Raw genomic sequence first — 54,863 nt, 5'->3', positions numbered from 1 at the left:
ACTGCGGCGCAGCCTCGGGGTGCGCACCGTGTTCAACCTGCTCGGTCCGCTGGTCAATCCCCTGGCTCCCGAGGCCCAGGTGCTGGGGGTGGCCCGTGCCGACCTGCTCGATCCGATGGCCGAGGCCCTCGCCCGCTTGGGTCTGCGTCGGGCCGTGGTGGTCCATGGCCACGGGGGCTCGATGAGGCCACCCTCTCCGGTGCGAGCGAGCTGCGGCTGGTGGAAGGCGCACAGGTCAGCGCCGGCACTCTCGATCCCCTGGCCCTGGGCCTGGAGGTCGCCTCCGCTGACGCCCTGGCCGGCGGTGACCTGGCCACCAACCAGGCCATCCTCGAAGCGGTGCTGCAGGGGCGCGGCACCAGGGCCCAGCGCGACGTGGTGGCCCTCAACACCGCCCTGGTGCTCTGGGCCGCCGGTCGTTGCGACTCGGTGGCAGAGGCCTTGCCCGTGGCCCAGGCGGCCCTGAGCTCCGGCGAGGCCTGGGGGCGTCTGCTGGCGCTGCGTTCGGCCCTGGCCTCAGATGGCGCTGGGGGATGATCAAGGGGTGGAGCCACTGATGCCGTTGACTGCCGCCGCGCCCGCCCCCGAGCAACGGGAAGCCCTGCTGGTGCTGGCCGATGGTCTGGTATTGCGGGGCAAGGGTTTCGGCGCCGTCGGCACAGCCCTTGGCGAGGTGGTCTTCAACACGGGCATGACCGGCTACCAGGAGGTGATGACCGACCCCAGCTACGCCGGCCAGCTGATCACCTTCACTTACCCCGAGCTCGGCAACACCGGGGTCAACCCCGAGGATCAGGAGGCTGGCCACGCCGCCATCCGCGGTGTGATCGCCCGCCAGCTGGCGCCCGTGGCCAGCAGCTGGCGCCAGCGGGGCGATCTGAACCAGTGGCTGCAGAACGAGGGAGTGGTGGGCATCTCCGGAGTGGACACCCGTGCCCTGGTGCGGCACCTGCGCGACGGTGGCGCCATCAACGGCGCCATCAGCAGCGACGGCACCCCGGTGAGAGAGCTCCTGGAGCAGGTGCTTCAGGCCCCGTCGATGGAGGGTCTCAACCTGGCCGAAAGGGTCAGCACCGCCGCGGCCTACAACTGGGAGTCGCTGTGCCCCGCGGCCTTCGACCAGCGATTGCAACCCCGACCCGAGCGGCCCTACCGGGTGGTGGCGATCGATTTCGGCATCAAGCGGGCGATTCTCGAGCGGCTGGTGGCCCACGGCTGCGCCATCACCGTGCTGCCCGCTGGCAGTGATCTGGCCGCCGTGCTGGCCCATGAACCTGAGGGGGTCTTTCTCTCCAACGGGCCCGGCGATCCCGCCGCCGTCACCCCTGGCATCGCACTGGCCCGCGGCCTGCTGCAACAGCGGAATCTGCCGGTGTTCGGCATCTGCCTGGGGCACCAGATCCTAGGGCTGGCCCTGGGGGGACGTACCTTCAAGCTGGCGTTCGGCCACCGCGGTCTCAACCACCCCTGCGGCAGCACCGGCCTGGTGGAGATCACCAGCCAGAACCACGGCTTCGCCATCGACGCCGAGTCCTTGCGGGGCGAACAGGTGGAGATCACCCACTACAACCTCAACGACCGCACCGTGGCGGCCCTGGTCCACCGGCACCTGCCTGTGTTCGGAGTGCAGTACCACCCGGAGGCCAGCCCCGGCCCCCACGATGCCGACCATCACTTCAGCCGTTTCGTTGCCTTGATGGCCGAGCGCCGACCGCTCTGAGGGCCTTCGCCGCCGGATGGGCAGCCCGTCGTTGCCAATGGTTCGACCCGGTTCCACAGACCGAAGAGATCTCTACACTTCTGACGCTTGTGACGTTTGAGGGCTGGACCGATCACGGATCTGCAGCGATTGACGGTCTCCCTGCGGGGTGGCTGCGAACCGGCAGCCTCCCATCTGCTCTTTCGGTTCACGGGCCAGCTGGATGCGTATTCCGAGAAGCAGTTCCTGGAATTCATCACCGAGCACCGCAAGAATGCCGCCCTGGCGCTGGTGATCGACCTCAGCCGCATCGACTTCATCGATTCCTCCGGCCTTGGGGCCATGGTCCAGCTGGCCAAGCAATGCAATGAGGCCAACGTTCAGTTCCAGGTGGTGGGCAATGCCCGGGTGGTGCAGACCGTGAAGCTGGTGCGCCTGGAGAGCTTCCTGCACCTGCAGCCCGACCTGGAGACGGCGATTGGCTCCCTCGCCGCCGCCTGAACCGCCAGGATCCCCCGTCCAGCAGGAAGGCAGTGAACCGGCGGGGGCCTGGCTGGAGCGGGCCTGTGCCCTCTGTCCGGCGGACCAGCTGACTCCCCTGCAATTGGCCTGGCTGGGGGATGCGGTGTGGGAACTGCACCAGCGTCTGCGCCGCTGCCAGCGTCCTGGCCGGGTGCAGGAACTCCATTCGGCGGTGGTCAACGAGGTGCGGGCCCAGGCCCAGTCCGCTGCCTTGGAGCGACTCGAACCGCTGCTTGAAGGCCAGGAGCTGGAATGGGTGCGGCGGGGCCGCAACCGGGCCGGTCAGGGTCCCCGCAAGGGGGAAGCCGGGATTTATGGCCGGGCGACGGGATTTGAGACAATGGTGGGCTGGCTCTTTCTGCAGAACCCGAACCGGCTCGCTCAGCTGCTGGATCGACTGGATGAGACCGACCCATAGACCTTCGCCCGTTTCTGCCATGAGCCCAAAATTCATCCGCCGGGACAAGGGTTCCGGGGCGGGCTCCGCCGGTGAAGGTCCACGGGGACCGAGGCCTGCGCGGTTTGGTGCGCCCCGTTTCGGTGCCCCCGCTCGGGCGGCGCCTTCAGAGGCCCGAGGTCGGAGTGGCGCGACGACGGTGAACGGGGTGGGACGCGCGGTGATGAGCGCGGCGGCGAGGGCCGTCGGGAGGGACCCAGGCCCGAGGGGGGCGCTATGAGCCCCGTCGTTTCGAAGGCCGCCGCGCGGATCCCCGCAAGCCAGAGGGTTCCAGGTACGAGGGCCGCCGGCCCGAGGGGCGGGGCGCTGAGCGCCGCCCGTTTGAGGGGCGCTCGTTGGATGGCCGCGCTCCCTACGGACGAGGTACCGACGGACGAGGTGGCGAGGGACGGGGCGCTGAAGGGGGCAGCTACCAGGCACGTCGACCTGAGGGCCGTCGCCCTGGGGCGGATCGCTTCAAGGCTCCCCGGCCCGATCGTTTCGGCGCCCCAGGGGATCGCCCCTACGGCGAGCGGCCCCGGGGCAACCGCTTCGAGGCGCGGCCCTCCGACGGCCGCCGGGCTGAAGGAGCCTGGGGCGAAGGTTCCCGCCCCAGTGGGGACCGTCCCGGTGGTTCCCGGCCGATGGGGGCTCGCCCCGTCGGAGGGCGCTTCAGCCGCCGGGGCCCCGAGCAGAGCGATGGCGACCATCGCGGCGCCTATCGGCCGCTCGCTGGCCGGCCCGGCCGCCCCACCCAGGAGGGCCCCGATCGCCCCAGCAGGGCGGGCTCCCCTGGGACGGGCCAGGGCGAGCGCACACCAGATACAGAGTTCGCCGTAGAGGCGGCCTCCGGCTCCGAGCGCTTCGGTGCTGCCCCCGCCGACGATCTGATCTGGGGGCGTCACTCGGCCCAGGCGACGCTTGAGTCCGAGCGACCCATCCACAGGATCTGGTGCACGCCCGAACTGCGCTTCAGCCCCAAGTTCCTGCAACTGCTGCGGGAGGCCAAGTCTTCGGGGGTGCTGGTGGAGGAGGTGACCTGGGCCCGTCTGGGCCAGCTCACCGGCGGCGCCGTGCACCAGGGCATCGTGCTGCAGACCGCCGCCGCTGAAACCTTTGACCTCGACGCCCTGATCGAGGGCTGCCGCGGCCTGGAGGAGCCGCCGCTGCTGATGGCGGTTGATGGCCTCACCGATCCCCACAACCTGGGGGCGATCGTGCGCAGCGCCGAGGCCCTCGGGGCCCACGGGCTGGTGCTGCCCCAGCGGCGCTCCGCCGGTCTCACCGGCTCGGTGGCCAAGGTGGCCGCCGGTGCACTGGAGCACCTGCCGGTGGCGCGGGTGGTCAACCTCAATCGATCGCTCGACAGCCTCAAACAGGAGGGCTACCGCGTCATCGGTCTGGCGGAGGAGGGCAGTGTCAGCCTGACCGAGGCGATGCTCGATGGCCCGCTGGTGATCGTCACCGGATCGGAGAGCGAGGGCCTCTCGATGCTCACGCGCAAGCACTGCGACCAGTTGGTGCGCATCCCGCTGCGGGGAGCGACCCCCAGCCTGAACGCCTCGGTGGCGACGGCCTTGCTGCTCTATGAGGTGGCGCGCAGGGGCTGGATGCGCCAGATCACCGGCTCCGCTCCGGCACCCCGGGTGGTGCGTCCCCTGCTGAGCACCCGCCCCTCGACGGCCGCGCCTGGCTCAACCGAGCCGAACGAGGCCCATGGTCTGAAGGTTCATCCTGTGGATGATCAGGCTTCGGATGTGCCTCCCCTTGCGGCCTCGTCGCCCAGCGATGACGGCCCCGGTGATGGGGCCTCCACCCCTGAGGCGCCTTCCCAGAGCGCCCTGTTGGTGGACGAGGCCACCGACCCGGCCACCGACCCGGCCACCGACCCGGCCATAGATCAGGCCATAGATCAGGCCAAGGGGGCGGCGGCCTGTGTCGGTGAGGACATCTGTCTCTGAAGGCGGTCACCCAAGGCCGGAGGCCCTTCAGAATGAAGCGACTGCATCTGTTGCGATGTCTTCCCTGCTGTGGCCGCTCCGAAGCCTGGCCAATGGTCTTGGGCTGGCCTGGTGGGCGCGGATTCAGACCCGCTCCCCCGAGGTCACCTACTGGTTCGGCCCTTTCGTGCGCCGCACTGAGCTGGAGGCGGCGCTGCCGGCCTTCCTGGCGGATGTGGAGAGCGAAGGTCCAGGGTTCATCGAGCACGAGCTGTTGCAGGTCCGCCGGGGTGAACCGCTCACGGTGGAGGGATCGCCCTGAACTAGCGTCGGGCCTCCAAGTGGTGAGAGGTTGATGGGGATCGCCGAGTGGCGGGTTCAGCTGGAACGGGGGAGATTTCCGCCCGTGAACTCACCGACCTTCACCTGAACCGGATCGCGGCGGTCGATCCCAGCCTGCATGCCTTCTTGACGGTCACGGCCGATCGCGCCAGGGCCGATGCGGACCGCATCGATGCCGCCCGTGCCGCCGGGGAGCCCTTGCCGCCCCTGGCCGGCATTCCCTTGGCGATCAAGGACAACCTTTGCACCAAGGGCATTGCCACCACCTGCTCCAGCCGGATGCTGGAGCACTTCGTGCCCCCTATGAGTCCACCGTCACCGAGCGCTTGTGGCTGGCGGGCGGGGTGATGCTGGGCAAGACCAATCTCGATGAGTTCGCCATGGGCAGCTCCACCGAGACCAGCGCCTTCGGGGCCACCCGCAACCCCTGGAACATCGAGCGGGTGCCGGGCGGCAGCTCCGGCGGCAGTGCCGCCGCCGTGGCGGCGGGCGAATGCGTCGCCTCCCTGGGTTCCGACACCGGCGGCTCGATCCGCCAGCCCGCCTCCTTCTGCGGCGTGGTGGGGCTCAAACCCACCTATGGCCGCGTCAGCCGCTGGGGGCTGGTGGCCTTTGCCAGCTCCCTCGACCAGGTGGGCCCCTTCACCTCCAGCGTGGCTGATGCAGCGGAAATGCTTCAGGTGATCGCTGGGGCCGATCCCCGTGATGCCACCTGTCTGGATGTGCCTGTGCCCGATTACCGGGCCGCCCTGGGGCAGCCCGTGGCGGGCCTGCGGGTGGGTCTGATCCGCGAATGCTTCGAGCAGGACGGCCTTGATCCCCAGGTGGCCGCCTCGGTGCTGGCGGCCGCCGAGCAGCTCAAGGCCCTGGGCTGCGAGCTGGTGGATGTCAGTTGTCCGCGCTTCAACGACGGCATCGCGACTTACTACGTGATCGCCCCTTCGGAGGCCTCCGCCAACCTGGCCCGCTACGACGGGGTCAAGTACGGCCTGCGCAGTGAGGGGGAGGCCAGCCTGGCGGCGATGACATCCCGCAGCCGCGCCGAGGGCTTCGGAGATGAGGTGCAGCGCCGCATCCTGATCGGCACCTATGCCCTCTCAGCGGGCTACGTGGAGGCGTTCTACAAGAAGGCTCAGCAGGTGCGCACCTTGATCCGCCGCGATTTCGACGCCGCCTTCGAGACCGTCGATGTGTTGCTCACGCCCACCTCCCCCACCACCGCCTTCCGCGGCGGTGACAATGCCGATGATCCCCTGGCCATGTACCTGGCCGACCTGCTGACGATTCCCGCCAACCTGGCGGGTCTGCCAGCGATCAGCCTGCCCTGCGGCTTCGATGACGCCGATCTCCCCATCGGCGTGCAACTGATCACCGGGGTGCTCCAGGAGGAACGGCTGCTGCAGGTGGCCCACCACTACGAGCTGGCGGCGGCGGTGATGGAGAAACGCCCCGAGGGCCAGCTGATCCGCTGAGGCCACCACATCTGGTGGTTGCCAGTAATCTGAGCCCAACCTGTGGTGGCGCTCTGCGCCAGGACCCCGTGGCCTTTGTCCCCCTCCACAACCACAGCGACTACAGCCTGCTGGACGGGGCGAGTCAGTTGCCGGCCATGGTGGAGCGGGCCGTCGAGCTGGGGATGGGCGCCCTGGCGCTCACCGACCACGGCGTCATGTATGGCGCGATCGAGCTGCTGAAGCTCTGCACCAAGGCGGGCATCAAGCCGATCATCGGCAACGAGATGTACGTGATCAACGGTTCGATCGAGGATCCGTGGGTCAAAGGAGAGCGGCGCTACCACCTGGTGGTGCTGGCCAAGAACGTCACCGGCTATCGCAACCTGGTCAAGCTCACCAGCCTCAGCCACCTGCGCGGCATGCGCGGGCGGGGCATCTTTGCCCGCGCCTGCATCGACAAAGCCACACTCGAGCGCCACAGCGAGGGCTTGATCGTGGCCACCGCCTGCCTCGGGGGTGAGATCCCCCAGGCGATCCTGCGGGGACGCCCCGAGGTGGCCCGGGAGGTGGCCCGCTGGTATCAGGAGCGCTTCGGCGGCGATTTTTATCTGGAGATCCAGGACCACGGCTCTCCGGAAGACCGGATCGTCAACGTCGAGATGGTGCGCATCGCCGCCGAGCTGGGCATTGAGCTGATCGCCACCAACGACGCCCACTACCTCAGCAGCGCCGATGTGGAGGCCCACGACGCCCTGCTCTGCGTGCTCACCGGCAAGCTCGTCAGCGACGAGAAACGCCTGCGCTACACGGGCACGGAATACATCAAGAGTGAAGCGGAGATGGGGCGGCTGTTCGCTGACCATCTCGAGCCCGAGCTGGTGGCTGAAGCGATCGCGAACACCGCCAAAGTGGCCGCGAAAGTTGAGCCCTACGACATCCTGGGCCGCTACCAGATGCCCCGCTTCCCGATCCCTGAAGGCCACACGCCGGTCAGCTATCTCACTGAAGTGGCGGAACAGGGCTTACGCCAGCGCCTTGAACTGACAGCCACCGACCCCATCGATCCCACCTACGGCGAGCGGCTGGCCTTCGAGCTGCAGGTGATGGAGCAGATGGGGTTTCCCACCTACTTCCTGGTGGTCTGGGACTACATCCGCTTTGCCCGGGAGCAGGGCATTCCGGTGGGGCCGGGCCGCGGCTCGGCCGCCGGCTCGCTGGTGGCCTACGCCCTCGGCATCACCGCCCTCGATCCGGTGGAGCACGGCCTGTTGTTCGAGCGCTTCTTGAACCCGGAGCGCAAGTCGATGCCGGACATCGACACCGACTTCTGCATCGAGCGCCGTAGCGAGGTGATCGACTACGTCACCCAACGCTACGGCGAAGACAAGGTTGCCCAGATCATCACCTTCAACCGCATGACCTCGAAGGCGGTGCTCAAGGATGTCGCCCGGGTGCTCGACATCCCCTACGGCGATGCCGACCGGCTGGCCAAGCTGATCCCGGTGGTGCGCGGCAAGCCCGCCAAGCTCGCCCAGATGATCGGGCCCGACTCACCGGCTCCCGAGTTCCGCGAGAAGTACGAGAAGGATCCGATCGTGCGCCGCTGGGTTGACATGGCCCGGCGCATCGAAGGCACCAACAAGACCTTCGGGGTGCATGCGGCGGGCGTGGTGATCGCCGCCGAACCGCTCGATGAGCTTGTGCCGTTGCAGCGCAACAACGACGGGCAGGTGATCACCCAGTACTACATGGAGGATGTGGAGGCCATGGGCCTCCTGAAGATGGACTTCCTGGGGCTGAAGAACCTCACGATGATCGAAAAAACCATCGAGCTGGTGCGCAAGCAGATCGGTGAGCGGATTGATCCCGATCGCCTCCCCCGGAGGATCCGGGCACCTTCGCCCTGCTGGCCCGGGGTGATCTCGAAGGCATCTTCCAGCTGGAATCCAGCGGCATGCGCCAGATCGTGCGCGATCTCAAGCCCTCCTCTCTTGAAGACATCTCATCGATCCTGGCGCTCTACCGGCCAGGCCCCCTGGATGCGGGGCTGATTCCCAAGTTCATCAACCGCAAGCACGGCCGCGAAGCGATCGATTTCGCTTGCCCTGGCCTGGAGCCGATTCTCAAGGAAACCTACGGAATCATGGTCTACCAGGAGCAGATCATGCGCATTGCCCAGGATCTGGCCGGCTATTCCCTTGGTGAGGCCGACCTGCTGCGGCGGGCAATGGGGAAGAAGAAAAAGAGCGAGATGGAGAAACACCAGAGCCTGTTCGTGCAGGGCGCCACCGAACGGGGTGTGGATCAGCGTGTGGCCGAAGGGTTGTTCGAGCAGATGGTGCTGTTCGCCGAATACTGCTTCAACAAGAGCCATTCCACCGCCTATGGCGCCGTCACCTACCAGACCGCCTACCTCAAAGCCCATTACCCGGTGGCCTACATGGCCGCCCTGCTCACGGTGAATGCTGGTGCCACCGACAAGGTGCAGCGCTACATCTCCAACTGCAATGCCATGGGAATCGAAGTGATGCCTCCCGATGTGAATGCCTCCGGCATCGACTTCACCCCCACCGGCGAGCGCATCCTGTTCGGCCTCTCGGCCGTCCGCAACCTGGGCGATGGCGCCATCCGCAGCCTGATCGAGGAACGCGCCAACGGCCCATTCGTGTCCCTGGCCGACCTCTGCGATCGCCTCGCCAGCAACGCCCTCAACCGTCGTGGCCTGGAATCACTGATCCATGGCGGTGCCCTCGACAGCCTGGAGCCCAAGGCCAACCGTGCCCAGCTGATGGCCGATCTGGATCTGATCCTGGATTGGGCCAGCTCCCGTGCCAAGGACCGCGCCAGTGGCCAGGGCAACCTCTTTGATCTGTTCGCGGCGACGGCTCCTGCTGGTGAGGCCCCTGCCGCCATCGCCGACATCAGCACCGCCCCCAGGGCGGCCCCTGTGGCTGATTACCCCCCAGCGAAAAACTCAGGCTGGAGAAGGAGCTGGTGGGTTTCTACCTCTCCGATCACCCGCTCAAGCAGCTCACCCGCCCCTTGCGTCTGCTCTCACCGATCGGCCTGGCCAGCCTGGAGGAACAGCCCGACAAGGCCCGCGTCAGTGTGGTGGCGATGGTGCCGGAGATCCGTCAGGTCAACACCCGCAAAGGGGACCGCATGGCGGTGCTGCAACTCGAAGACCTCAGCGGCAGCTGCGAAGCGGTGGTCTTTCCCAGGACCTATGCCCGTCTGGCGGACCACCTGATGGTGGATGCCCGTCTGATGATCTGGGCGAGCGTTGATCGGCGCGACGATCGGGTGCAGTTGATCGTCGACGATTGCCGCGCCATCGACGATCTGCAGGTGTTGCTGGTGGAGCTTCCGGCCGAGCAGGCCAACGACATCGCCGTGCAGCATCGTCTCCGGGAGTGCCTCACGCAGCACCGCAATGAGCAGGAGCAGGCCTGCCGGCGGGTGCCGGTGGTGGCGTTGGTGCGGCGTGACCACGAGACCCGCTACGTGCGCCTGGGGCATCAGTTCTGCGTCAACGACGCCAGCGCCGCCATGGGCACGCTGGCCCAGGCGGCCTTCACGGCCCGGCTCAGTTCCCCCATGGCCCACTGAGCTCCTGGCTCAGGAGCGGCCGTTTGAGCGCAGGCGCGAGAGGTTCAGGCTGATCTGCTCAAAGCCCAGCAGACTGCCGGGGGCCTCCTCCCAGCTGGCGGAGAAGACGCCGTAGCTCAGCCCCACCAGGCCGAGCAGGAACAGGGCCCCCGAGCTCACCAGGGTGACGCCCGTGGGGATGTCGAGCCGTCCCTGGCTGACCAGCAGGTAACTGCCCACGAACACGCCCATGCCCATGAACGTGGGCAGGCCGGTGGCCAGGGCGATGCGGCGTGCCATGCGATTGGCCACGGACTGGGGGATGCCCTGGGGAGCTGGGGCTTTCTCTTTCCGGGCGGACGCCACTGCGGGGGATCGGGACGTCGAGGCACGGCTGGCCTTGGTGCCGATGGGGTCACCGCCTGTGCCGCCCTGAGCGCTCCGCTGGCGTCCCATGGGCGACCTCAGCCCCGGATGCCGAGGGTTTTGATCAGGTTGCCGTAGCGGGTCTCGCTGATGGAGCGCAGGTAGGAGAGCAGACGCTTGCGGCGGCCGATCAGCTTGAGCAGCCCCTGGCGCGAGGAGAAATCGTGCTTGTTCTGCTGCAGGTGCCCGGTGAGCTGGGTGATGCGCTCGCTCAGCATGGCCACCTGCACTTCCGCGGAACCGGTGTCGGTGCCGTGGGTCTGGTGGGTGTTGATGAGTTCCTGCTTTTTGGTGGTGTCGAGCGGCATGCGCGGCGTCTGGCCCTGACGGAGCAAACCAACAACTTACCGCCCCATGGGCCCCCATCAGGCCGCTGGCCTTGAGAGCCAGCGCAGGGATTCCCGCAACCAGACATCGGCGCCGGCGCTGGCCTCGAGGCCTGCACCGCCCACGGCTCTCAGGGCCCGGTTGATCTCCAGGGCTTCGTAGCCCAGGGCGCTGAGGGTGAGCTGCACCTCGTCACGGGTGGGGCCCTGCGGGGCGGGCCCTTCGAGATCCGCCTCAGGTCTGGTGCCACGATCAAGCGCCCGCCCCTGGGCTGTCTCCAACTGCGGGGATTCCTCGCCAAAGCGTTCCTCCAGCCGGCCCCGCAGCTCCACCGACAGGCGTTCGGCGGTGCGCTTGCCCACCCCGGGGGCCGAGCTGAGCAGGCGCAGGTCGGCCTGCACGATCGCTCGCACCAGTTCACGGGGTTCGAGGCAGCCCAGGAGTCCCACCGCCATCTGCGGCCCCACGCCGCTCACGGCCACCAGTTCGCGGAACAGATCCCTCTCGCTGCGGGCGGCGAAGCCGTACAGGGTCCAGGCGTCCTCCCGGATCAGTTGGTGCGTGGCCAGGGCGAGCTCAGCGCCGGCGGCCGGCAACGCCGTCCAGTGGCGGCTGGTGATCTGCACCTCGTAGCCCACCCCATGGCAGAGCAGCAGCAGACCGTGGCGGCTGCCCTGTTGCCAGCGATCGGCGAGTTGCCCTTGCAGCCAGCCGATCATGGGGAGACCCGAGAAGGCCCCCATGCTGCCCGGTCTGACAACCCTGGCCCGTCTGCGCACGATCCTGCTCGCCCTGGGACTGAGCACCTTGCTGGCCCTTGGCGGCTGTGATCGCCTCGCCCAGCCCCCCACCGCGTGCTGCTCCAGGCCCTTGGGCTGCAGATTGCCCTGACCCAGCGCTCGATTGCCGAGGCACTCGCCCTTGATCCCACCGGCTTGCCGGAGGTGAGCCGGGTGCGCGTGGAGCAGCAGCAGGCCCTGACCATCGGCGACCAGCGCGGTCTGCGCCTGGAGGGTCGCTTCGACTGGCGTCTGGCCGGTGATCCGATCCGTGTCGACAGCCCCTTCGAGCTCTTCCTGGAGCGGGGCGCCAAGGGCCAGAGCTGGCGTCTGGTCCGCCCCGATGGCACCAGCGACGGCGTCAGCCAGAACTGGTTGACCTATCCGCTGCCCCTGCCGGGGGAACGCCCAGGCTGAGGAGTGTGGCCGAGAGCACCAGGGCGGCTCCCAGCACGGTCCAGCCGCTGAGGCGCTCGGCGAAGAACAGCCAGCCCCAGAGGGCCGCAAAGATCACCTGGGCATAGCTCATCGCTGTTGCCCGCGCCGCCGGCAGGGCCATCAGGCCCTTGGTGAGCCCGATCTGTCCCAGTTGGGTGAACAGCCCCACCCCCACCAGCCAGAGCAGCTCCGTGGCCGTGGGCCACACCGGCTGGAGCGCCACCAACGGCAGGGTGAGCGGGATCGCCACCAGGGGGAAATAGAACACGATCACCAAGGGGTGCTCGCTGCGCCCGAGGGCACGCACGCTCACGTAGGCCAGGGCCGTGAGCACCGCACCAGCCACCCCCAGCAGCAGCGGCAGCAGCGGCAGGGTGCTGGGCTGGCCGGTGAGCCAGCTGGGCTGGGCCACCACCAGCACCCCCAACCAGCCCAGGGCCATGGCCAGTAGCAGTTGTGGGGCCAGCTGCTCCCGCAGGGCGGCCCAGGCCAGCAGGGCCGTGAAGGTGGGGTAGAGGTACTGGAGCACCGTGGCCGAGGCCAACGGGAGCTGGGTGAGGGCGCCGTAGACGCAACCCAGGGCCGCCGTGCCGATCACGCCCCGCAGGATCAGCATCCCCTTGCGCTTGCCCCAGATCGGCAGGTTGCGGCGGCGCAGCAGCCACCAGCTCAGCCCCACGCTGACCAGGGCCCGGGCCAGCACCACCTCCGCCACGCTCAGGCGGCTGCCCACCGCCTTGACGCAGACCCCCATCAGGCTGAAGGCCAGGGCACTGGAGAGCATCCAGAGCAGGGCCTGTCCCTCACCTCCCCACTTCTGGTGTCCTGGGGCAGAATGGTCCTCACCCTCACTCCACCGGTGGTGTGCCGGATCCACCGCCTTGAGCCTGCCGCGCCTCCACCCCCGCACGATCGATGCCGTCAAGGAGCGTGCTGACATCGTCGATGTGGTGGGTGAGCACGTGGTGCTCAAGAAGAAGGGGCGCGAGTTCGTGGGGATCTGCCCCTTCCACGACGACACTTCACCGTCGATGACCGTGTCACCGGCCAAGCAGTTCTACTACTGCTTCTCCTGTGGTGCCGGCGGCAACGCGATCAAGTTCCTGATGGAGCTGCAGCGCCACAGCTTCAGCGATGTGGTGCTGGAGCTGGCGCGCAAGTACCAGCTGCCGGTGGAAACCCTCGATGGCCCCCAGCAGGAGCGCCTGCGCAAGCAGCTCTCGCGCCAGGAGCAGCTGCACCGGGTGCTGGGCCTGGCCAGCGGCTGGTTCCGCGCCCAGCTGCGCAGCCCGGAGGGGCCTCCGCCCTGGCCTACCTCAAGGAGCAGCGGGGCCTGAGCGAAACCACCCTGGAGGCCTTCGAGCTGGGCTACGCCCCCGAACGCTGGGATGGGCTGCTGAATCACCTGCAGCAGGTGGAGGGGTTCGCCCCTGAGTTGCTGGAGGCCGCCGGGCTGGTGGTGCCGCGAAAAGGCCAGTCGGGCGAGAACGGCCGTGGCTTCTACGACCGCTTCCGCCACCGGGTGATGGTGCCGATCCGCGACCGTCAGGGCCGGGTGATCGGTTTCGGTGGCCGCAGCCTCGATGGGGGCGAGCCGAAGTATCTCAATTCCCCGGAGACGGAGGTCTTCGAGAAGGGCAAACACCTGTTCGGTCTTGATCGGGCCAGCGCCGCGATCCGCAAGGACGACCAGGCTGTGGTGGTGGAGGGTTATTTCGATGTGATCGCCCTGCACGCGGCCGGGATCACCAATGCGGTGGCGTCGTTGGGCACGGCCCTCAGCAGCCAGCAGATCACCCAGCTCTGCCGCTGCTGCGACAGCCGCCGTCTGGTGCTCAATTTCGACACCGACGGGGCGGGGGTGCGGGCGGCCCAGCGGGCGATCGGCGAGGTGGAGCAGCTGGCCCTGCAGGGTCAGGTGGAGCTGCGGGTACTCCAACTCCCCGCCGGCAAGGACCCCGATGAGTTCCTCAAGGACCACGGAGCCGGGGAGTATCGCGCCCTGCTGGAGCAGGCGCCCCAGTGGCTCGACTGGCAGATCGAGCAGGCCCTTGAGGGCAAGGACCTGGCCAAGGCCGAACAGTTCCAGCAGGCGGTGCAGGCCCTGGTGGCGCTGCTGGGCAAGCTGCCCCAGAGCGCCCTCCGCAGCCACTACCTCCAGAAAGTGGCCGAACGCCTCTCCGGCGGCCAGGCCCGCGTCGCCCGCCAGCTCGAAGACGACCTGCGCCTGCAGGTGAAGGGCCAGCGCTGGCATGGCCGCGCCGCCCGCTGGGAGCAGCCCGGCGAGATCGGCCAACGGGAGCGGGCCGAGGCGGAACTGCTGCGCCTCTATCTCCACTGCGGTCCTTACCGCGGCGCGATCCGCCGCGAGCTGCGCCAGCGGGAACTCGATGAGTTCGCCCTGCAACACCACCGCCTGCTCTGGGCCACCCTCAGCGAAATCGAGGAAGACAACCTCGGCGCCGGCCGGCTGGAGGCGGTGAACCGCGGAACCGATCCCGGCACCGACCTGGCGGATCTGGATCTGCCCCAGCTTCTGGCCGACCGGCTGCTGGTGGAGGAGAGCGCCCTGCTCAACCGGCTCACCCCGCTGCTGGAGCCCAGTGAGCTCCAGCTCATGGGGCTGGCCCAACCGCTGCTGCAACTGCGCGGCACCACGGCGGCCCTGGAGCGCCAGCGCAGCCTCAAGCGTTGCCGTCACCTGCTCGATGCCTGGCGCTCCCAGCGGCTTCAGACGCTCGAGCAGTGCATCGCCCAGCTGCTGCAGCAGGAAGACCAGGAGCGCGGCGAGCCCGCTGCTCCCGAGCCACCGATCGCAGCGGCCCTCCGCCCCGTGGGCCTCGACATGGAATCCCGGATCGCCGCAATGTTCGCCGAGCTCAACGGCGATGCCCTGCGCTTTCAGGAGCTGTACTACAACGAGCGCAAGCACATCGGCCACCTCGACCAGCAACGCTGCGCCGGGCTGGAGGAAGTGCTGGGCCAGGCGAGCTGAACGCCGCAGCCGCCGCGCCGATGCGTGAGACTGGCTTGGGTCCGACGCCCCCCGGCGCCGGTTCTGTTGACGATCCCAGGAGTGATGAGCGAGTTTTCCCCTGACGCCCCTGGTCCTTCGTCCCCGCCGTCACCCCTGGCTCCCGCCGCTGAGCCCGAGCTGCGTGGCTATGTGTTCACCACCTACACCCAGCTGCTGGAGCGCCTGCCACCCCCCGATGACCACCCCCCGAGGGGAGCCATGTGCACTGGACCCTCGGCACCAGCTTCGGCTGGCTGAGGATCTACGACCGGAACGCCGAGTCGTTGCCCCGGGGCCGGTATCTGTGGCATGTGGCGGCAGCCCACACCCAGGCCACCGGTTTCGTCACCGCCCTGGTGGGGGAGCACTTCACACCGTTGATGGGGACCCATGGGAGCTGATCAGCTGTGGCGCCGCAGCTGGTACCCGGTGGCGTTCTCGAAGGATCTGGAGCCCGATCGCCCCACGGCCTTCACCCTGCTGGGCGATGACCTGGTGCTCTGGTTCGATCGCCAGGCGAGCCCGGAGGCCCCCGCCGGTCAGTGGCGTGCCTTCGCCGATGTCTGTCCCCATCGGCTGGTGCCCCTGTCCCAGGGACGCCTCAATGACCGCGGCGAGCTGGAGTGCCCCTACCACGGCTGGAGTTTCAACGGTCAGGGCCACTGCACCGCCATTCCCCAGGCCGACCCCGGCATCAGCCTCGACACCCCCGCAGCCGCTGCCGCCCCTACGCCACCGCCCTTGGCCAGGGGCTGCTGTTCGTCTTCGCCGGCGATCCCGCCGAGGCCGCCAGCGTTCCACTGCCGCTGTTGCCCTGGCTTGAGGAGGACCCGGGCAGCTGGACCGTTCAGGACTCCTTCCGCGATCTCCCCTACGACGCCCTGACGCTGCTAGAGAACGTGCTGGACGTCAGCCATGTGCCCTTCACCCACCACGCCACCGTCGGCAAGCGTGAATCGGCGGGGCCGGTGGCCCTGGAGCTCACCTCCAGCGGGCCCGAGGGGTTCACCGGGGTCTGGCCGGAGGGCCCACGCCAGGGCAGCCTTGGCAGCCAGAGCACCGTGTTCACCGGCCCCTGCCTGATGGTCCATGACCTCCAGGGCAAGGGAGCGCTCCGCTTTCAGACGGTCGTGTACGCCACGCCGATCCGGCGCGGGCAGTGCCGCCTGCTCGTGCGTCTGCCCTTCCGTTTCGGCTCCCCCTGGCCGGGGCGGCTGATCAACCTGCGCCCCGAGTGGTTGCAGCATCTGGCGAACCACGTGGTGCTCGAAGACGACCAGTTGTTCCTGCACGCCCAGGAGCGTGTGCTGGAGGAACGCGGCGGCGGCAAGGCGTTGGTGCGCGCCTGCCATCTGGCCACCCGCGCGGACACCTACGTGCGTGCCCTGCATGACTGGGTGAGCGCTGTGGGCGGCGGGCCCTTCGGGGAGGCGCCCCTGCCGGAGCGCCTGGGCCAGACGCCCCTGCTGGAGCGCTACGAGAGCCACACGCGTCACTGCCGCAGCTGCCGCGGCGCCGACCGTCGCCTGGCCCAGTTACGTCCGATCGCGGCGGTCATCGGCCTGCTGGCCCTGCTGGGAGCCGCCTGGTGGGGGCCCGGCTCGGCGGCCCTGGCCTCCTTGGCTGTGGCCCTGGTGGCTGGCCTGATCTGGCTCCAGGCCGGCCGTTGGCGCCAGCAGCTGCGCGCCGGGCATCCCTTGCCCCCGCGCAACCGCTGATTCAGGCCCACACTTGTTTCAGGCCCAGACTTTTTCAGGCCCAGACCACCGGCACGTGCTCCAGGCGGGTGGTGGCGGCAGCGGAAAGCCGCTCCCGCTTCATCGCCCAGAGCGGATCGAGGCCGCAGGCGGCCCATTGCACCGTGCCCCGGCCGTGGCGGCCGTTGAGCCGGTCCACCGTCTCCATCAGCGCGGCCCGGCGGGCCTGCTGCTCCGGGCTCTGGCTCACCAGCAGGTGCTGCTGCAGCAGCTCCTCCCCCTGCAGCTCCTGCAGCAGCACCCCTGCTTTTTGGAAACGTTTGCGGGGCCGGTAGAGGCGCCCCACCAGGGGCAGAGCGGCCGCCAGCAGCACGGCGGTGTCCTGGCTGGCCAGGGACAGGCGCACGCTGGCGGCCTGGCTGTAGAAGCCGTCGGCGAAGGGGCTGGTGCGGGCGAACACCGTGAGCGCCCCGGCCAACTGGCGCTGGCGCCGCAGTTTTTCGGCCGCCCGCACCACGTAGGTGGCCACCGCCTGGCGCAGGTCCTCCAGATCCTCCACGGGTCGGCTGAAGCTGCGGCTCACGCAGGTTTCCTGCTTGGCGGGCACGCCCTGCTGCAGCGGCAGGCAGGCCACCCCCCGCAGCTCCAGCTGCAGCCGCACCCCCACCACACCGCAGCGGGCGCGCAGTTCACCGCTGGGCATGTCCCGCAGCTGGCGGGCGTTGGCGATCCCCCGCAGGCGGCACCAGCGCGAGAGCTTGCGGCCGATGCCCCAGACGTCCTCGATCGCCACCCGCTCCAGCCAATCCTCCAGTCCCCCCGAGCCCAGAGCGGCGCCGAGGTCGAGCACGCCGGCCTGGGCGGGGTTGCTTTTGGCCAGGCGGTTGGCGGCCTTGGCCAGCACCTTGGTGGGGGCCAGGCCGATGGCGATCGGCAGGCCCAGGTCCTGGCGGATGCGGGTGCGCAGCTCCCGGGCCCAGGGACCCAGGTCACCGCCGGCGGGGCGGTGCAGCCGGGCGAAGGCCTCGTCGATCGAATACACCTCCAGCTCCTCACTGGCCGCCTCCAGCAGCGACATCAGCCGCTGGCTCATGTCGCCGTAGAGGGCGTAGTTGGAGCTGCGCACCGCCACCCCGTGGCGCTCCAGCACGGGCCGGAGCTTGAAGTAGGGCAGGCCCATGGCGATCCCCAGCCGCCGGGCCTCGGCGCTGCGGGAGACCACCATGCCGTCGTTGTTGGAGAGCACCACCAGCGGCCGCCCCAGCAGGGCCGGATCGAGGGCCTGCTCGCAGGCGGCATAGAAGTTGTTGCCATCGATCAGTGCAATCGCCTGGGCCATCGCGGCGGTGCCTCAGAGCGGGTGGATCACGTGCACGGCCACGCCCCAGATCTGCACGTCACCGCCGTGCTCCAGCTCCAGCTCGATCGGTGGGTAGGCGGGGTGGGCCGCCTCCAGCCGCAGGCGGCCCCGGTGCCAGGCCAGGCGTTTGAGGGTGAAGGCCCCTCAAAGGCCGCCACCACGATCTGGCCGGGGCGCGGCTCGAGGCTGCGGTCCACGATCAGCAGGTCGCCGTGCTGGATGCCGGCGCCGTTCATCGACTCGCCGCTGACTCGCAGGAAGAAGGTGCTGCTGGGGTGGCGGATCAGCTGCTCGTTGAGGTCGATGCCGCTGTCGATGTAGTCGTCGGCGGGGCTGGGGAAGCCGGCCGCCACCGTTTCGGTGGCCAGGGGAAGGCGCATGGGGGTCCAGCCGCAGGCGCCTCAGGCTAGTACAGATGTATTGACCTTCGTCTTCAGTCCGCTTCGTCGCCCTCCAGCAGCAGTTGCTGGAAGGCCGTGTACAGCTCGGGGTGCTCCGCCGCGGTGCGGGGATCCCGCTGGCCCAGCACGGTGGGTCGGGCGGCCTTGCGGCGGGGAGGTTCGGGGGCAGCAGACGGCGAAGCTGAAGGGCCCTTCCCGGAGGGCTGCGGGCGCAGCATCTCGGCCCCCTGGGCCTGCTGCCGCTGGCCCTGGCGTTTCTGCTCCTCCGCCTGCCGCAGCCGCTCCAGCAGATGGGGCGGCACCGTGCCGTCGGGGCTCACCTGCATCAGCTCGTGGAACAACGCCTCAGGGTCGGTCTCGATCTCCACCCTGTGGCGCCGCTCGCTGGCGGGGACGGCGGGGCCTCCCCGGGGCCCATGGCCGAGAGTTCCGGCTTGGGAGTCGGCAGCGGCAGCGGCTGGGGCAGGCGCCGGCCCAACTCCTTGAGCCGCTCAAGGCTGCGGGGATCGAAACTCATCTCAGGCGCAGCCGAGGGACTCGCGGGTGGCGCGGCCGGTCACCGGGTTGGTGCCGCTGGCCTGGGCGCAGAGGGTCTTGAGGGCGTCGGCGCGCAGGGGCACGTTGGTGAAATCGGCGCCTTCGATCGTCACGCCCCGGAACTTGGTGTTGAAGGCGAAGGCGTTCTCCAGCACCGCATTGGTGAGATCGCTGCCATCGAAGATGGCTGAATCGAGGGTGGCATCGCGCAGGTCGGCGCCACGGAAGCTGGTGTCCTGGAGCTTGGCCCCGAACAGGCTGGCGCCGCGCAGATCGGAGCCTGTGAAGTCGGCGTCGCGCAGGTTGGTGAGGTTGAAGGTCACCTCGCGCAGGTCGGTGTGGGAAAAATCCTGGCCGATCAGCACCTGCTTGGCGTAGTCCATGGCGGCGAAGGCCGGTGCGCTCAGGCCCGGTGACAGCCAGAGCAGAGCGGCGAGCAGTGAGGCCAGCAGAACGGCCATGGCGCCCAAGGCAGCTACCTGAACCTTAGTCACGGCCGGTGGGGGAACCCTGGGAGCAGCGGCCGAGCTGGCATGGGAGGCAACAGTCGACAACGCGCGGGCACCTGGGCCGAAGACTGGGTGCTGGGGCTGTTGGAGGCCACGGGCTGGAGTCTGGTGAGCCGCAACTGGCGCTGCCGCTGGGGCGAGCTGGATCTGCTGCTGGCCAAGCCCGGCCGCCTGCTGCTGGTGGAGGTCAAGGGGCGTGCGCGCGCCGGGCCCGATGGCTGGGGCGCGGCGGCAATTGGGCGTGAGAAGCGCAGACGATTGGCCAGGGCCTGGCTCAGCTGGGCGGTGGAGCATCCCGAGTGGCGTGACGCAACGCTGGAATGGGTGGCGGCCCTGGTGCCCCTGCCACCGGCGGTGGGGCCGGTGCGCTGGTTCCGCCTGGAGTGAACGGGGCGTCTTCAGGGCGGAGAGGGGACCGGTGCACCAGGCGGGGGCACCGGAGCGGCGGTGAACTCCACCGTGCAGCGGTAACGGGAGTTGTCCATGCCGACGGAGATCTCCTGGCAGCGGGTGGTGGTGACCGTGGCACCGGCCGGAACCTGCTGCATCGCCCGCTGGGTGGCATTGGTGCGGTCCCAGACTGAATCGGCGGTCACGCTGCCGGCCAGGGCCGGTGCCCCCAGGCCACTGAGCAGGGCTCCCAGCAGCGGCAACAACCAACGGGTCCTGCGAACCATGGGACAGCAGTGGAGGCCTTTCCCCTGTCTAGCCATGCTGGGGGTCAATCTGGAGCCATGGGCATTGGTCTCGATGACCTTCGCGGACCACCGGGCACGCAAACGCTTCGGCCAGCACTGGTTGAAGGATGAGGCGGTGCTGGATCGGATCGTGACCGCCGCCGAGCTGGTGCCGGGCGACCGGGTGCTGGAGGTGGGTCCCGGTCGAGGCGCCCTGACCGCGCGGCTGCTGGCCTCGCCGGCGGCCGTGGTGCGGGCCGTTGAGCTGGACCGCGATCTGGTGGGAGGGCTGCGAGAGGCCTTCGGGGCGGATCCGCGCTTCGAACTCAGCGAGGGTGACGTGCTGGCCCTGCCCCTGCCGGAGGCCGACAAGGTGGTGGCGAACATCCCTTACAACATCACCGGCCCGCTCCTGGAACGGTTGGTGGGGCGGCTGGATCGGCCCGTGGAACGCCCCTACCGGCGGCTGGTGCTGCTGGTGCAGCAGGAGGTGGGCGAGCGCATCCGGGCCAGGGCCGGCAGCAGCAGCTTCAGTGCCCTGAGCGTGCGGATGCAGCTTCTGGCCCGCTGCAGCTCCGTCTGCCCGGTGCCGCCCCGCTGCTTTCAGCCGCCACCGAAGGTGATGTCGGAGGTGATTGCCCTGGAACCGCTGGCCCCCGAGCAAAGGCTGGAGCCGGAACTGGCCGCGCAGGTGGAGCAGCTGCTGCGGCGCTGCTTCGCCGCCCGGCGCAAGATGCTGCGCAACACCCTGGCCGGCCTGCTGCCGAACGATCGGCTGGAGACGGTCACCGCGGCGGCGGGCATCGACCTGCGCCAGCGGCCACAGGAATTGGCGCCGGAGCGCTGGGTGGCCCTGGCGGCCGGTTTGAATCAGGCCAGCCCCACCGCCCCCGCCGCCATCGCCGGCCCCACCGCATCCCATGGCTGACCTGAGCATCCTGGCTCCGGCCAAGATCAACCTGCACCTGGAGGTGCTGGGCCTGCGCCCCGATCACTTCCACGAGCTGGCGATGGTGATGCAGACCATCGACCTGGCCGACACCCTGGAGCTCTCCCGCCGCGGAGACAGCCAGATTCGGCTGCACTGCGACCGGGGCGATCTGCCCACCGACGGCAGCAACCTGATCGTGAAGGCGGCCGAAGCCCTGCGCCGGCACTGCGGACGAACAGACCTGGGGGCCGACCTGAAGCTCAGCAAACGCATTCCGATCGGTGCCGGTCTGGCGGGGGGCTCCAGTGATGGGGCCGCCGCCCTGCGGGGCCTGGCTCAGCTCTGGAACCTGAACCTGAACCCCGCGGAGTTGCAGGCCTTGGCGGCCGAGCTGGGCTCGGATGTGCCCTTCTGCCTGGATGGCGGCAGCCAGTTCTGCTTCGGGCGCGGCGAGTGGCTCGAACCGATGGCGCTGGAAACGCCCCCAGCCCTGGGGGTGCTGTTGATCAAGGACCCGTCCGCCAGCGTCTCCACCCCCTGGGCCTACGGCCGCTGCAGGGAGCTGCGCGGGGATTTCTATTTGGAGAAGGAGGCGGATTTCGAGCAGCGCCGGTCGATGTTGCGAACGGGGCCCCTCCAGGCTGCCCTGCGCGGTGAGCGCCCATGGCCGCCCCTGCGCAACGACCTGCAATCGGTGGTGGAGCCCGAGCAGGCCAGCGTGCGGGATGGGCTGGCCCTGCTGCGGCGGGCCGAGGGGTCGATCGCGGTGGCGATGAGCGGATCGGGTCCCAGCCTGTTTGCCCTCTTCCCCAGCCTGGAGGCGGCCGAGCTGGCGCGCGAATCACTGGGCGAGGCCCTGGAGCAGGGAGGCTTCGAGTCCTGGTGTTGTGGGTTCACCGGGGCGAAAGGCGACGCGTTCTCGGCCGGAAGCTCAGCCACAATCGTTCCATGATTTCGGACTTCCCAGACGACAACCCCAACGACGACGCGGCCCGGGCGTTGAGCCCCTTGGCCCCTGGCGGCGCCACGAATCAGGGCCACTCCGTCGACTCCGCAGAGGCCCGCCCCCGGAAGGGGCCGCTGAGCTTTCTCTCCGGTTCACTCACCAGCCTTGGGCTGGCCTGGGTCAGCCTGGGCATCAGCCGGCGCGTGCTGGACTACTACGCCGAGCATCCGCCTGCCTACAAGGCTCCGATCGCCCAGAGCATCGGCACCGCCGTCAAGACGATGGTGGTGGGCACCAGCTTCCTGGCCACCTTCAGCTTCGCCTTTGTGGGCCTCGGGCTGTTTCTGGTCTTCCTGCGCAGCTTGCGGCCCGCCGCCGCCACGGGGTCCGGCGGCGAAGCCGACTGAGATAAGTTGGCGGCACCTCTGGCCTGGCCAGAACAGCCCCGGCCCTGGCCGGACGATTCTTCACCGTGGCCGAGACCCTGCTCTTCAACGCCCTGCGGGACGCCATCGACGAGGAAATGGCCCGCGACCCCTACGTCTGCGTCTTCGGCGAAGACGTGGGCCAGTACGGCGGCTCCTACAAAGTCACGAAAGACCTCTATGAGAAGTACGGCGAACTGCGGGTGCTGGACACCCCGATCGCTGAGAACAGTTTCACCGGCATGGCCGTCGGTGCCGCAATGACCGGCCTGCGCCCGATCGTGGAGGGCATGAACATGGGTTTCCTGCTGCTGGCCTTCAACCAGATCTCCAACAACATGGGGATGCTGCGCTACACCAGCGGCGGCAACTACACCATTCCCACTGTGGTGCGCGGTCCCGGCGGCGTGGGCCGCCAACTCGGTGCCGAGCACAGCCAGCGCCTGGAGGCCTACTTCCACGCCGTGCCCGGCATCAAGATCGTGGCCGTCAGCACCCCCACCAACGCCAAGGGCCTGATGAAGGCGGCGATTCGCGACAACAACCCGGTGCTGTTCTTCGAGCATGTGCTGCTCTACAACCTCAGCGAGGAACTACCCGAGGGCGACTACGTCTGTGCCCTCGACCAGGCCGATCTGGTGCGGGAAGGCAAGGACGTGACGATCCTCACCTACTCGCGCATGCGTCACCACTGCCTGAAGGCCGTCGAGCAGCTGGAGGCCGAAGGCATCGATGTGGAGCTGATCGACCTGATCAGCCTCAAGCCCTTCGACATGGAGACGATCAGTAAGTCGATCCGCAAGACCCACAAGGTGATCGTCGTTGAGGAGTGCATGAAGACCGGTGGCATCGGCGCCGAGCTGATCGCCCTGATCACCGAGCACTGCTTCGACGACCTCGATGCCCGCCCGATTCGCCTCTCCAGCCAGGACATCCCCACCCCCTACAACGGCAACCTGGAAAACCTGACGATCATTCAGCCCCATCAGATCGTCGAGACCGCGCGCCAGCTCAAGGCAGGGCGGATCTGAGATGGCACGACAACAGGGATGGCTGGCCCTGATCCTGGCCCTGGCCATCAGCGCCGGAGCCCTGCTGGCCGCCTACCCGCTTCAACTCGGTCTTGATCTGCGGGGTGGCAGCCAGCTCACCCTCGAGGTGATGCCGGCCGGTGCGATCACCAAGGTCACCGCTGAGCAACGCGATGCCGTCAAGGAGGTGCTGGAGCGCCGGATCAATGGCCTCGGGGTGGCCGAATCCACCCTGCAGACCGTGGGCGACAACCAGCTGGTGCTGCAGCTCCCCGGCGAGCAGGACCCCAGCCGGGCTGCCAAGGTGCTCGGCACCACGGCCCTGCTCGAGTTTCGGGCCCAGAAACCCGGCACCGAGCAGGAGATGCAGGGGTTGCTGAAGCTCAAGCGGCAGGTCCAGGCGGTGCTGGCCCTGGTCAAGGGCCGCAGGAGCGAAACCAAATCTGATCCGAATGGTGCACCGGCCCCGCCGCCCACCACCCGGCTCTCGGCCGATGAACGGGCGAAGGCCCTCAGCGGACTGGGCTTGAAGCTTCCCGAGGGCAGCAGCGAAGCCGACCAGCTCGAAGCGCTGCTGACGGAGGTCAACCGGCGGATCATCGGCCTCTACGAGCCCCCTCTGCTCACCGGCAAGGATCTGGTCACCGCCGGCCGCCAGCAGCAGCAGACGGGTCAGGGCTGGGATGTGACCCTCTCCTTCAACCAGGAGGGGGGCGCAAGTTCGCTGAACTGACCAAATCGATCGCCGGCAAGGGCCGGCTGCTGGGGATCGTGCTCGACGGCCGCTCGATCAGCGAAGCCAGCGTCGGTCAGGAATTCGCCGTGGCGGGCATCAGCGGCGGCTCCGCCAGCATCACCGGCAACTTCACCGCCGAGGAGGCCCGGGATCTCGAGGTGCAGCTGCGGGGGGCTCCCTGCCGCTGCCCGTGAAGATCATCGAGGTGCGCACCGTGGGCCCGTCGCTGGGGGCCGAGAACATCCGCTCCAGCCTGCTGGCCGGCCTTTCGGGCCTGGCCCTGGTGGCGGTGTTCATGGTGGTGGTCTATCGCCTCCCAGGTGGCGTCGCCGTCATCGCCCTGAGCCTCTATGCCCTGTTCAACCTGGCGATCTACGCCCTGATTCCCGTCACCCTCTCGCTGCCCGGCATCGCCGGGTTCATCCTCAGCGTCGGCATGGCGGTGGATGCCAACGTGCTGATCTTCGAGCGGGTGAAGGAGGAACTGCGGGCGGGCAACACCTTGATCCGCTCGATCGACACGGGCTTCTCCCTGGCCTTTTCCTCGATCCTCGATGGCCACGTCACCACGCTGATCAGCTGCGTGGCCCTGTTCGCCCTCGGCACCGGCCTGGTCAAGGGCTTTGCCGTCACCCTCGGCATCGGCGTGTTGCTCAGCCTGTTCACCGCCCTCAGTTGCACGCGCACCCTGCTGCGGCTGCTGATGAGCTATCCGGCCCTGCGCCGCCTGCCCTACTTCATCCCCGCCCGTCAGCTCCCTGGAGGAGCGGCCTGATCCATGGTTCTTCCCACCTCGACCCGACTCCCCTCCACCCCGATCCACCCCCGCTTCCGCATCAACCGCCACCGGGTGTTGTGCTGGTGGATCTCCGGCCTGGCCTGCATGCTGAGCGTGGTCGGCATGGGGCTCTGCTGGATCAATCCATCGATTGGCGCACCCCTCAAGCCCGGCCTTGATTTCACCGGCGGTACCCAGATCCAGCTGGAGCGGCGCTGCGGTTCCGACTGCGGCAGTCTTCAGGCGAGCCAGCTGCGCTCCGCCCTCGAAGCGATCAAGTTGCCCGGCGGGGAGAAGGGAGACATCCCCAACCTGAGTGGGGCTTCGGTGCAGCTGCTCGACAAGGGGCAGACGGTCCTGCTGCGGCTCAGCGCCCTTTCGCCCGATCAGACCAACGCCGTGATCGAGGGGCTCAAGCCAAGTCTTGGACCCTTGTCCAGCAAGGGAACCCAGGTGGACACCATCGGCCCCACCCTTGGCTCGCAGCTGCTCGGCAGCAGCATCACCTCGCTGCTGGTGAGCTTTCTGTTCATCGCCCTCTACATCACCTTCCGCTACGACCGTATCTACGCCTTCCTGGCCATGCTCTGTCTGGCCCACGACGTCCTGATCACCTGCGGTCTGTTCGCCTGGCTGGGCCTGATCGGCGGCATTGAAGTTGACACGTTGTTCGCGGTGTCCCTGCTCACGGTGGCGGGTTATTCGGTCACCGACACGGTGGTGGTGTTCGATCGCATCAGAGAAAAACAGGCCGCCCTCGGGGATCTCCCCGTCACCGATCAGGTGGATGACGCCGTGGATGCCACCTTGACCCGTTCGCTCTACACCTCACTGACCACCTCTCTTCCCCTGTTGGGGCTGATCTTCTTCGGTGGCAGCACCCTGTTCTGGTTCGCCCTGGCCCTGGCGGTGGGCATCGGTGTGGGCAGCTGGTCCAGCATCGCTGTGGCACCAACCCTGTTGCCGCTGATCTGGTCAGCACCGAAGCCCAGGCCTGTGGCGGCCCCTTGAGTTTGAAAGGTTTCCGGCTCGTCCCCCTGCTGCTGTTGATCCTGGCCCTGGCGGATCTGCGCAGTGAAGCCGTGCTGCTGCTGCAGCACTTCACCTGGTCATCGATGTCCTTTGCCCTGTTCAGTCACCCCCTGGCGGTGGCCGTGCTGGTGGCGATGCCTTCGCTGTTGCGTCGCTACCGATAGGGCTTTGCGCCGGTCCAGGGATCCATGATTTCTTCCACCAGCACCTGCTGGGCCACCACCTGGAGCACCACCACAAGGGGCAGGGCGAGCAACACGCCGGGGAGTCCCAGCAGGGCCCCAAGGCACAACTGCGACATCAGGGCCACGGTGGGCAGCAGATTCACCGTGCGGCTCAGCAGGATCGGTGTGAGCAGGAAGGCCTCGCCGTTCTGGATCAGCAGGCGCAGCACCAACACCTGCAGCAGCTTGGCAGGGGAGATCAGCAGGGCCACGGCCAGGGGCAGCAAGGTGGCAAAGGTGGGTCCGATGGTGGGCACGAAGGTGAGCAAGCCGCAGACAAGGCCGCTCAACAACGCCAGGGGCACTCCCAGGGCCGCCAACCCGGCCCAGGTGAGCAGGAAGACGGTGATCGCTGAGATCGTCATGCCCGCCAACCAGCCCCCAGCGCCTGGCGGGCATCGTGGAGCAGATGCCCCATGCGCTCGCGGTAGAAGCTCGGGGTCACCGCGATCAGCATCCGCTGGTGACTGCGGGGATCGAGGGCCAGCAGCAGCGACAGCAGCGCCATTAGCAGCAATTGAATCGTGCTGTTGGCGGCTCCGCCGGCGAGGCCCAGCAGCTGGGCGCCGATGGGTTGGAGGCGATCGAAGGTGGAAAAGGAGTTGAGTTGACTCTCGATGCTCCTGAGTCCGGCGGACTTGCCCACCAGCTCGGAGAGTCGATTGAGCAGCTCCGGCACCAGGCTGGTGAATTCATTGATCTGTTGCAGCAGCTCCGGCAGCAGCAGGGTGGTGATCTGGTAGCCCACCACCACGATCACCGTGACCACGATCGCCAGGGCCGTTGGGCGGTTAAGGGGGAACAGGCGCCGCAGCAGGCTCAAGGGCACATCGAGGGCCACCGCCAGCACCACGGCCCCGAAGAACACCAGCAGCACCCAGCGCAGTTCCCAAAGCAGCAGGCCGACCACCACAACGGCCAGCAGCCCCAGCAACTTGCGCGAACTCATGGGCCCAGCCGTTGCCGCTTCCAGGGATCCAGCAGATCACGGATCACTGCTTCGCGCACGATCACCTGCAGACAGACCGCCATCGGCAGCGCCAGCAACAGGCCCAGGGGGCCGAACAGCACCGTGAACAGAAATTGGGCGCTGAGGGTGAGGCCCGGCAGCAGTTTCAGCTGGGCCTGCATCACCGACGGGGTGATCAAGTAGCTCTCCAGATGCTGCACCACCACGTAGAGCACCAGCACGGCCAGGGCTTTCCAGGGCGAATCCAGCACCGCCACAGCCATCGGGAACACCGTGCTCATGGTGGGCCCCACGTTGGGAATGATGTTGAGCAGCCCGGCCAGCAGGGCATTGGCCACCACCAACTTCACCCCGAGCAGCATCAGGCCGATTCCGGAGAGCAGGGCCACCAGGCAGGAGCTGATCAGCACCCCCACCATCCAACTGCTCAGGGCCGTGCCACAGAGCTCGAGCACCTGCCGGCCCCTGCGCCGGTAGAAGGAGGGCAGCAGCAGGATCGCCACCTCCCGGTAGGCCAGCGGCTGCACGGTGATCATCAAGCTGACGGCCACCACGAACAACAGCCTCACCAGACCGCTGCCGAGGTTGCCCGCCGCCAGACCCAGCAGCCTCAGAACTCCGGTGCCCAGGCCTGAGGCCAGGGCGGCGCCCCCATCACCATTGATGGGCAAGCTTTGTTGCAGCCAGCTCCAGCCGCCGTCGCTGCGGCCGTAGATCATCTGGCTGCCCTGGGCCAGCCAGCCCCGCAGCATCCCAAGCAGGGCCTGGCCCGCTGCGGGCAACTGGCCCAGAAGTTGCGTGAACTGGGCCATGAACGGTGGCAGGACCACCGTGGCCAGGACCAGCGCCAACACCAACAGCAGCAAGAGGCTCAGCGCCAGGGCCAGGGGTCGGCCGATCTGGAGCCGTCTCTGGATCGAACCCACCAACGTGCAGAACGCCATCGCCAGCACCAGGGCCGCGAACAGCAGGACCAGCACATCGCGCAGGCTCCAGAGGAGCGTCCCAGCGGCGATGGTGGCCGTCAGAGCCAGCCAGTCGGCGAACTTCAAACCAGTTCAGCCTTCGACTGGATCGGCATCGGCTTCAGGAACGAGATCGGAATCCGGGGTATCGGAAACCGTGGCATCGGCCGCCGGGGCGTTGGCGGCGTAGCCGAGGCCATGGGTGTCGGCGTAGCTCTCGGCAAAGCGCATGAATCGCTCGAAATCCGCCGTGGACTTCCAGGTGTAGGTGGCTTCGATGGCACTGGCCTTGCCGTTCACGAAACGTGCCTTCACATCTCGTGTCACCAGTTCCCCTTCGCCATCGATCAGGAACATGCCGGTGATGTCACCGATGGCATCAGGCTCCAGGGCCTGGGGCTCTTCGAACACGAACAGGGCCTGGCCGGTGCGGCCATCCCTTGAGCGGGTCAGACGGATGTCGGGCACGACCGGTTCATCGACACCACGGAAAAACTGAATGACAGCCATGGCCCGCGCCCACAAATCACGATCCTAGGCAGCGGTCCTCTACCAGTCCCTCCCGCAGCAGCCGTTCGGCGCAAGCGTCGGCATCGGCGCTGCCCAGATCCAGCCGCCGGGGTCCGCCAGCGGCCAGGCCCTCGGACCGGGACAGCTCACGGTCATAGCAACGGTCGTAATAGTCGAGCATCTGCAGGCAGGCGCCGGTCCAGTCCTGGACGCTCAGGGCCTCGAGGGCGGCGGCCGTGCGCTGGGGCCCCAGGCGCTTGGCGATCCGCAGGGTCGCCTGCTCCAGCCCCGCCTGCTCCTGCTGGCCGTAGTCGGCCACGAGCCGCTGCAGGCGGTTTTTCAGAGGGCGCTCGATCGCCAGCACCGGTGCCTGGCCCATCTGGCGCCAGAGGGCTCCCGGGATGCGGCAACGCCCCACCTGGGCGGATTCGGCCTCCAGCCAGATTTCGCTGGCGCCCCGTTGGCTGTGGAGCTCGGTGGCGAGAAGATTCTCGAAGTGCTCGCTGCTTGGTTGGGGCGGCCTGCCCAGACCACCGAAGCTGCTGCCCCGGTGCTGGGCCAGCCCCTCGAGATCCACCACCGCCACCCCACGCCCGGCCAGGGCGAGCAGCAGTTCGGTCTTGCCGCTGCCGGTGCGCCCCCGAGCACGCGCAGGGGCCAGCTCTGCTCGAAGCGCTCCAGCACCCAGCGCCGGAAGGCTTTGTAGCCCCCTCCAGGAGCACCACGGGGAGATCGAGGCTGCCGGCAAGCCACCCCACGCTGGCCGAGCGCATCCCCCCGCGCCAGCACAGGAGCCTCAAGGCGCCGGCATTGGCGCCAGCGCCCTGGGCCAGCAGCCCATCACCGAGCTGCGCCAATCTCGGGCCCACCAGACGCAGGCCCTGGCGCACGGCCTCCTGGCGACCAAGAGCTTTGTAGGTGGTCCCGACCTCAGCCCGCTCCGCATCGCTGAACAGCGGCAGGTTGATGGAGCCGATCAGATGTCCCTGCTCGAATTCCGCCGGACTGCGCACGTCAATCAAGGGTCCGGCTTGGTTGAGAAAGGCCTCCACAGGCAGGCGGTTGACCATCGGGAAGCAGCGCTTCGGACCCAGGCCTGGCCTGGGTTGGCCTGACATAGTGGGCCATGCTGGCGCACCGAGACGCCGGCCCGTCACCATGCTCTCCGGCCCCCCGTCTCCTCAGCCCTGAGCGCCGAGCAGCTCTTGGATCAGTTTTTGGCTGCTTCGCTGCGCCAGCGTCGCGGCCTGCTGAACCCGCTGATCAGCCGCCGTCAGGAGTGGCGTCCGATGCTGGTGGAGCGGTTGAAGCGCTGTGACCCCGATGGCGATGACTGGGGGCCTGGCGCCCTGATCCAGCTGTTGCTCGAAGATCGCGACGACCTCAGCGAGGCTTTTCTTTCGAGCCATCCAGGCGGTTGGCTGCGGGCCCCCAGCGGGCAGGGCATCGACCACGGGCCGCTGCAGCAAGAGCTCATGGAGCAGAACTTCGAGGCCGCCGACCGTCTCACCAGCGAGGTGCTGCGCCGTCTGGCCGGTTCCGAAGCGGTGCGACGCGGCTACGTGTACTACAGCGAGGTGGAGCCGATCAGCGGCACCGATCTGGTGAGCCTCGATCGTCTCTGGACCGTCTATTCACGGGCTCGCTTCGGATTTTCGGTGCAGGCCCGGCTGCTGCGCGCCCTGGATGGCCGCTGGGAGCGGCTCTGGCCCCGCCTCGGCTGGAAACAGGACGGCGTGTGGACCCGCTACCCCTCCGCTTTCACCTGGACGCTGGAGGCCCCCGAGGGCCACATGCCCTTGATCAATCAGTTACGTGGTGTGCGACTGATGGATGCCCTGCTGGCCCATCCCGCCCTGCGGGAGCGCGCCGAGGGTTAGGGTCAAAGAGGATCGATCAGGCGGAATGGCATTGCGCTGGGCCGACTTCATCACCCCGTCGACCCTGCGGTTGGCCCCCTAGTGGAGCTGCTGCTGGAGCCGATCACCATGACAGGCGAGCTGGAGCGCCTTCAGCTTGGGCTGCAGGAGGCCCTGGTCAACGCCGTTCGCCATGGCAACGGCTGCGATCCGGGCAAATGCCTGCGCATCCGCCGCATCGTCAGCCCGCGCTGGTACGTCTGGCAGATCCAGGACGAAGGTTGCGGGGTGCCGGCCGATGCCCGCTCGATCGGACTCCCAGAACGGATGGATGCGGCCGGCGGGCGCGGCTTCTTTCTGATTCAGCACTGTTTCGATGACGTGCGCTGGAGTCGGCGGGGCAACCGTCTGCAGGTGGCGGCCCGGCGTTCGCCGTCGATGGCCACCCGGCTCATCGACCGTGCTGCGGGCAGCCGGGATCCTTCCGTTCCCGTCTGAGCCAGCCCAGGGAATGCTCCGCCAGTTCGATGGCGTTGCGGCGTGCCTGCTCCCGGTTGTCGCCGCCGCCGCGCCCGGCGCTCAGTAACTGCACAAGGGCGGCGGCCAGTTGCTCGGCGCCCCGACGGTCCGCCTGGCTTTTGAGGGCATGCCAGTCCCGCTCCTGAATCGTCAACAGACGGTGGAGCTGAATCGCCGCCTCCGCGCTCCCCTCCGGCCAGCCGTGGCTGTTCACCACGGTCACGCCCATCGGCTGGTCGATCGATTCGGACACTGGACGATGGGGGCAGCCTCGGTCCATCCTGGCTCCATGGCCCGCCCTTCGCGCACCCCCTATCCCACTGGCCGCTGGTTGCATGCGCTCAGCGTGCTGCTGGGTCAGGTGAGCCGCGCCGATCGGCTCAGCACAGGCGAGAACGGCTCCAGCAGCAGGCGCCTGCGCCAGCGCCTGTCCACCGCCCAACGGTTGTTGGATCCCCTGCCAGCGGCCCTGCGCGCGAGTGATTGGAGCGAGAACGTGCTCTGGACGGCCCTGCGCTGGGGTGGCGGCGGGCTGTTGCTGGCCTTCTTCCTGCACCGCTGAGGGCCGTGGAGAAGAGCCCTATTGGCTTCAGGCGGCTGCCTTGCGGGCACTCCAGACCCTGGTCATGAAATGACTTTCGCCGGCCACCCCTTCGAAACCGCTGTCGCGCAGGTGCGCCTCGATGTCGTCGGCGATGTAGTCGCGGTAGTAGGGCTCGTGGAACATCCGCCGGAAGTTCTCCATCACGGGCATGAACTGGGGTGAATCGGCGATCTGCACAGAGTCGGCCAGCACCAGTACTCCGCCGGGCTCCAGCACCCTGAAGCACTCCTGGAGCACGTTCCGTCGCGCCTCCCTGGGGAGCTCATGGAAGAGGAACACACAGGTCACCGCCTGCATGGTTCCGTCGGCGAAGGGCATCGCCTCGGCATTGGCCTGCACCAGCTGGGGAAGTTCGCGGCTTTGCTGGCTCAGCCAGCGGTTCGCCTGGCGCAGGTAGGAGGCCGAGAGATCGAGGCCCACCAGCTGGGCCTCAGGCAGTGCCCCGCGGATCTGCCGCAAGGTGCGGCCGGTGCCGGTGGCCACGTCCAGAACCCGCAGCTGCCTGCTGGAGCGTTCGGCGAAGGTCCGCAGTCCGCGCACCAGGGGCTGAAGCACCCGCCGACGCATCGCATCGGCGCTGCCGTTGAACAGCAGCTCCACCTGCAGGTCGTAGAGGGCGGCGGAGTGATCGCTCAGGTAACCGTCGGTCTGGTGATGAAAGTTCTGCAGGTAGTAGCCCGGATAGTCCTCAGGACGCACATCGGCGGGCAGATCCCTCACCTTGCGCTGGCTGCGCCGGTTCCAGATCAGTGGCATGTCAAGCCACACCAGCGGGTAACGGGTGGCCCAGTCAAGCCAGGGGGCGTCGAACAGCAGGGAGGCCGGGTAGAGCCCCTGCTCCGCCTCTTCCCAGTCGAGCGCCAGGAGCCGCTCCATCGAAACGCGCAGGGATTGCAGTGCCTCGCTCGGAACCGGAACGGTCTGGGGCACGTTGGCCGGATCGAGCACTCCCATCAAACGAGTGCTCAGCTCCTTATGGGCCAATCCCATCAGGCTCTTGCCCTGCTGCAGGGTCTGGTAAGCCAGCTTGGTGACCAGATCCGGCATGGGAGTTCCCGCGTTGGCACCCATTTCAACCGATCGGGGCCACCGGCGTGGACCTGCAGCCCCTGGGGAGGGGCACCGGTTCGCGGTGAAGATTGACGACCGAGGCCAGAGATCAGTAGTAACAGCTACAAAATTGATCCAGACGGAACGGGTCCCCATGGGCAGCAGTGGTTGGCGGCCAGGCTTGATCCAGGCCGATACCGATGGGCCCGCCTTTGTGGTGGACAGGGAGCATCTGATCTGGGCAAGCCTGCATCAGCGTGACCGCCGCTAAAGCCATGGGGCGTCAGCTCAGCGCTCAGGCGTCGTAGTAGAGGCTGAACTCGTGGGGGTGGGGCCGCTGGCGCAGTTGCTGCACCTCCTCATACTTGAGGGCGATCCAGTTGCTGATGAAGTCCTCGCTGAACACTCCACCGGCCAACAGGTAGTCCTTGTCCGCATCAAGGGCTTCAAGGGCGCCGCCTAGGGAAGCGGGAACCGTGGAGATCCTGGCCAGCTCATCGGCGGAAAGCTCGAACAGATCCACATCGGTGCCAGGGCCGGGATCGATCTGATTCTTGATGCCATCGAGCCCCGCCAGAAGCATGGCGCTGAAGGCCAGATAGGGGTTCGCCAGGGCATCGCCGGAGCGGAATTCCAGGCGCTTGGCCCTTGGGCTGGGCCCGGTCAGCGGAATGCGGATGGCGGCGGAGCGGTTGCCCTGGGAATAGACCAGATTGACCGGCGCTTCAAAGCCCGGTACCAGCCGCTTGTAGCTGTTGGTGGTGGGGTTGGTGAAGGCCAGGAAGCTGGGGGCGTGCTTGAGCAGGCCGCCGATGTACCAGCGGGCGGTCTGGGAGAGGTTGGCATAGGTGCCCTCACCGAAGAACAACGGCTGACCTCCCTTCCAGAGGCTCTGGTGCACATGCATGCCGCTGCCGTTGTCGGCGAACACGGGCTTGGGCATGAACGTGGCGCTCTTGCCATATTTTCGCGCCACGTTTCGAACAACGTATTTGTAAATGAGAACGTTGTCCGCCGCGCTGAGCAGCTCGGCGAACCTGATCCCCAGCTCCTGTTGCCCTGCGGCGGCAACTTCGTGGTGGTGCTTCTCGATCGGCACGCCCAGCTGAGCGAGGGTGAGCAGCATCTCGCTGCGGATGTCCTGGAAGATGTCGTTGGGGGCGACGGGGAAGTAGCCCTCCTTGAAGTTGTTCTTGTAGGCCAGGTTCCCGCCCTCTTCCAGGCGCCCCCTGTTCCAGGGCGCCTCGATCGAATCGACGCTGTAGAAGCACCCCCTCGCTGGAGTTGAAACGGACGTCGTCGAATAGGAAAAACTCCGGTTCCGGGCCGAAGAAGGCGGTGTCGGCAAGGCCGCTGCTGCGCAGGTGCTCAAGCGCCTTCTGGGCCAGGGAACGGGGACAGCGTCCATAGGGCTGGCCACTGCGGGGTTCCTTGATCGAGCAGATCAGGCTGAGGGTCTTGTGGCGATAGAAGGGATCAATCCAGGCGGTGGCGGGATCAGGCACCATCGCCATGTCCGATTCGTTGATCGACTTCCAGCCGCGGATTGACGAGCCGTCGAAGGCCACGCCCTCGCTGAAGGACTCCGCCGCGATTAGATCGGCATGGACGGTGAGGTGCTGCCACTTGCCGTGCAGATCGGCGAACTTCAGATCGATCAGTTCGATCTCCTCCTCCTTGATCTGGCGGAGAACGTCCTGGGCTGACTGGGCCATGGAAGGGAGGAATCGCGCAAGGGTCGGCGTCCCGGTGGGGAAGCGGCCGGAACGTAGGCAGAGCCAGGGGCTCCCTTGGTGTCGGTTGCCACTGTTTCTTTCGCCATGGAGGGGGCCGGCGACCGTTTCCGGCTTGCGTAACCGTTTCTGTCAGATTCGCCAGATCGAGCCTGGTGACAGGGTTTTGCACGATTGCGGGTGCTAGTTTCCGGCCAGGTGCGTCGATCTGAGCGACATGCGTGATGCCATCACGGGCCTGATCGGCCGCTACGACCAGCTGGGGCGCTACTTCGATCGCGACGCCCTTGAGCGGGCCTCCAGTTACTTCGCAGAAGCGGAGCTACGCCTGGCCGCCGCCGAGCTGATCAACCGTGAGGCCGGTGAAATCGTGCGCGAGGCCAGCCAACGGCTGTTCGCCCAGGACCCTGAATTGCTGCTTCCCGGAGGCAACGCCTACACAACCCGCCGCTGGGCGGCCTGTCTGCGCGACCTCGACTACTTCCTGCGCTACGCCAGCTACGCCCTGGTGGCCGACGACCCCCAGATCCTCGATGAGCGCGTGCTCAACGGTCTCGATGACACTTACAAGAGTCTGGGGGTGCCCACCGGCCCGACCGTGCGCGGCCTGACCCTGCTGGGAGATGTGGTGATCGAACTGTTGGCGGAGGCCGGCTTCCCCCGTCGGCCCTGGTGCGGGTTCCCTTCGATCACATGGCCAAGGGTCTGGCGGCGACGAACGTCCGCGCCCGCTGAGGCGATCGCGTCGCTGATTAGGCTTCGACCCAACTTGTTTCTTCTTCGGTTCAGGACTTGGCCCTCCCCTCCTCTTCCGCCCCCGTGAGCGATCGTCACAGGCAGCGACTGGCCCCCATCGCCACGCCGGACCGTCTGCTGCTGGGACCAGGCCCCTCCAACGCCCATCCCACCGTGCTGGCGGCCCTCTCGCGCCACCCGATCGGGCACCTCGATCCTCTCTACATCGAGCTGATGGGTGAGGTGCAGGAACTACTGCGCTACGCCTGGCAGACCGACAACCGGCTGACGATTCCGATGAGCGGCACCGGCAGCGCCGCCATGGAGGCGACCCTCGCCAACATGGTGGAGCCGGGCGACAAGGTGCTGGTCGCCGTCATGGGCTACTTCGGCCTGCGCCTGGTGGACATGGCTGAGCGCTACCGGGCCGAGGTGCACACGATCGAGCGCCCCTGGGGTGGAAGCCTTCAGCCTCGCTGAAATCGAAGCGGCCCTCGAGCAACACAAGCCCGCGATCCTGGCGCTGGTTCACGCTGAAACATCCACCGGCGTGCTGCAGCCCATGGAGGGCATCGGTGAGCTTTGCCGCCGACACGGCACCCTGCTGATTCTCGATACGGTCACCTCCCTGGGGGCGGTGCCCATTCACCTGGATGCGTGGGGTGTGGACCTGGCCTACAGCTGCAGCCAGAAGGGGCTCAGCTGCCCGCCCGGTCTGGGCCCTTTCACCATGGGTCCCCGGGCCGAGGCCAAGCTCAGCGCCCGCAGCGGCAAGGTGCCCAACTGGTATCTGGATGTCTCCCTGCTGAATCAATATTGGGGCAGCAACCGGGTGTACCACCACACCGCCCCGGTGAACATGAATTTCGGCATGCGCGAGGCCCTGCGTCTGCTGGCCGATGAGGGCATCGAGAACGCCTGGGCCCGCCACCGCCGCAACGCCGAGCGCCTCTGGGCGGGTCTGGAGCGTCTGGGTCTTGAGCTGCATGTTCCCGAACCGCTTCGCCTGCCCACCCTCACCACCGTCTGCATCCCTGAAGGCGTCGATGGAAAGGCTTTCAGCCTGCACCTGCTGAACAAGCACGGCATCGAAGTGGGTGGCGGTCTGGGCGCCCTGGCCGGCAAGGTCTGGCGCATCGGTCTGATGGGCTACAACAGCACGCCTGACAACGTCGATCGGCTGCTTGATCTGCTTGAGAAGGAACTGCCGGCCTTCAGGGCTGCGTCTCCCTCCGTTGCCGCCGTCGCCGCCTGAACCAGTCCTCGAGCAGCTGGCTGTTCGCCGCGGCGTCCACCTCCGGCACCACCTCCATGTGGTGATGGGCGCTGGAGTCGGTGGAGAGATCCAGGCAGCTGCCCAGGGCCCCGCGTTTGGCATCACGGGCACCGAAGACCACCCGGCCCATGCGCGCCTGCACCAGGGCCCCGGCGCACATCGGGCAGGGCTCCAGCGTCACCAGCAGGGTGCAGTCGTTGAAACGCCAGTCACCCCGCAGCCTTGCGGCCCGCTGCAGGGCCACCAGTTCAGCGTGGCCAAGGGGATCAGCCTGGCTCTCACGGCGGTTGCTGCCCCAGGCCAGGGCGAGGCCACGGCCATCGAGGATCACCGCCGCCACCGGGATTTCCCCGCGCTCACCAATGCGAGCCGCCAGTCGCGTCAGCCGGGCCATCCAGAGCCACTGCAGCGGTTCATCCATGGGGCATGGCTTGAACTCGAACGCTGCGGGGGCCATCCGCATCAGGCGGGTTCTGGCCCCAGGTTGACAGCCTGCAGGGGAGAATGATCCAACCTCCCTGCTCGACCTTGGCCGTCACGCCCCAGCTGGAGCCGAACGGCGACCCGCTTCCCTTTGCCGACCCGGCCCAACGGGATCCGGCCCTGGAAGCCTTCCTTGCCCAGGCTTCCGCTCTGCTCTGTCGCTGGTTGGCCACGGCGAATCAGCGGCCTCCTCTGCCGGCCCTCAGTGTGATGCCGGTGGTGGAACCGGAGGCCCAGGGCCTTGGCTGCGACCGGCTGCTGGGCGATCTGCAGCTGGTGATGGAGGGGGCCTATAACGCCAACCATCCCGGCGCCATCGCTCACCTTGATCCGCCGCCCCTGGGCGCCTCGGTGGTGGCGGAGCTGATCTGTGCCGGGCTGAACAACAACCTGCTGGCCGAAGAGCTCTCCCCCAGCCTCACGCACCTGGAGCGCAATCTGTGTTCCTGGCTGGCCCGCCGCCTGGGCCTCGGTGAGAGCAGCGGCGGCGTGCTGGCCAGTGGCGGCAGCCTCAGCAATCTCACCGCCCTGGTGACGGCGCGGCACAGCCGCGGTCTGGCCCACGACCCCCGGGCGGTGGTGCTGACCAGCGCCGACGCCCACGTGTCGTTCCAGAAGGCGATCACGGTGATGGGTCTGCCTCCCGAGGCTCTGATCAGCGTTCCAACGGATCGGTTGGGGCGCCTCGATCTCGAGCGCGTCGGCGAGCGGCTGGCGGAATTGAGGCGCTTGGGTCGTCCGGTGATCGCCCTGGTGGCCACGGCCGGCACCACCGTGCGTGGGGCGGTGGATCCGCTCGCTGAGCTGGCCGCGCTCTGCCACTCGGCTGGGATCTGGCTGCATGTGGATGGAGCGATCGGCGCGGTCTGCGCCCTGAGCGAGCGCCACCGCCATCGGGTCGATGGCCTGGGGAGGGCCGATTCGATCACGGTCAATCCCCAGAAGCTGCTCGGGATCACCAAAACATCTTCGGCGCTGCTGCTGCGGCAGCCGGATCAGCTGCTATCGGCCTTCGGCACCGGTTTGCCCTACATGGAACCCAGCTGGGGCGAGGCCCACGGCGGTGAATGCGGCCTGCAGGGCACCCGCTCGGGGGAAGTTCTCAAGCTCTGGCTTGGACTGCGTCAGTTGGGCCTGTCGGGAATCGAGGCGGTGATCGACGGTGCGATCGAACGCCGGCGCCTGTTGGAGCGCAGGCTCCAACCCCTGGAGCTGGAGCTGTTGGGTGGCCCCTTGCATCTGCTGGCCTTCACGCCCATCGGTATCGACCGCGATCAGGCGGAGCGTTGGTCCCTGCGCACCCGTCAGCGGTTGCTGGAGGATCAGCTGATGCTCTCGCGTCCCCTCTACCGCGGCCGCCACCACCTCAAGGCCGTGCTGGGCAACCCCCACACCCAGGAGCTGCACCTCAACAGCGTGGCGAAGGTTGTGGCGGCCTCCCTGATCGATCCAGAGCTGAAGCGATGAACAGCAATGGCCCCAAGGCTGCCGACGCCAGGCGTGGCCGCTGGTTGGCGATCATCACCGGCGCCCTTTCGATCCTGATCGGTGTGCTTTATCTGGTGCTGATCACGGTGCTCGATGCCCGCGGTCCCCTGCTTCCCCCTCCTCCTGAGGCCCTGGGCGGGATGGCCCTGGGCGAGGCGCTCCCCCGGACGGGGTGGTAACTGCGGATCCTTCCCCGCTGCAGCGGCTCCACCACCCGGTTGAAGGCGGCCTCGAGAAAACGCTTCAGGACCGAATCACGGCGGTTGAGGTCGTATTGCCGCTGCACCACCTCCTGCAGGCCACCGTCACCCCAGTCCTGGTCCTGCTCGAAGTAGGTGATGAAGCTCAATCCGGCAATGCGCGTGAGCCAGGCGGCCCCTACCGCCTGAAGCGCTTTACTGGCAATCAGGGCCGGCAGGTTGAGGCTGAGGGCGGTGGCGATCAACCCGAGGCCGCCCTTGATCACCCCGAGGCTGGCCAGGGTCCGGCCCACGGACACGGCCAGATCCTGGGCGGTCTGGCGCGAGAGAGTCACCCCATAGACGCGACCGATCTCCACCACCATCTGGGCATTGACCGCCGCGGCGCCGAGCAGGTCGACCACCGGCAGGGGTGTCACCACCAAAACTCCGGCACCGATCCACATGTAGCGATCGACGATGGTCTCGGCATCGCTGCGGCGCTGGCGCGTCAACAGTTCCCTGCTGGCATCGGAGAGGCGCCTGCTCTGCAGAAGGATGTTGTCGGCGATCAGTTCTTCGCCGTCCTGGTGCAGCACGGTGGCCAGCCGGCGCACCAGCGCCTCCAACTCCGGTTGCGGTTGGTGGGGCCGGCCGCCGGGCATCGGCACCGACTGCGGCGCCGCGCTGGCGGGCACCACATCGTCGGGGGCGATGCGCCCCTGGGTGCGGCTGCGCAGCAGCTCCAGCAACCGGCGCTCCTCGGCTTCGCCGCGTAGATCGCACTTGTTGAGCACGAGCAACAGGCGTTTGCCCAGGCTGGCGAGGGCGGTGAACACCTCCATCTCCGCCGCCCGCAGGTCCCCGTCGACCACCAGCACGAGCAGATCCGCCAGGGCGGCCTGACGCCGGGCCACCGTTTCACGCTGACGGCCTTCACCGCCGGCTTCGAGCACCCCAGGGGTGTCGATCAGTTGCAGCCCCCGCTCGAGCTGGCGCAGCCGCAGCCGGTAGGTGGTGCAGCCCTCGGTGGAGCCCATGGCGGCCCCCACCTGGCCCACCACCTCATCGAGCAAAGCTCGGATTAACGAAGTTTTGCCGGTGGAGCCTGTGCCGAACACCACCAGCACCAGATCGCCCCGTTGCAGGTCGGCTTCGATGCGCTGCCGCTCCTGGCGCAGGGCCTCCCGTTGAACGTCATCACGCACCCGATCGAGCACCTGATCGATCGCCGCGAGGTTGCGGCGGGCCGCCTCCTGGCGCGAGGAGGGAGGCGGCTCCAGTGCTTTGGGATCGGCCTTGCCCTTTGACTCACGGCCGAAGTCCGTGATCCAGGGCCAGGCCAGACGCCCCAGCAGCAGGGCGCCGCCGCCCACCAGCAGCAGCAACACCGGCCCCACCAGCCAACTGGGCAACAGGTAGCTGAGTTGCCAGAGCAGGTTGTTGAACACCTGCACCACGATTCCGACCACCACCAGCACCACCAGGGCCAGGGCCAGCAGCCACCAGAGCCGGGCGGGGGTGTCCGCTTCAAGGGCCGGCTGTGGGGGCGAGGCTGCCACTGCCGGCGCCCCGCACGATGCTGCTCCACAGGCCCGCCGCCAGGGCGCTGCTGCTGGAGGTGGGGGTGTTGTCGTCATTACCGAGCCAGATGCCGATCACCCAGTGCCGGCGGGGCTCATAGCCCACGAACAGCAGGTCGCGGGCCTCGTTGGTGGTGCCTGTCTTGCCGCCCTCCTGGCCGCCCAGGTAAGCGGCGGTGCCGGTGCCGCCGCGCACCACCGCCCGCAGCAACCCCTGCATCTGCCGTGCCGTTTCCGCTTTGATGACGCGGCGGCCTGGATTGACCGCTCGCTTGCTGGTCCGACGGGCGGCGCGGCAGCGGGCGCTCTCGAGGCCTCCGCAGGTTTCGGCATCGGTGAGCCGGCGGATCGTGGTGGGGGCATGCCAGATGCCGTCATTGGCCACGGCCCCATAGGCCGCTGTGAGTTCGATCAAGCGCACCTCACTCTGTCCGAGGGCCAGACCGGGCACCGGCGTGAGTGGGCTGGTGATGCCCAGATCCTGGGCCTTGCGCACCACGGCATCCAGCCCGACACGGCGGGCCAGGCGCAGGGCGGCGGTGTTGCTGCTCATCGCGAACGCCTGGGTGAGGCTCACCCGACCGCCGCAGTGACTGGCAAAGGTCTGGCCGCCCCACTCCAGGGGCGCGCAGCTGATGGCGTCGGTGGGCCCCATGCCCCGCTCCAGGGCCGCCAGATACGTCATCAGCTTGAAGGTGCTGCCCGGCTGCCTGAGGGCCATGCTGGCGCGATTGAACTGGCTGTAGCGGTAATCCCGGCCACCGGCGATGGCGAGCACACCACCGTTGCGGGAATCCAGCACCACCACCGCCCCCTGGCTGACCCTCAGGGGAGCGCTGGCCTGGAGCTCCTGGCGCAGCTGACGTTCCACGACGGTCTGGAGGACAGGATCCAGATAGGTCTCGATCAGAAAATTGCCCTCGGCGGCCACGTCGGCCCCCAGCAGGTTCTGCAGATCCTGGTGCACCTGGTCGGTGTAGAAGGGGGCAGGCCGGAGGCCGGTACCTCCCCGGCAGGCCTGGGGACCCAGCTGAATCGGCTGCCGCCGGCTGCGCCGTCCCTGGTCAGCGCTGATCTTGCCGGTGTCGGACATCTTGTTGAGGACCCCGTTGCGGGCCGCCAGGGCCGCTTGGGGATTGGAGCAGGGATCGTTGCCATTGGGGGAGGGCAGCAAACCCACCAGCAGGGCCGCCTCCTCCAGTTGCAGCTGGGAGGCCGGCCGGCCGAAGTAGGCCCGGGCGGCGTCTTCAAAGCCCCAACCGACCCCCAGGTAGACGCGGTTGAGATAGCTGAGCAGCAGGTCGTGCTTGCTGAATCGGGCCTCCAGCTGCAGGGCCACCAGAAGCTCCCGCCACTTGCGCTCCAGGGTTTCCCCCTGGCCCACCTGGTCGGGGTAAAGGCTGCGGGCCAGCTGCTGGGTGAGGGTGCTGCCCCCTCCAGCACCCGCCCCCCGAGCAGGTTGGCCACCAGGGCGCGGGCGGTGCCGATCGGATCGACCCCGGGATGCCACCAGAAACGGCTGTCCTCACTGGCCAGCAGCGCAGTCACCAGCACGGGCGGGTAACCCGACAGGGAGGACTGTTCCCGGTGTTGGCTGGAGTCGGCGGAGGTGAGCGGCTTGTTGCTGCGGTCGTAGAGCGCCAGGGGCCCCCGCACCGTGGCCAGGCTGCCGCGCACGGGCATCTGCAGCAGTGAAAGCCCCAGCAGGGCGAGTCCCGCCGTCGCCAGGCCGCCAAGCCCCAGGCTCAGAATGCGGGCCAGCTGCGGCAGACGCGGGCTGGGCCGCCGGCGAAAGGCAATCTCCGGCAACCCGGGCTCCTGGCTGGGGCCGAAACGCACCACATCCCCGTCGCTGAGCAGCAGTTGCTGGATGCGCCGCCCCTGCCACCAGAGGCCATTGGTGGAGGCGTTGTCGAGCAGCAGCCAATGGCGGCCCTGCTGCTCCAGGTAAGCGTGCTGTTTGCTCACGGCCGGGTGGTCGATGACCACCTCCAGGTCGGGGTCGCGGCCGATGCGGTAGAGGCCACCGTGGAGCGGCAGGCGGCGGCTGCCCTGGCCAGGGAGAAACAGCTCCAGCAGCGCTGTGCCCGGACGGTTGGCGGCGGCCAATCGCTGACCGAGGCGGCCACTCACGGAGTCAACCCTGGTGGGTGCCATGGGGTCTCAGCAGGTCGAGCAGCAGGAACAGCACGGCAAGGTTGATCGCCACATCGGCCACATTGAAGATCGGGAACTGGACCGGCACCAGTTCAATGAAATCGACCACGGTTCCGAGGCGCCAGCGGTCGAGGCCATTGCCGATCGCTCCCCCAGCAGCACCGCCACCCCCAATCCCTGCCAGAACCGTAGGGGGCCGCTGCGCAGCAGCCAGATCACCAACCCCAGGGCCACTAGCAGGCTGACGACCCCCAGCAGCGGCGTGGCCGCCGTGAACAGGCTGAAGGCGGCACCGGTGTTGAACACCAACCGCCGCTGCAGCAGGCCGGGCAGCAGCGGCAGGGCCTCGCCGGGGTTCATGTGCTGGAGGGCAAGGGCCTTGGTGAATTGGTCGAGGCCAACCACCACCGCAGCCAACACCAGCACCCGCACCTGGTGGCCTCGAAGCACTCTCATCGGCGCTCGAGCAGCAGCAGCCGCCTCAGGGGCAGGGACAGCACGGCGACGGCACAGCAGAGCAGCAGTTGAGGGATCAAGGGGCCCAGGCTGTAGCTCAAAAGCAACTGGGGCAGACCCACGGCCCAGCGGCCCGCCAGGCTGCCCAGCAACAGGTTCACCGTTCCGCAGAGTTGCAGCACAGCCAGCCCGATCGCGGCCGCCCCCGCCAGGGCCAGGGGATCATCCATTCCCTCTTGACGGGCCAGGCGACCGGTCACCCAGGCCGCCGGCAGAAACCCCGCCAGGTAGCCGAAACCAGGGTCGAGCAGGTAGGCGGTTCCGCCACCGCCATGGAACACGGGCAATTGGAACAGACCCAGGGAGAGGTAGGCGACGGCCGCCAGCATCGCTCCGCGGGGGCCACACACCAGGGCTGTCAGCAGCAGCGCCGGCACCTGCAGGGTGATCGGCAAGGGGATCAAGGCGACGCCACCGCCATGGCCCGGGGCGGGCACGGCCGCCTGGATCAGGCCGCCGATCACGATCAACAGCAGGCCGGCGACGGCTCCGCTCCAGGTGGCTAGGGCCCGCAAACGATCCCAGGACGGCAGCACCCATCCTGCAGTAAGTAGGTTCGGCTGAACAGACGGTGCAACCAGTCCCCCATGGCTGATTCCCCTGGCGAGACGGTGACCTTCACGGTGGGCGACCAGGTGCAGTTGGTGGTGGTGCCGGCGTACCTCAAAAGCGCCGATCCGATGCCGATGCTGCGGCCCGCCGATCTGATCGATCGCGAGGAGGTGGGCGAGGTGGTGGGTGTGCGAGCCAAGGGACTGCTGGCGGTGCGTTTTCGTCGGGGTGCCTTTCTGCTGGAGACGGCTCAACTGGTGGCGGTCCCATCACCCTCGGCGCCCGCTACGAACTGAGGGGTGCCGCCGCCAGCTGGCAGCGGCGGCTTCCAGAGCCTTGGCCGGCCCGCAGAGACTGAGGGCCGGTGCCCCCAGCCAGCGTTGGGCGGCAGCGAGCAGATCGGCGGGGGTGAGCTCGCGGCTTTGGACCAGCGCGCCATCGGCGTAGTCCCAGTCGAGGCCGTGGGAGAGCAGCAGGGCGTGGCGATCGGCGATCTGGCTGCAGGTCTGGCGGCCCAGGGCCTCCTGGCCGCGGAACTTGGCCTGGGCGAGGGTCAACTCTTCCAGGCTCAAGGGCACCTCCAGCAGGCGCTGCCATTCATCCAGGAGCCGGGTGGTGGCCTCTTCCGCTCGCTCGGCGGAGCTGGAGAGGTGGAACACGAAGGGGGCGGCCCCGCGTCGGGCGGGGGCATGGACCCCCACGTCGTAGGCCAGGCCGTGCCGCTCCCGCAGGGCGACAAACAACCGACTGGACATGCCCACTCCCAGGTGACAGTGGAGCAGGCGCAGGGCCAAGGCGTCGGCGGAACCCAGGGGCACCGTGGTGGTCCCCAGCATCAGCACCAGTTGTTCGGTCTCATCGGCCAGCAGGGCCAGCCGCTCCCCTGCTTCCACCCCCAGGTCCATCGACCCGCCCGGGCGCAAAGCTGCTCCAGGGCTCTCCGGTTTCCAGGGGCTCGAGCAGAGCTCGCACCGGCTCGCTCGGCTGGCCGCAGATCACCAGCACCGCTCCCTCACGGCCCAGATCCGGCAGCCGTTGCCTCAGCTGCTCCACCCCCAGCTCCTCCAGTTCGCCCTCGATGCCGAGGGGGTCATGGCCGTAGGGGCCTGTGCCGTAGAGCTGCAGGCGCAACTGATCATGGGCAAGTTGAAAGGGGTCCTCCCGCTGCCGCTGCAGGGCCTGCAGGTTCAGCCCCTCTCCAGTTCCACCTGGTCGGGCCGCAACCAGGGCCGCTGCACCATGGTCAACAACAGGGGCAGCAGGGCGGCGCTGTCGGCGCTGGCGCACTTGAGGCTGATCAGCAGACCATCCTCATTGGCTTCACAACGGAGGCCGGCGCCGCGGCTTTCCACCAGTTCGGCCAGATCTTCGGCACTGAGGGGCCCGCAGCCGCGGGTCAGCAGCCCGGCCAGCAGTTGGGTGAGCCCCCGGCCGCCGGCGGGATCGCCGCTGCTGCCGCCCCGGATCAGCAACTTCGCCGAGACGATCGCGGGTCCCGCTCGGTGTTGCACCCAGACCGGACACCCCCCGGGCAGCTCGAAATATTCGACGCTCATGCGGGCAGGGCCACCAGGGTGAAGGCCCGATCGGGATTCAGCAGGGGCACCAGTTCGCTGTGCAGGCGCTCCAGCGTCCACCGCTCAAGGCTCTCCAGCGGATGCTCCAGCTCCAGGGGACGTCCCCAGAGCGCGTGGCTGCCGATCAGCCCCGCCACCGAGCCGCTCGATTCCAGGGAGAAGCGGTAGCCGTTGGCCACCAGTCGCTGGGCGCGCAGGAATTCGGCGGGCTCAGGGGCTGCTCCATCAACTCCCGCCACGCCTTGTGAATTTCCAGTTCCACCGCCTCCACCTGCTCGCTCTCGCAGACCGCCTCCAGCAGGGCGAGGCTGCCGGCCTCCAGCACGTTGAGGTCAAGATCGATGCTCTCCACCAGCCGCAGCTCCTCCCGCAACCGGGCCACCAAGCGGCTGCGGCGGCCTTCGGCCAGCAAGGTGGTGAGCAGATCGCCGCCGATCACCGCCTCGTGATCCCGGGCGGGGGCAGCTGCCAGGCCATCAACAGGCGGGCCGCCTCCAGGCGCGGCACCTCCAGGTGGCACCTGCCGACCGCGAGAGTCAGATCATCGGGAATCGGCTCGGCCGCAGCGCGGCTCAGCCTGGCAAGAGAGCCGGCCGCCAGGCGCTCGCCCAGGCCCAGACCGATCAGGGGTCCGGCCAGGGCCAGGCAGCAGCGATCAGCCCGATAGTTACGGCTGTGGAAGGCGGCCATCGCCTCCGGCTGGTGGTCCTCCAGGGCGGCGCGTTCGCCGAGGATCGCGCGCCCGTAGGCATGGCCTGGGCAGGCCTGGCTGAGCAGGGTCTGGAACACCACCTCATCGGGCTGGTCCTCGCTCTGGCTGAGCTCTTCGAGCACCACCTGGCGCTCCATCGCGAAATCGTCGCCATCGAGCCGTGGTTCAAGCACCAGCTCGAGCAGCAGATCCAGGGCTTCGGCCGCTCCTTCGGGCGTGATCAGCACGTGATAGTGCACATCATCGAAGCCGGTGGCGGCGTTGCTGCTCCCCCCAGCGATTCCACCTGACGGTCAAAGTCCCCTGGGCCGAGGCTGCGGCTGCCCTTGAACACCATGTGCTCAAGGAAATGGGCCAGCCCTGATTCCCCGGGCCGTTCCAGACGGCTACCCGCCTTGGACCAGAAATCAAGGCAGACCACGGGAGCATCCGCCATCTCCAATTCCACCACCTGCACGCCGTTGGCCAGGTGAGTGATCGAAGGTTGAAGCGCAGCGACCGGAACCGCCGGCGCGGGGGAGGCAGGCAGGGGCAATGGGCCGTAGGAGCGTGGCAGGATCACCATTCTGCTGGCCTTCCCCCACGGTGACGCCGACTTCGAGCATCCATCCGCTTGTCGATGCCCTGGCCGAGCGCATTCGCAGCTATTGGGAGGGACTGCCTGATCTGGCCCCCTGGCGATCGATCCGGCCCTGGAGGCGATCAGTGGCAGCCTCGATGGCGAGCGCCTGTTCATCCGCAATGAGCTGCGCCAGTGCCGGGGCCTGCGCAAGCTGCACCTGGAAACCGCCCGCCTGGGCGGCGGACTGCAGATCCTCCACTGCGTGTTTTTTCCCGATCCGCGCTTTGATCTGCCCGTCTTCGGTGCCGACATCGTGGCCGGCCCAGCCGGAGTCTCCGCTGCCATTGCGGATCTCTCACCCCTCGATGGCGGCCTCCCCAGCGCCATCGAGACAGCCCTGGCGGCCATGCCCATCCGCCCCTACAGGCAGCCCCGGGAGCTGCCCACCTGGGGAACGATCTTCTCCCCCTACGTGCGCTTCGTGCGGCCGAGCAATGGCGAGGAGGAACAGTGGTTCATCGACGATGTGATGCTGCTACTGGAGGTGCTGGCCGCCGCGACCCGCAGGGCTGAGCCTCAGGCCCTGGATGATCCAGGTACCGTTTCAAGACATAGCGCTCAACTGGACTATTGTCAGCAACAGAAACGCAACGACAAGACCCGGCGGGTGCTCGAGAAGGCGTTCAACCCCCAGTGGGCGAACCGCTACATCGAAGACCTCCTGTTCGACGATCCGGCGCCCCTCTGAGCGATCTGCGCCCGCCCCGAAGCCGCTGGTTGATGGCCGGAGGCCTGGCCCTGCTGGCCGTTCTGGCCTTCAGCCTTTGGCGCTCCCAGCAGAAGCCGGTCGCTGCCAAGGTCGCGACCCCCGCCCAGCAGCGATCCGCTGCCCTTGCCCGCCAGGCACGGGAATCGGTCTCGGCCCTCGGCCGGCTGGAGCCCGCCGGCGATGTGCGCAAGCTTGCGGCCCCGATGACCGGCTTCGGTGGCAGCCCTCGGATCAGCGAACTGCTGGTGGATGAAGGCGAAGCGGTTCAGGCGGGCCAGTTGCTCGCCCGCTTCGACAACGGCCCCACCCTGCAGGCCGATCGTCTGGTGCTGCGCACGCGCATAGCCAGCTTGAACGCCCGCTACGCCGTCCTGCAGCGGGAAACCCAGCGCTACCGCCAGCTGGCCCGAGGTGGTGCCACCTCCACCGACGACCTGGAGGCCCGCGAGCTCAAACTGATCGAGCTCAAGGGTCAGCTCGATGAGGCCAAGGCCGGCCTGGCCAAGGTCGATGTCGATCTGATCAACACGGTGCTGCGGGCACCGATTGACGGCACCGTGCTGCGGCTGCGGGCCCGGGTGGGGGAGCGACCCGGGGACAACGGCATCCTCGAACTGGGAGCCAGTGAGCGGATGGAGGTGGTGGCGGAGGTCTACGAAAGCGACATCGACCGGGTGCGCCTGGGCCAGAGCGTGCGCATCACCAGCGAGAACGGTGGCTTCGATGGCGCTCTGCTCGGCAAGGTGTTGCGAATCAGCCCCCAGGTCCGCCAACGGGTGGTGGTCTCCACCGACCCCACCGGTGATGCTGACGCCCGGGTGGTCGAAGTCCGCATTCAGCTGGATCCGTCCGACATGGCCAAGGTGCGCAGCCTGGCCGGTCTCAAGACCATCAGCCGCTTCGAGCCGTGAATCCGTTCCCATGGATCACAGGGTTATGGCAAAGCCGCGGGATTCCGTTGTCGTGGATGCTGCTGACCCGCCAACCCGTGCGTCTGGCGGTGGCCCTGGCGGGGATCAGTTTCGCGGGCATCTTGATGTTCATGCAGCTGGGCTTCCGCGACGCCCTGTTTGATTCGAGCATCACCGTCCACAAGATCTTCAATGCCGACCTGGTGTTGATGAGTCCGCGCACCAAAAGCTCAATCTCGATGGCGGGCTTCCCCAAGCGGCGCCTGGTGCAGACCCTGGCGGACCCTGAAGTGGAAGGCATCTCGCCGGTGCATTGGATGCAGCTGCTCTGGCGCAACCCCAAGACCAAGGACACCCGAGGAATCCTGGCGATTGGCATTGAACCGGGCGATCCGGTCTTCGTTGACGAGGCGTTGAATCGCAAGTCCCATCTCCTCACCCAGAAGGGCCGGGTGATCTTCGATGACCTTTCCCGGGAGGAATTCGGCCCAGTGGCAGCCTGGTTCAACGAAGGCCGCTCCGTGGAGAGCGAAGTGGCAGGCAACCGGGTGCGGGTCGCTGAACTGATGTCCGTGGGTCCATCCTTCGGCGCCGACGGCAACGTTTTGACCAGCAATGAGACCTTTCTCAGCCTGATGCCCTCCACACCGGCGGGCAGCATCGAATTGGGGTTGGTTCGACTGACCCAAGGTGCGGATATCGAGCAGGTTAAGAAGCGCCTGCGTCAACGACTCCCCAAGGACGTGACGATCTATACGAAAGATGGCTTCATGCAGATGGAAATGGACTACTGGCGCAGCAGCACCGCCATCGGTTTCATCTTCACCCTCGGAGCGGGCATGGGCTTCGTGGTGGGCTGCGTGATCGTCTATCAGATCCTCTATTCCGATGTGAGCGACCACCTGCCCGAGTACGCCACCTTGATGGCCATGGGCTACAGCCTGCTGAGCCTGCTGGGGGTGGTGGCCCAGGAGGGCCTGCTGCTGGCGGTGCTGGGCTATCTGCCCGCCTACGGCGCCGGCCAGGTGCTCTATGGCGTGATCCAGAACGCCACGAAATTACCGGTGGCCATGGCGAACGATCGGGCTCTGATCGTGTTCTCGATGATTCTTTTGATGTGCATGGCCTCCGCCGCCCTGGCCATGCGCCGCCTGGGCGATGCCGATCCCGCGGAGATCTTCTGAGCCATGGTTGCCGCCATCGATGTCAAAGGGTTGAGCCATTGGTTTGGCGAGGGGGTGAACCAGCGTCAGGTGCTGCAGTCGATTGATCTGCGCATCGAAGCCGGTGAGGTGGTGCTGCTCACAGGCCCCTCCGGCTGCGGCAAGACAACGCTGCTGACCCTGGTGGGGGCCCTCAGGCAGGTGCAGGCGGGCCAGGTGCGCGTGTTCGATCAGGAGCTCAACGGTTCCAGTCGCTCCCAGCGCCAGCTGCTTCGGCGCCACATCGGCATGATCTTCCAGGGACACAACCTGCTGCGCTCGCTCACCGCCGAGCAGAACGTGCAGATGGGCTCCGATCTCTTGCCGGGTCTGAGCTATCGCGCCCGCCGCGACCAGGCCCGGGAATGGTTGCGGGCCGTGGGCCTGGGGGATCACCTGGGCAAACTGCCCCACGATCTCTCCGGTGGGCAGAAGCAGCGGGTGGCGATCGCCCGGGCCCTGGCGACCCACCCCCAGTTGCTGCTGGCCGATGAGCCCACCGCCGCACTCGATAAACAGACGGGCCGCGAGGTGGTGGAACTTCTGCGTCGGCTGGCCCGGGAGCAGAGCTGCGCCGTGCTGATGGTCACCCATGACCCGCGCATCCTTGATGTGGCGGATCGGCTGGTGCAGATGGAGGATGGCCGGCTCACGCTCTCCTCCATGGCCCTTCAGGCCGGTTGAGTAGGCTGAGAGTTCTTCTCCTTCCCATTCAGGCGTCGCATGTCCAAGCGCAGGAACCTCAAGAAAGAAAAGCAGGAGCGCAACCGCGCCTACGCGCGCAAGTTCAAGAAGCGCAAGCTGCGCAACGACGGCCGTGGTGAAGGCGCCGGCAACGGTGTCACGGGAACGGCCAACAACGGTGGCGCCGCCGATTGAGCCTCGGCCTCACGTCAACCATCCAATGGCTGGGGATCCGCAGGGGTCCCCTTTTTGACCGCTACGGTCCGCCGCCATGCACATCAGCGTCGTCATTCCCACCTACAACCGCAGGCCGATCCTTGAAAAGTGCCTGCGGGCCCTCGAGCAGCAGCGCCTGAAGGCTCCAATCGAGAGCTACGAGGTGGTGCTGGTCGACGACGGCTCCACCGACGACACGATCGACTGGCTAGAGCGGCAGGCGGCGGCCTTCCCCACGTGCGCCTGATCCGGCAGGACCATGGCGGTCCGGCGGAGGGGCGCAACCGCGGCGTTGCCCATGCCAGGGGCGATGTGATCGTCTTCATCGACAGCGATCTGGTGGTCACAGCGGATTTCCTGCTGGCCCACGCCGGCGCCCTGAGCAAGGCCTGGGAGCGTCAGGGGAACCGCCTCTGCTTCACCTACGGCGCGGTGATCAACACCAGCAATTTCGAGAACCCCACCGCCGAACCCCACAAGCTCAGCGATCTCTCCTGGGCCTACTTCGCCACCGGCAACGTGGCCATCGACCGGACTTTGCTGGAGAGCACCGGCCTGTTCGATCTGGGCTTCCGGCTCTACGGCTGGGAAGACCTGGAATTGGGGGAGCGGCTCAGACGCCAGGGGGTGCAACTGGTGCGCTGCCCGGAGGCCGTTGGGTACCACTGGCACCCGGCCCTGCGGCTTGAGCAGGTGGGCGACCTGATTAGGGTGGAACGGGAGCGGGCCAAGATGGGCCTGGTCTTCTACCGCAAGCACCCCACCCGCCGGGTGCGCTTCATCATCCAGTTCACCTGGCTGCACAGGTTGCTCTGGGAGATCCTGACCCTGGGGGGCCTGATCAATGAGCGCAGCCTGCGTCCCCTGTTGGGCTGGTTGATCCGCCATGGCCATAACGCCCTGGCCATGGAGTTGCTGCGGCTGCCCCTCAACCGCCTTGGCGTGAGGGCCCTGTTTCAGGAAGCCCGGGCCGAGGGCCTGCGCTGAGGGCCTGCGCTGCGGGCGGTTTGATAGGTTGAGGGGTACCCATACATTCCGCACACCTGCGTGTTTCGGGTGATCGGGGCCCTTGGCCCGACGATCCCTGGCAGGTGGAGGCGAACCCGAAACCCCCCAACCATGGCTGTTGTCACACTCGCTGAAATGATGGAGGCGGGTGCCCACTTCGGGCACCAAACGCGCCGCTGGAACCCCAAGATGTCGCGCTACATCTATTGCGCGCGCAACGGAGTTCACATCATCGACCTCGTGCAGACCGCCGTCTGCATGAACAACGCCTACAAATGGACCCGCAGCGCGGCCCGTTCCGGCAAGCGTTTCCTGTTTGTCGGCACAAAGAAGCAAGCCTCTGAGGTGATCGCCCAGGAGGCCACCCGCTGCGGTGCCTCCTACGTGAACCAGCGTTGGCTGGGCGGCATGCTCACCAACTGGAGCACGATGCGCGCCCGCATCGACCGCCTCAAGGACCTCGAGCGCATGGAGTCCTCCGGCGCGATCGCCCTGAGGCCCAAGAAGGAAGCGGCCGTGCTGCGCCGCGAGCTCGAACGCCTCCAGAAGTACCTGGGCGGCCTCAAGAACATGCGCCGTCTGCCCGATGTGGTGGTGCTGGTGGACCAACGGCGTGAAACCAACGCTGTGCTCGAGGCCCGCAAGCTCGACATCCCCTTGGTGTCGATGCTCGACACCAACTGCGACCCCGATCTGGCCGACGTGCCCATCCCCTGCAACGACGACGCCGTGCGTTCGGTGCAACTGGTGCTCGGGCGCCTGGCGGACGCGATCAACGAGGGTCGCCATGGTGCCCAGGACCAACGTGGCGACGACGACGAAGGCTGAACCCGGCCGAATCAACGGCTTCGGCCCCCGCAGAGGCAGGGGGCCGATTCCCACCCAATAAATCTCCCAAACCCCTACCCATGGCTGAGATCTCAGCGAAACTTGTCAAGGAACTGCGCGACAAGACCGGCGCAGGGATGATGGATTGCAAGAAGGCGCTGACCGAGAGCGGCGGCGACACCACCAAGGCCACCGAGTGGCTGCGGCAGAAGGGCATCGCCACCGCCGAGAAGAAGTCCGGCCGCACGGCCGCCGAGGGTGCCGTCGGCAGTTACATCCACACCGGTGCCCGCGTCGGGGTGCTGGTCGAGGTCAACTGCGAAACCGACTTCGTCGCCAGGGGCGAGCTGTTCCAGGAACTGGTGCGCAACGTCGCGATGCAGATCGCCGCCTGCCCCAATGTGGAGTACGTCAGCACCGACCAGATTCCCGCCGAGGTGGCGGAGCGGGAGAAGGCGATCGAGCTGGGCCGCGATGACCTGGCTGGCAAGAAGGAAGAGATGAAGCTCAAGATCGTCGAGGGACGGATCGGCAAGCGCCTCAAGGAGCTGGCCCTGCTCGATCAACCGTTCATCCGCGACAGCGCCGTCACCGTGGGCGAGATGGTGAAGCAGGCCGCCGGCAAAACCGGCGAGAACATTCAGGTGCGCCGCTTCACCCGCTACACCCTCGGAGAGGGCATCGAAGTGGCCTCCACGGATTTCGTCTCCGAAGTCGCGGCCCTGAGCGGAAAGGCCGCCTGAACGTCACCAGTCAGCCACTGAACGAGGCCCAGCGTCAGCTGGGTCTGATCCAGGAGCGGGTCGAGAGGCTCCGCCCAGAGCTCTATCGCCAGTGGGCCCTCTACCTCCAGGTGTTGCGCAAGGGCCTGCTGCATCAGGTGCAGCAGGCCTGTTTCCATCTGGCCACCCAGGTGCATCCTGAGCGTTACGCCCAGATCAGCGCCGCTGAACGCTCGGAGCTACACCGGCGTCTGGGGCAGCTGGTCCAACGTTGCGGCTCCCTGCTCACGATCGAGCAGCTCTGCGTGCTCGGCCAGCAGATGCAGCAGGAGCACCGTCGCCAGCGCCAGGAGCGGCAGGACTCGATCCTGGCGGCGCTGCAGGCCACGGATGGAACGGCCGGCGAGGAATTGCCGGAGGGATCGGTGCAACTGGGTATGGACCTGCCCCTCTCGGCGGAGTTGTTCAGCGAGGGATTGGCCGGATTGGCGGGCTTGGGGCGTTCCGCGCCATTCACCACGGGCCTGGAGGGACTCTTCCCCCCGGGGCGATGGCGGGGGACAGGGCGCCTGAGCAAGAACTCGAGGCGGACGGGGAGGATGACGAGCTGAGCGACGAGCAGGAAACGTTCGACGATCACGCAGTCTTCGGCAGCGCTGATGGCAACAGCGAGCACGTCGATCAGCAGCGTTTCGAGCTCGAAGACTCCCCAGCTGGCGGCGTTGATGGTGAAGCTGGCGAAGCTGATGAATCCGAAGAAGACGAGCTGGACGAGGGCGCCTGGGACCCTGGCACCAGGTTCTGGAGCGCCCACGCTGCAACGGATCGATCGGGCGCACGCCCCAGGGGCTCCGATCGCAACCCCGAGCTGAAGCTGCTGCAGTCAATGTTCAGCCTCGCGGCGGAAACCATGGGCCGCCCGCCCCAGGAGGAGCGTTCCGGGCTCGATCGCCCTGGCGATGGGGCGTCGAGTCGCCCTGGGGATCAACTCGCTGATCATCCGCTGCTGCCCACCGATCCGATGCAGCTTCTGGGCTGGTGGCTGGCCCTCGACCTGGCCCTGCAACGGAGGCTGCGCAACCTCTCCCACGGCCTGAATGTGGATTTGCTGCGCCTGAGGCTCACCCGAAGCCTGATGCCGGTGAACCTGCTGGAGGCGGTGCTGCAGGGTCAGATCGATCCCCAGCCCGCCCCCGCCAACCTGCTGCGGCTGCAACTGCCCTTCGCCTCCACCGTCGGGGGGATGCAAATGGAGACCCTGGGGCTGCTGCTGCGCTGCGGTGATCTGGAATTCGCCCTCCCGCCCTTGCGCACCTGTCGCAAGCGCCTCGAGCAGCAACGCCAGGAGTTGCGCAAAATGGCCCAGCAGCACCGCCATTGGCAGCGGCGGCTGCAGGCCCTCGAAGCCGAACAGCAGTGGTTGCAGGACGACAACCAGGTGAATCCCCCCAGCCCTGAGCGGTCCAACCGCTGAGCAGGAGGCCTGGTTCCTTGCGCTGCAACGCTCCCTGGAGCTGGAGGCGGAGCGGGGCTTCGCCGATCTCACCGGTCGCCGGGAACGGTTCAGCGACTTTCTGGCCCGCAGCTGCCAACAACCGCCGGGGGGTTCCCCGCCGGTGCCCAGGACAATCTCATGGCCCTGGCGGAGGGGTTTGGCGCTTACGCCAACCTGCCCCTGGGCCGCCGCCAGAACCTGGTGCGCCAGTGCCGTGAGCGCCTGCACCAGCTTCGCCAGGCCCTGCACCCACCCCAGACGATCGGACCGCCCAGGCTGCGCCTTCGCCCTGAAGCCTCCAGTCCAGGGTCCAGCGGCGCTGAGCCTGCCGCCAGTGGTGCAACGATCGCTGCTGACACCCCGTTGGCGGAGATCAAGGGCATCGGCCCACGCACAGCCACCCGTCTGGCGGCCCTGGGATTGTTGGTGGCCCGCGACCTGGTGCGCTACTACCCCCGCGACTACCTCGACTATTCCAACCTGCTGCGCATCGGTGACCTCGTGGCGGGTCAGACCGCCACGGTGGTGGCGACGGTGCGTCGCTGCCATGTCTTCAACAGCCCCCGCAATCCCAACCTCTCGATCCAGGAGCTTCAGCTCCAGGACATCACCGGCAGGCTCAAGGTGTCGCGCTTCTTTGCCGGCCGGCGCTTCAGCGCTCTGGGCTGGCTCAAAAGCCAGGAGCGGCAGTTTCCGCCGGGTGCTCTGGTGGCGGTCAGCGGATTGGTCAAGGAAGGCCCCTACGGC

At 67.7% G+C, this 54,863-nt stretch carries 52 protein-coding genes and 17 pseudogenes (2 of these 69 running past the window's edge); 41 read left to right on the top strand and 28 right to left on the bottom strand.

Annotation, left to right across the window (positions count from 1 at the left end):
• From trpD to AAF143_RS12590, 8 genes and pseudogenes are all read left to right on the top strand, one after another.
• A pseudogene (trpD, locus tag AAF143_RS12625) lies at window positions 1-537 on the top strand (anthranilate phosphoribosyltransferase) (it extends 508 nt beyond the left edge of the window).
• 19 nt (window positions 538-556) lie between these two features.
• Window positions 557-1,720, top strand: a complete 1,164-nt coding sequence (gene carA, locus AAF143_RS12620) for a glutamine-hydrolyzing carbamoyl-phosphate synthase small subunit (RefSeq protein ID WP_255007760.1) — start codon at window positions 557-559, stop codon at window positions 1,718-1,720.
• 129 nt (window positions 1,721-1,849) lie between these two features.
• Entirely contained in the window at window positions 1,850-2,200 is a 351-nt protein-coding gene (locus AAF143_RS12615; RefSeq protein ID WP_255007677.1) for an STAS domain-containing protein, read from the top strand.
• A 52-nt stretch (window positions 2,201-2,252) separates the two neighbouring features.
• Window positions 2,253-2,639 (top strand): Mini-ribonuclease 3, encoded by a 387-nt coding sequence (locus AAF143_RS12610; protein WP_315859610.1) that lies wholly within the window; start codon window positions 2,253-2,255, stop codon window positions 2,637-2,639.
• Window positions 2,640-3,013: 374 nt separating this feature from the next.
• Complete coding sequence (gene rlmB / locus AAF143_RS12605; protein ID WP_414027124.1) at window positions 3,014-4,618, top strand: 23S rRNA (guanosine(2251)-2'-O)-methyltransferase RlmB; 1,605 nt, start codon at window positions 3,014-3,016, stop codon at window positions 4,616-4,618.
• Window positions 4,619-4,673: 55 nt separating this feature from the next.
• Window positions 4,674-4,919, top strand: a complete 246-nt coding sequence (locus tag AAF143_RS12600; RefSeq protein WP_255007673.1) for a DUF1816 domain-containing protein — start codon at window positions 4,674-4,676, stop codon at window positions 4,917-4,919.
• 33 nt (window positions 4,920-4,952) lie between these two features.
• Window positions 4,953-6,411: pseudogene (gatA, locus tag AAF143_RS12595) on the top strand (Asp-tRNA(Asn)/Glu-tRNA(Gln) amidotransferase subunit GatA).
• Between the two features lie 68 nt (window positions 6,412-6,479).
• Window positions 6,480-10,002 (top strand): annotated as a pseudogene (locus AAF143_RS12590) (DNA polymerase III subunit alpha).
• Window positions 10,003-10,011: 9 nt separating this feature from the next.
• Here AAF143_RS12590 and AAF143_RS12585 read toward each other — a convergent pair.
• From AAF143_RS12585 to ruvA, 3 genes are read right to left on the bottom strand one after another with little or no spacing between them, the layout of a single operon-like run.
• On the bottom strand, window positions 10,012-10,437 hold the full coding sequence (locus tag AAF143_RS12585; RefSeq protein WP_255007669.1) for a PAM68 family protein: 426 nt from the start codon (window positions 10,435-10,437) through the stop codon (window positions 10,012-10,014).
• An 8-nt stretch (window positions 10,438-10,445) separates the two neighbouring features.
• Window positions 10,446-10,715, bottom strand: a complete 270-nt coding sequence (gene rpsO, locus AAF143_RS12580; RefSeq protein ID WP_255007667.1) for a 30S ribosomal protein S15 — start codon at window positions 10,713-10,715, stop codon at window positions 10,446-10,448.
• A gap of 57 nt (window positions 10,716-10,772) precedes the next feature.
• On the bottom strand, window positions 10,773-11,453 hold the full coding sequence (gene ruvA, locus AAF143_RS12575; RefSeq protein ID WP_255007665.1) for a Holliday junction branch migration protein RuvA: 681 nt from the start codon (window positions 11,451-11,453) through the stop codon (window positions 10,773-10,775).
• A gap of 22 nt (window positions 11,454-11,475) precedes the next feature.
• Between ruvA and AAF143_RS12570 the strand changes: the two genes are divergently transcribed.
• Window positions 11,476-11,625, top strand: a complete 150-nt coding sequence (locus AAF143_RS12570) for a hypothetical protein (RefSeq protein ID WP_414027123.1) — start codon at window positions 11,476-11,478, stop codon at window positions 11,623-11,625.
• A complete protein-coding gene (locus AAF143_RS12565) occupies window positions 11,589-11,930 on the top strand; it encodes a hypothetical protein (protein WP_414027122.1) in 342 nt (113 codons plus the stop codon). Before AAF143_RS12570 ends, AAF143_RS12565 begins: the two co-directional genes overlap by 37 nt.
• On the opposite strand, the gene AAF143_RS12560 is transcribed toward AAF143_RS12565, so the two are convergent.
• Window positions 11,875-12,735 (bottom strand): DMT family transporter, encoded by an 861-nt coding sequence (locus AAF143_RS12560; protein WP_255007662.1) that lies wholly within the window; start codon window positions 12,733-12,735, stop codon window positions 11,875-11,877. The two genes, AAF143_RS12565 and AAF143_RS12560, sit on opposite strands and share 56 nt — an antisense overlap.
• A 97-nt stretch (window positions 12,736-12,832) precedes the next feature.
• On the opposite strand from AAF143_RS12560, the gene AAF143_RS12555 reads away from it, so the two are divergent.
• The 5 genes from AAF143_RS12555 (at window position 12,833) to AAF143_RS12535 (ending at window position 16,685) form a co-directional block, all read left to right on the top strand.
• Window positions 12,833-13,288, top strand: coding sequence for a CHC2 zinc finger domain-containing protein (locus tag AAF143_RS12555; RefSeq protein ID WP_414027121.1), 456 nt, complete (start codon window positions 12,833-12,835; stop codon window positions 13,286-13,288).
• Window positions 13,216-14,946 carry a DNA primase gene (gene dnaG / locus AAF143_RS12550; RefSeq protein ID WP_414027498.1) on the top strand — a complete coding sequence of 577 codons (1,731 nt, stop codon included), beginning with the start codon at window positions 13,216-13,218 and terminating at the stop codon, window positions 14,944-14,946. Before AAF143_RS12555 ends, dnaG begins: the two co-directional genes overlap by 73 nt.
• Before the next feature lie 84 nt (window positions 14,947-15,030).
• The gene (locus AAF143_RS12545) at window positions 15,031-15,225 is read left to right on the top strand and encodes a hypothetical protein (protein ID WP_414027120.1); all 195 of its coding nucleotides are present in this window, start codon (window positions 15,031-15,033) and stop codon (window positions 15,223-15,225) included.
• A 132-nt stretch (window positions 15,226-15,357) separates the two neighbouring features.
• Complete coding sequence (locus AAF143_RS12540) at window positions 15,358-15,852, top strand: Rieske 2Fe-2S domain-containing protein (protein ID WP_414027119.1); 495 nt, start codon at window positions 15,358-15,360, stop codon at window positions 15,850-15,852.
• Window positions 15,777-16,685, top strand: coding sequence for a hypothetical protein (locus AAF143_RS12535; protein ID WP_414027118.1), 909 nt, complete (start codon window positions 15,777-15,779; stop codon window positions 16,683-16,685). The genes AAF143_RS12540 and AAF143_RS12535 overlap by 76 nt, the downstream gene beginning before the upstream one ends.
• Window positions 16,686-16,719: 34 nt before the next feature.
• On the opposite strand, the gene AAF143_RS12530 is transcribed toward AAF143_RS12535, so the two are convergent.
• The 5 genes and pseudogenes from AAF143_RS12530 to AAF143_RS12510 all read right to left on the bottom strand — a co-directional run bounded on the left by AAF143_RS12530 (window position 16,720) and on the right by AAF143_RS12510 (window position 19,423).
• Window positions 16,720-18,003, bottom strand: a complete 1,284-nt coding sequence (locus AAF143_RS12530) for a Y-family DNA polymerase (RefSeq protein WP_255007656.1) — start codon at window positions 18,001-18,003, stop codon at window positions 16,720-16,722.
• Window positions 18,004-18,015: 12 nt separating this feature from the next.
• Window positions 18,016-18,404, bottom strand: a pseudogene (locus AAF143_RS12525) (LexA family protein).
• 53 nt (window positions 18,405-18,457) lie between these two features.
• Window positions 18,458-18,766 (bottom strand): hypothetical protein, encoded by a 309-nt coding sequence (locus AAF143_RS12520; protein ID WP_414027117.1) that lies wholly within the window; start codon window positions 18,764-18,766, stop codon window positions 18,458-18,460.
• Window positions 18,751-18,942 carry a hypothetical protein gene (locus AAF143_RS12515; RefSeq protein ID WP_414027116.1) on the bottom strand — a complete coding sequence of 64 codons (192 nt, stop codon included), beginning with the start codon at window positions 18,940-18,942 and terminating at the stop codon, window positions 18,751-18,753. Before AAF143_RS12515 ends, AAF143_RS12520 begins: the two co-directional genes overlap by 16 nt.
• A gap of 1 nt (window position 18,943) precedes the next feature.
• Entirely contained in the window at window positions 18,944-19,423 is a 480-nt protein-coding gene (locus tag AAF143_RS12510) for a pentapeptide repeat-containing protein (RefSeq protein WP_255007653.1), read from the bottom strand.
• Window positions 19,424-19,495: 72 nt separating this feature from the next.
• Here AAF143_RS12510 and AAF143_RS12505 point away from each other — a divergent pair, with 72 nt between their 5' ends.
• A complete protein-coding gene (locus AAF143_RS12505) occupies window positions 19,496-19,858 on the top strand; it encodes a YraN family protein (RefSeq protein WP_255007652.1) in 363 nt (120 codons plus the stop codon).
• Between the two features lie 11 nt (window positions 19,859-19,869).
• Here the strand turns inward: AAF143_RS12505 and AAF143_RS12500 are convergent, their stop codons facing one another.
• Complete coding sequence (locus AAF143_RS12500) at window positions 19,870-20,148, bottom strand: hypothetical protein (RefSeq protein ID WP_255007651.1); 279 nt, start codon at window positions 20,146-20,148, stop codon at window positions 19,870-19,872.
• A 73-nt stretch (window positions 20,149-20,221) separates the two neighbouring features.
• Here AAF143_RS12500 and rsmA point away from each other — a divergent pair, with 73 nt between their 5' ends.
• The 7 genes and pseudogenes from rsmA (at window position 20,222) to AAF143_RS12465 (ending at window position 26,191) form a co-directional block, all read left to right on the top strand.
• Window positions 20,222-21,076, top strand: a complete 855-nt coding sequence (gene rsmA, locus AAF143_RS12495; protein WP_255007650.1) for a 16S rRNA (adenine(1518)-N(6)/adenine(1519)-N(6))-dimethyltransferase RsmA — start codon at window positions 20,222-20,224, stop codon at window positions 21,074-21,076.
• The gene (gene ispE, locus AAF143_RS12490; protein WP_255007649.1) at window positions 21,069-22,031 is read left to right on the top strand and encodes a 4-(cytidine 5'-diphospho)-2-C-methyl-D-erythritol kinase; all 963 of its coding nucleotides are present in this window, start codon (window positions 21,069-21,071) and stop codon (window positions 22,029-22,031) included. Before rsmA ends, ispE begins: the two co-directional genes overlap by 8 nt.
• Complete coding sequence (locus AAF143_RS12485; RefSeq protein ID WP_315859605.1) at window positions 22,028-22,432, top strand: DUF3082 domain-containing protein; 405 nt, start codon at window positions 22,028-22,030, stop codon at window positions 22,430-22,432. The genes ispE and AAF143_RS12485 overlap by 4 nt, the downstream gene beginning before the upstream one ends.
• Before the next feature lie 65 nt (window positions 22,433-22,497).
• Window positions 22,498-23,481, top strand: coding sequence for a pyruvate dehydrogenase complex E1 component subunit beta (locus tag AAF143_RS12480; protein WP_255007647.1), 984 nt, complete (start codon window positions 22,498-22,500; stop codon window positions 23,479-23,481).
• 1 nt (window position 23,482) lies between these two features.
• Window positions 23,483-24,992, top strand: a pseudogene (secD, locus tag AAF143_RS12475) (protein translocase subunit SecD).
• A gap of 3 nt (window positions 24,993-24,995) precedes the next feature.
• Complete coding sequence (secF, locus tag AAF143_RS12470) at window positions 24,996-26,006, top strand: protein translocase subunit SecF (protein ID WP_255007644.1); 1,011 nt, start codon at window positions 24,996-24,998, stop codon at window positions 26,004-26,006.
• Window positions 26,003-26,191: a hypothetical protein gene (locus AAF143_RS12465; protein ID WP_255007642.1), complete on the top strand. Its 189-nt coding sequence runs from the start codon at window positions 26,003-26,005 to the stop codon at window positions 26,189-26,191. The genes secF and AAF143_RS12465 overlap by 4 nt, the downstream gene beginning before the upstream one ends.
• Here AAF143_RS12465 and AAF143_RS12460 read toward each other — a convergent pair.
• The 4 genes and pseudogenes from AAF143_RS12460 to mnmH form a co-directional block, all read right to left on the bottom strand.
• Window positions 26,182-27,200: pseudogene (locus tag AAF143_RS12460) on the bottom strand (AI-2E family transporter). The gene AAF143_RS12465 and the pseudogene AAF143_RS12460 overlap by 10 nt on opposite strands.
• Entirely contained in the window at window positions 27,197-28,273 is a 1,077-nt protein-coding gene (locus AAF143_RS12455; protein WP_255007638.1) for an AI-2E family transporter, read from the bottom strand. Before AAF143_RS12455 ends, AAF143_RS12460 begins: the two are co-directional and overlap by 4 nt.
• Before the next feature lie 6 nt (window positions 28,274-28,279).
• Window positions 28,280-28,696, bottom strand: a complete 417-nt coding sequence (gene psb28, locus AAF143_RS12450; RefSeq protein ID WP_255007636.1) for a photosystem II reaction center protein Psb28 — start codon at window positions 28,694-28,696, stop codon at window positions 28,280-28,282.
• Between the two features lie 16 nt (window positions 28,697-28,712).
• A pseudogene (mnmH, locus tag AAF143_RS12445) lies at window positions 28,713-29,766 on the bottom strand (tRNA 2-selenouridine(34) synthase MnmH).
• Between the two features lie 135 nt (window positions 29,767-29,901).
• On the opposite strand from mnmH, the gene AAF143_RS12440 reads away from it, so the two are divergent.
• Window positions 29,902-30,576 (top strand): GUN4 domain-containing protein, encoded by a 675-nt coding sequence (locus AAF143_RS12440; RefSeq protein ID WP_414027115.1) that lies wholly within the window; start codon window positions 29,902-29,904, stop codon window positions 30,574-30,576.
• A gap of 25 nt (window positions 30,577-30,601) precedes the next feature.
• Window positions 30,602-31,053 (top strand): annotated as a pseudogene (locus AAF143_RS12435) (ATP-binding protein).
• Here the strand turns inward: AAF143_RS12435 and AAF143_RS12430 are convergent.
• Window positions 31,007-31,327, bottom strand: a complete 321-nt coding sequence (locus AAF143_RS12430; RefSeq protein ID WP_255007629.1) for a DUF6439 family protein — start codon at window positions 31,325-31,327, stop codon at window positions 31,007-31,009. The pseudogene AAF143_RS12435 and the gene AAF143_RS12430 sit on opposite strands and share 47 nt — an antisense overlap.
• 36 nt (window positions 31,328-31,363) lie before the next feature.
• On the opposite strand from AAF143_RS12430, the gene AAF143_RS12425 reads away from it, so the two are divergent.
• Complete coding sequence (locus AAF143_RS12425; protein ID WP_255007627.1) at window positions 31,364-31,636, top strand: hypothetical protein; 273 nt, start codon at window positions 31,364-31,366, stop codon at window positions 31,634-31,636.
• 27 nt (window positions 31,637-31,663) lie between these two features.
• Here AAF143_RS12425 and AAF143_RS12420 read toward each other — a convergent pair whose 3' ends face one another.
• Complete coding sequence (locus tag AAF143_RS12420) at window positions 31,664-32,725, bottom strand: class I SAM-dependent methyltransferase (protein WP_255007625.1); 1,062 nt, start codon at window positions 32,723-32,725, stop codon at window positions 31,664-31,666.
• A 298-nt stretch (window positions 32,726-33,023) separates the two neighbouring features.
• Window positions 33,024-34,365 (bottom strand): annotated as a pseudogene (glnA, locus tag AAF143_RS12415) (type I glutamate--ammonia ligase).
• 313 nt (window positions 34,366-34,678) lie between these two features.
• Between glnA and AAF143_RS12410 the strand changes: the two are divergent.
• Together AAF143_RS12410 and AAF143_RS12405 are read left to right on the top strand one after the other, a co-directional pair.
• Window positions 34,679-35,196: pseudogene (locus AAF143_RS12410) on the top strand (allophycocyanin subunit beta).
• An 84-nt stretch (window positions 35,197-35,280) separates the two neighbouring features.
• Window positions 35,281-36,451 (top strand): annotated as a pseudogene (locus AAF143_RS12405) (pyridoxal-phosphate-dependent aminotransferase family protein).
• Here the strand turns inward: AAF143_RS12405 and AAF143_RS12400 are convergent.
• Complete coding sequence (locus AAF143_RS12400; protein ID WP_255007618.1) at window positions 36,411-36,929, bottom strand: nucleoside deaminase; 519 nt, start codon at window positions 36,927-36,929, stop codon at window positions 36,411-36,413. The pseudogene AAF143_RS12405 and the gene AAF143_RS12400 sit on opposite strands and share 41 nt — an antisense overlap.
• Before the next feature lie 71 nt (window positions 36,930-37,000).
• Between AAF143_RS12400 and AAF143_RS12395 the strand changes: the two genes are divergently transcribed.
• Window positions 37,001-38,422 (top strand): pyridoxal phosphate-dependent decarboxylase family protein, encoded by a 1,422-nt coding sequence (locus AAF143_RS12395; protein WP_255007617.1) that lies wholly within the window; start codon window positions 37,001-37,003, stop codon window positions 38,420-38,422.
• An 88-nt stretch (window positions 38,423-38,510) separates the two neighbouring features.
• On the opposite strand, the gene AAF143_RS12390 is transcribed toward AAF143_RS12395, so the two are convergent.
• The 4 genes and pseudogenes from AAF143_RS12390 to AAF143_RS12375 form a co-directional block, all read right to left on the bottom strand.
• A complete protein-coding gene (locus AAF143_RS12390) occupies window positions 38,511-40,184 on the bottom strand; it encodes a YcjF family protein (RefSeq protein WP_414027114.1) in 1,674 nt (557 codons plus the stop codon).
• Window positions 40,153-42,362: pseudogene (locus AAF143_RS12385) on the bottom strand (transglycosylase domain-containing protein). The gene AAF143_RS12390 and the pseudogene AAF143_RS12385 overlap by 32 nt, the downstream one beginning before the upstream one ends.
• Window positions 42,343-42,722: pseudogene (gene lspA / locus AAF143_RS12380) on the bottom strand (signal peptidase II). The pseudogenes AAF143_RS12385 and lspA overlap by 20 nt, the downstream one beginning before the upstream one ends.
• Window positions 42,723-42,814: 92 nt before the next feature.
• Window positions 42,815-43,393, bottom strand: coding sequence for a biotin transporter BioY (locus tag AAF143_RS12375; RefSeq protein ID WP_255007610.1), 579 nt, complete (start codon window positions 43,391-43,393; stop codon window positions 42,815-42,817).
• Between the two features lie 72 nt (window positions 43,394-43,465).
• On the opposite strand from AAF143_RS12375, the gene AAF143_RS12370 reads away from it, so the two are divergent.
• Window positions 43,466-43,726: an NAD(P)H dehydrogenase assembly family protein gene (locus AAF143_RS12370; RefSeq protein ID WP_255007608.1), complete on the top strand. Its 261-nt coding sequence runs from the start codon at window positions 43,466-43,468 to the stop codon at window positions 43,724-43,726.
• Here the strand turns inward: AAF143_RS12370 and AAF143_RS12365 are convergent.
• The 6 genes and pseudogenes from AAF143_RS12365 to AAF143_RS12340 form a co-directional block, all read right to left on the bottom strand.
• Window positions 43,700-44,323, bottom strand: coding sequence for a M16 family metallopeptidase (locus tag AAF143_RS12365; RefSeq protein ID WP_414027113.1), 624 nt, complete (start codon window positions 44,321-44,323; stop codon window positions 43,700-43,702). The two genes, AAF143_RS12370 and AAF143_RS12365, sit on opposite strands and share 27 nt — an antisense overlap.
• The gene (locus AAF143_RS12360) at window positions 44,286-44,561 is read right to left on the bottom strand and encodes a hypothetical protein (RefSeq protein WP_414027112.1); all 276 of its coding nucleotides are present in this window, start codon (window positions 44,559-44,561) and stop codon (window positions 44,286-44,288) included. Before AAF143_RS12360 ends, AAF143_RS12365 begins: the two co-directional genes overlap by 38 nt.
• Window positions 44,562-44,617: 56 nt before the next feature.
• Window positions 44,618-44,986 (bottom strand): insulinase family protein, encoded by a 369-nt coding sequence (locus AAF143_RS12355; RefSeq protein ID WP_414027111.1) that lies wholly within the window; start codon window positions 44,984-44,986, stop codon window positions 44,618-44,620.
• A complete protein-coding gene (locus AAF143_RS12350) occupies window positions 44,983-45,144 on the bottom strand; it encodes a hypothetical protein (protein ID WP_414027110.1) in 162 nt (53 codons plus the stop codon). Before AAF143_RS12350 ends, AAF143_RS12355 begins: the two co-directional genes overlap by 4 nt.
• Window positions 45,132-45,446 carry an insulinase family protein gene (locus tag AAF143_RS12345; protein WP_414027109.1) on the bottom strand — a complete coding sequence of 105 codons (315 nt, stop codon included), beginning with the start codon at window positions 45,444-45,446 and terminating at the stop codon, window positions 45,132-45,134. The genes AAF143_RS12350 and AAF143_RS12345 overlap by 13 nt, the downstream gene beginning before the upstream one ends.
• Window positions 45,443-46,155 (bottom strand): annotated as a pseudogene (locus AAF143_RS12340) (M16 family metallopeptidase). Before AAF143_RS12340 ends, AAF143_RS12345 begins: the two are co-directional and overlap by 4 nt.
• A 98-nt stretch (window positions 46,156-46,253) precedes the next feature.
• Between AAF143_RS12340 and AAF143_RS12335 the strand changes: the two are divergent.
• The 11 genes and pseudogenes from AAF143_RS12335 to recG all read left to right on the top strand — a co-directional run.
• A pseudogene (locus tag AAF143_RS12335) lies at window positions 46,254-47,029 on the top strand (phycocyanobilin:ferredoxin oxidoreductase).
• A gap of 32 nt (window positions 47,030-47,061) precedes the next feature.
• Window positions 47,062-47,961 (top strand): HlyD family efflux transporter periplasmic adaptor subunit, encoded by a 900-nt coding sequence (locus AAF143_RS12330; protein WP_255007601.1) that lies wholly within the window; start codon window positions 47,062-47,064, stop codon window positions 47,959-47,961.
• Window positions 47,962-48,017: 56 nt separating this feature from the next.
• Entirely contained in the window at window positions 48,018-49,145 is a 1,128-nt protein-coding gene (gene devC / locus AAF143_RS12325) for an ABC transporter permease DevC (RefSeq protein WP_255007599.1), read from the top strand.
• Window positions 49,146-49,148: 3 nt separating this feature from the next.
• Entirely contained in the window at window positions 49,149-49,847 is a 699-nt protein-coding gene (locus tag AAF143_RS12320; RefSeq protein ID WP_255007597.1) for a DevA family ABC transporter ATP-binding protein, read from the top strand.
• Between the two features lie 39 nt (window positions 49,848-49,886).
• The gene (locus AAF143_RS12315) at window positions 49,887-50,042 is read left to right on the top strand and encodes a hypothetical protein (protein WP_011293689.1); all 156 of its coding nucleotides are present in this window, start codon (window positions 49,887-49,889) and stop codon (window positions 50,040-50,042) included.
• A gap of 76 nt (window positions 50,043-50,118) precedes the next feature.
• Window positions 50,119-51,050: pseudogene (locus tag AAF143_RS12310) on the top strand (glycosyltransferase family 2 protein).
• Window positions 51,051-51,182: 132 nt separating this feature from the next.
• Window positions 51,183-51,899 (top strand): 30S ribosomal protein S2, encoded by a 717-nt coding sequence (rpsB, locus tag AAF143_RS12305; RefSeq protein WP_255007594.1) that lies wholly within the window; start codon window positions 51,183-51,185, stop codon window positions 51,897-51,899.
• An 80-nt stretch (window positions 51,900-51,979) separates the two neighbouring features.
• Complete coding sequence (gene tsf, locus AAF143_RS12300; RefSeq protein ID WP_255007592.1) at window positions 51,980-52,642, top strand: translation elongation factor Ts; 663 nt, start codon at window positions 51,980-51,982, stop codon at window positions 52,640-52,642.
• A 113-nt stretch (window positions 52,643-52,755) separates the two neighbouring features.
• On the top strand, window positions 52,756-53,232 hold the full coding sequence (locus AAF143_RS12295) for a hypothetical protein (RefSeq protein ID WP_414027108.1): 477 nt from the start codon (window positions 52,756-52,758) through the stop codon (window positions 53,230-53,232).
• Complete coding sequence (locus AAF143_RS12290) at window positions 53,172-54,095, top strand: hypothetical protein (protein ID WP_414027107.1); 924 nt, start codon at window positions 53,172-53,174, stop codon at window positions 54,093-54,095. The genes AAF143_RS12295 and AAF143_RS12290 overlap by 61 nt, the downstream gene beginning before the upstream one ends.
• Window positions 54,064-54,863: pseudogene (recG, locus tag AAF143_RS12285) on the top strand (ATP-dependent DNA helicase RecG); it runs 1,706 nt beyond the window's last position. The gene AAF143_RS12290 and the pseudogene recG overlap by 32 nt, the downstream one beginning before the upstream one ends.

The sequence above is a fragment of the Cyanobium sp. ATX-6F1 genome (assembly GCF_047395825.1).
In the GTDB taxonomy this organism is placed as follows: domain Bacteria; phylum Cyanobacteriota; class Cyanobacteriia; order PCC-6307; family Cyanobiaceae; genus ATX-6F1.
Note: the sequence above shows the minus strand (reverse complement) of the source record. Positions and strands in the feature narration are given on the sequence as shown.

Bases quoted from the DNA above. Each gene is read 5' to 3' on its own strand.
- carA (WP_255007760.1), top strand. From the start codon at position 557: ATGCCGTTGACTGCCGCCGCGCCCGCCCCCGAGCAACGGGAAGCCCTG.
- AAF143_RS12600 (WP_255007673.1), top strand. From the start codon at position 4,674: ATGTCTTCCCTGCTGTGGCCGCTCCGAAGCCTGGCCAATGGTCTTGGG.
- AAF143_RS12585 (WP_255007669.1), bottom strand. From the start codon at position 10,437: ATGGGACGCCAGCGGAGCGCTCAGGGCGGCACAGGCGGTGACCCCATC.
- rpsO (WP_255007667.1), bottom strand. From the start codon at position 10,715: ATGCCGCTCGACACCACCAAAAAGCAGGAACTCATCAACACCCACCAG.
- ruvA (WP_255007665.1), bottom strand. From the start codon at position 11,453: ATGATCGGCTGGCTGCAAGGGCAACTCGCCGATCGCTGGCAACAGGGC.
- AAF143_RS12570 (WP_414027123.1), top strand. From the start codon at position 11,476: ATGCTGCCCGGTCTGACAACCCTGGCCCGTCTGCGCACGATCCTGCTC.
- AAF143_RS12560 (WP_255007662.1), bottom strand. From the start codon at position 12,735: ATGCTCTCCAGTGCCCTGGCCTTCAGCCTGATGGGGGTCTGCGTCAAG.
- AAF143_RS12545 (WP_414027120.1), top strand. From the start codon at position 15,031: ATGAGCGAGTTTTCCCCTGACGCCCCTGGTCCTTCGTCCCCGCCGTCA.
- AAF143_RS12540 (WP_414027119.1), top strand. From the start codon at position 15,358: ATGGGAGCTGATCAGCTGTGGCGCCGCAGCTGGTACCCGGTGGCGTTC.
- AAF143_RS12530 (WP_255007656.1), bottom strand. From the start codon at position 18,003: ATGGCCCAGGCGATTGCACTGATCGATGGCAACAACTTCTATGCCGCC.
- AAF143_RS12515 (WP_414027116.1), bottom strand. From the start codon at position 18,942: ATGAGTTTCGATCCCCGCAGCCTTGAGCGGCTCAAGGAGTTGGGCCGG.
- AAF143_RS12510 (WP_255007653.1), bottom strand. From the start codon at position 19,423: ATGGCCGTTCTGCTGGCCTCACTGCTCGCCGCTCTGCTCTGGCTGTCA.
- AAF143_RS12505 (WP_255007652.1), top strand. From the start codon at position 19,496: ATGGGAGGCAACAGTCGACAACGCGCGGGCACCTGGGCCGAAGACTGG.
- AAF143_RS12500 (WP_255007651.1), bottom strand. From the start codon at position 20,148: ATGGTTCGCAGGACCCGTTGGTTGTTGCCGCTGCTGGGAGCCCTGCTC.
- rsmA (WP_255007650.1), top strand. From the start codon at position 20,222: ATGACCTTCGCGGACCACCGGGCACGCAAACGCTTCGGCCAGCACTGG.
- ispE (WP_255007649.1), top strand. From the start codon at position 21,069: ATGGCTGACCTGAGCATCCTGGCTCCGGCCAAGATCAACCTGCACCTG.
- AAF143_RS12485 (WP_315859605.1), top strand. From the start codon at position 22,028: ATGATTTCGGACTTCCCAGACGACAACCCCAACGACGACGCGGCCCGG.
- secF (WP_255007644.1), top strand. From the start codon at position 24,996: ATGGTTCTTCCCACCTCGACCCGACTCCCCTCCACCCCGATCCACCCC.
- psb28 (WP_255007636.1), bottom strand. From the start codon at position 28,696: ATGGCTGTCATTCAGTTTTTCCGTGGTGTCGATGAACCGGTCGTGCCC.
- AAF143_RS12425 (WP_255007627.1), top strand. From the start codon at position 31,364: ATGGCCCGCCCTTCGCGCACCCCCTATCCCACTGGCCGCTGGTTGCAT.
- AAF143_RS12420 (WP_255007625.1), bottom strand. From the start codon at position 32,725: ATGCCGGATCTGGTCACCAAGCTGGCTTACCAGACCCTGCAGCAGGGC.
- AAF143_RS12400 (WP_255007618.1), bottom strand. From the start codon at position 36,929: ATGGCCCCCGCAGCGTTCGAGTTCAAGCCATGCCCCATGGATGAACCG.
- AAF143_RS12370 (WP_255007608.1), top strand. From the start codon at position 43,466: ATGGCTGATTCCCCTGGCGAGACGGTGACCTTCACGGTGGGCGACCAG.
- AAF143_RS12355 (WP_414027111.1), bottom strand. From the start codon at position 44,986: ATGAGCGTCGAATATTTCGAGCTGCCCGGGGGGTGTCCGGTCTGGGTG.
- AAF143_RS12330 (WP_255007601.1), top strand. From the start codon at position 47,062: ATGGCCGGAGGCCTGGCCCTGCTGGCCGTTCTGGCCTTCAGCCTTTGG.
- devC (WP_255007599.1), top strand. From the start codon at position 48,018: ATGCTGCTGACCCGCCAACCCGTGCGTCTGGCGGTGGCCCTGGCGGGG.
- AAF143_RS12320 (WP_255007597.1), top strand. From the start codon at position 49,149: ATGGTTGCCGCCATCGATGTCAAAGGGTTGAGCCATTGGTTTGGCGAG.
- AAF143_RS12315 (WP_011293689.1), top strand. From the start codon at position 49,887: ATGTCCAAGCGCAGGAACCTCAAGAAAGAAAAGCAGGAGCGCAACCGC.
- rpsB (WP_255007594.1), top strand. From the start codon at position 51,183: ATGGCTGTTGTCACACTCGCTGAAATGATGGAGGCGGGTGCCCACTTC.
- tsf (WP_255007592.1), top strand. From the start codon at position 51,980: ATGGCTGAGATCTCAGCGAAACTTGTCAAGGAACTGCGCGACAAGACC.
- AAF143_RS12290 (WP_414027107.1), top strand. From the start codon at position 53,172: ATGGCGGGGGACAGGGCGCCTGAGCAAGAACTCGAGGCGGACGGGGAG.